Below are 57,671 nucleotides of genomic sequence, written 5' to 3' on the forward strand. Positions count from 1 at the left end.
GGGCTGTTTCCCGCCTAGAATTTCTTAGGTCCGCGGCCGCATTTTTGAAAGGACATGGATGTTCTCCGGGAGGTTTTCGGCTATCCCTTCATGGAGCGTCCCCATCCGTGCCGCGACTAAAGCGCGTCACTAACTCCCGATTTTCTTGTGATATATTTCATGCAGCTTTTCGTATAGCGGCACCAGCTTCCCGTATATATTTTGATACACATCATGATAAAGATCGTGATATATTTGGTGTTGATTCATATCCGGTTCAAATACATCTTTCAGGTGCACCATAGACTCCTGCGCTTCCTCGTAATTTATAAACTCTCCCATGCCTACGAATGCCGCCATAGCACTCCCTATTCCAGTGGCCTCATGGCTCTGCATTCGTTTGACCGGTATGCCGAACATGTCGGCCGTGATCTGGCATATTTCATCGCTTTGGGATCCTCCGCCTCCCAGCCTGATCTCTTTGAATGTGTGGCCGGAACGTTTTTCCAGTAAGCGCATGCCGTCCATCAGGGCGAAGTTGATGCCTTCTATGATTGCGCGGTACAGATGAATCCTTGTGTGCTGGTCGGAGAATCCTATGATGGCTCCTCTGGCTACCGGCATCGTCACGTTTGGTGTGAAGTAGGGCTGGAAGAGGAGGCCACCGCAGCCTGCCGGAACCTCTTTCAGACGCTTGTTCAGCAGCTGTTCTGCAGTTACGCCCAGCAGCTCCGCCTGTTTTACCTCTTTTTCGGCAAATTCTTTTTTGAACCAGGATATCAGCCAGTATCCCCTGTAAATCTCGATTTCCGGGTTGTACCAGCCAGGGATTACGGACGGATAAGGCGGAATAAAACGCTCCGGTTCGAGATAGCGGCTGATGTTGAATGTGATTGTGGCTGTGGTGCCGAACCCAATGGCGGCTTTCTCCTTGGAAATGCAGCCCAGGCCCAGTATTTCACAGGCTTTATCTGAGCCGGATGCCAGCACCGGAAGACCTTCCCTGAGGCCGGTATCCTCCGCCGCCTTCCTCGTGATATTCCCCAATAGCTCCCCGGATTCCCTGACCTCGCAAAGCTTATCCGGTTCCACATCGAATACCGGGCGGGTCAGAGCCCCTTTCCGCTGCCAGTTCCTGCACTGGCTGTCTATCGGTAGGCGCCCCACCAGGCAGGCTGCTGCATCCGTCATATTGCCCGTCAGGAGAAATGTCAGATAACCGCTGAGCAGAAGATATTTCTCTGTCCTGGCCCAGATATCCGCCTCTTTCTGCATGATCCAGTTGCAGTGTGCTTTCTGGTACTGGACTTTTGCAGTCTCTTCCATCCCTACGGCCTTAAGCATCATCCGTGTGACCTGTGAAAACTTGGGGCCGCCTTCCGCTTTTCTTTTGTCCAGCCAGACGATTGCAGGGCGCAGGGGCTTTCCCACTTTATCCACACAAATAACCGTGTCGCGGATCGTCGTCACAGAAACGGCTTCAATCCGATCCCACAGGCTGGTTTCAGCCTTTAATTTCTGCGCAGCTTCACAGATACTGCGGTAATAAAAGTCCGCATCCTGCTCGGCCCAGTCAGGTTCTCTGGAAATGTAGGGCGGATCATGCCTGATCTGTCCCTTTCCCAGTATCTCCCCCCGGTTGTTGATCAACAGAGCGCGGGAACTCTGGGTTCCCACATCAAAGGTCAGTACGATCCTTTCTTCTTTTACTCCCATGGTCTTCCCTCCATAAGGATACGCTTATTTCACCAGTCCCGGATGTCCTAATGAATATCCTCTCTCAAAAAGCGCTTTTCCTCTTCCGGCAGATCCAGCCCCAGCGTCCCGCCCGGATTCATGTTATATCCGGGGTCAAAATAATTCTTCAGGGCGCGGATGACGCCATACTCATTGCGTCCAATCTGGCCTTCCAGCCACGGTGCGAACATCTTTCCGATGCCATGATGATGGCTCATGGCTGCCCCGGACTTCTGAATTGCATCCAGAATAGTTGCATGATATGCCTTAAATGCCTCTGCATCGTCCATTCGTGTGATGAAAATAAAATACAGATTGGCCCCCTGCGGATAACAGTGGGACATATGCGTTGTTACAATCGTATTAGGCAGGGCATGGCAGACCTTGCGCACCTCTTCATGCACTCTGCCCATATTGGACCAGTTCACGGAGCACTCCAGCGTGTCTGTCATAATGCCAAAGTCCAGCAGCGTATCTCTGAGATACGGATCTGTAAACCTGCCCTTTTCCCAGCTCTTTGTCACGAAAGAAGTCAGGCTCATTCCGCCGTACTCCTTTGCGATTCTGCGGATATTTTTAGCCACATTTTCGGAAAATCCCTTCTCCCCATCCGTAAATCCCAGGAACAGGCAGCGCTCCATGTCCGCATATCCGCGGGTATCCAGCAGTTTCCACAGGGGCGTCTCGTCTACATTATAGAGCCGGAGCATCAGATTCGTTTCTTCCGGGTCAGACAGTCGGAATACAGAGGAGTATCCGGCCTCGCACTGCATCATTTCCCTTGCCGCCTCCTGGGCGGTCCTCCAGTCTTTGAATATATAAGAAAACCGTTTTCTGTTCTCTGGCATATACCGGAACACTTTCAGCGTCACCTCTGTCAGTACGCCGAAAGTCCCCTCGCTTCCCATCATAATCTCATTCAGGTTCGGGCCGGTTGCCTCCCGTGGATAATGACTGGTCTGCATATTTCCGATTGGCGTCGCATATTTCTGTGAAAGCACAATATCGGTAATACATCCATAATAGGTACTGTTCTGCCCTGCCCCCCTGGTAACGACCCAGCCGCCCACGCTGCTGTACTCAAAGGACTGCGGAAAATGGCCGCAAGTATAGGCGCGTTTTGCACCCATGAGTTTCTGGGCATGATTCAGCGCTCTTTCCAGTTTCGGTCCGGACATGCCGCTCTGCACGGTGATTGTCTGGTCCTTCTCATTGAAAGAGACGATCTTGTTATAGCGTTTTCGCATATCCAGGGAAACTCCGCCCTTTACCGGTTCCACGCCGCGGGTCACACTGCTTCCTCCTCCGTACACATAAAGAGGGATACTGTGTTTTGTGCAGTATGCTACGATCTCTTCGATCTGCTTCGTGGTGCCCGGATATACAACCACATCGGGCAGATTTTCAATCTTGCGCTGTCTCAGCCTGGCCGCATCATAACCGGTCTTCCCGTATGCCACTGCAAGCCTTGGGTAATCCTCCGCGGTAACGAATTCCTCTCCCACAATTTTCTTCAGCGCTTCCATATGCTCCTGCGCCAGATCACACGGAACGTCCAGCTTCACCGGATCCATCCCAATGTCTCCGTCATAAGAACTGAAATCCTCATCCGTCATATTAAATATCTGTTTCATCATTTTATAAAGGGATTCCTTCGGATACTTCACATATTCCGGATCCCCCCACCGGAAAATAGATCTGTAACTATCCTTTGGCGCAGGTGTTTTCACCCATTTTGGTTCAAAATCTTTGTACGGCTTGCTCATAGCTGCTCTTCTCCCTTCTGGCATATACTGTTCTCTTCTTTTAGAATACCGCTCGTCACGATCACGTCCACACCAAGTCCCAGCACATTTCTAATGACCGGAGTGCCCGCTGCAAATCTGTCCCGGACCGTCACTTTATTAATTTCCCTCATCACATCAAAAATCCGTTCTTTCGGAATCTCCGCCGAAACCCGCACGGAGATCACAGGCGCTTCCGGAAAAACCGTACTCACAGTGGTGCTGATTGTGCGCATGGGATGCGTCATTTCTTCTATGGCAAAGTGTTCTCCCCTTTTACACTGGTTGCCCCGGACAATCCATTTTCCGTCTTTCTCCTCTGCTTCAAGGCGGCATCCGTTCGGGCATACAATACAGGTTAACTCTTTCATGCTCCCGCCTCCTTTCGGACTGCAGCTTCAATCCTGCTGCCCGGCGCTGCCCCGAACAGGCTCAGCTCCAATTCCAGCCGTTCCATCTCCGGCGGCTTCAGATTCCGGTACTTTTTGATAAAAACCTCTTTTCCATTCACGGTGAACACAAAGTTTCCAACTGCAACACTCTCCCTGCTGCGGAAATAGAAAACCACCTTCTCACCGCCTGTACCTATGCGCAGCTTCTGTGGAACAATATACTGCAGGGAAGAATCCACGGACAGCTCCAGCTCCGCTGCCTTTTCGGCTGTACCGCTGCCGCCGCAGGATGCTTCAAATGCGTATTTTGCGGCGGCAGTTCCAGCCAGTTCGCCGCTCTCAGACACATAGTCCACCAGATCATTGACATGCAGTGCGTTCCCACAGGAGAAAGCGCCTGCAGTCTCCGTCATGAAATGATTATCGCAGAAAGGACCCTTTGTACGGCTGTCCAGCCTGATCCCCAGTTTTTCCGCCATTTCATTCTCTGGTATCAAACCCACAGACAAAATTAATGCATCGCATGCTATTCTTTTTTTGGTGGATTCTATTGGGTTCATATGCTCATCCACTTCCGCCACCTCTACTGCCGTCAGTCGTTCCTCCCCGAATACTCTTGTGACCGTATGGGACAAATGAAGAGGAATATCGTAATCCTCCAGGCATTGTATAATATTTCTCGTAAGTCCCGAGGGCTGCGGCTTCACCTCGTAGACTCCCAGCACCCGGGCGCCTTCCAGCGTCAGCCGCCTTGCCATGATCAGTCCGATATCACCGCTGCCCAGAATCACACAGCGCTCTGTCGGCATCTTCCCCTGCAGATTCACAAAGTGCTGGGCCGTTCCAGCCGTCATAATTCCAGCCGGGCGGGTACCGTGAATCTGCACCTGCTTTGCCGTTCTCTCCCTGCAGCCCGTGGCAAGTACCAGCGCTTTTGCCATGTACTGCTGCACACCCCGCCGGTTTACAGCTGTCAGCGCAAACACTCCGTCCTTCTTTTCCATCTTTGTTACAAAGGTCAGAAGCTCTGCTTCTATTTTCCTTTCCCGGAATTCGCCTAGAAAACGTTCCACATATTCCGGCCCGGAGAGCTTCTCTCCAAAGCGAACCAGCCCAAAGCCATCATGGATGCACTGCTTCAAAATACCGCCCAGCCTTGCCTCTCTCTCTAGCAGCAGAACTTTTGCCCCCTGCTTATCCGCCGATATGGCTGCCGCCAGACCTGCGGGGCCGCCGCCGATTATTATGACATCATACGCTTTCATATCTCTGCCGCCTCCCCCGACTTTTGTATTTTCTTCGTATCGCGCAGAAGGATTTCGGTTCCCTCCCCTGCTTTTCTCACCTGCTCTTCCGGAACCCGCAGATATTCACTGATGATCTTCGTCACAAGAGGCATGCAGAATCCTCCCTGGCATCTCCCCATCCCCGGTCGGACCCTTTTTTTAATCCCATCAACCGTAGGTACACATATCGGAGACTTCAGGGCATCCAGTATTTCCCCTTTACTGATTTCTTCACAACGGCAGACGATCTCTCCATAATCAGGATTTTCCCGAATTAGGTGGTTCCTTTCTTCATCAGAAAGCCTGCTCAGAACCGGAGGCGCCTTGCGCACGGGATCAAAATCCGGATTGGGCTCTACTTTCCTCTTCTTTTCCAGTGCTTCCACTACCATCTTTTCGACGTCCAGCGCCACTGCCGGCGCCGTCGTCAGCCCCGGTGACTGTATGCCGGCACAGTGGATCAGGTTCCGGGTTTTATGTCCCTTTTCAATAATAAAATCTTCCTCAAAGGTCGCGGCCCTGACGCCGGTAAAATAGGTAATAATATCCCGTTCACTCAGTGCTTTCGCAGTCATTTTCTGTTTTGCAAAAACGGCATCAATGCTGTTTTTGCTTGTGGCATAATTCTCTTTTTCCGGCGTCTCTACCGCATTGGGCCCGACCAGCAGATTATCATGTACTGTGTGGAGGATTCCGCCTCCCTTTGTGTGAGAGGCGTTCGTCTTCCATGTTTTTATGGATGAGATCCCCATCACAAGAGAGCCGGCCTTCTTATCCAGTATGGAGTTCGTTCCCCGCCTCGGGTGAATCGAATAAAACCTGTCGCCCGCCATTTCCGCAATGTCTTCGGCAAGCACTCCTGCCGCGTTGACCACGATTTCAGGATAAATCCTGCCTCTGTTTGTCTCCACGGAAACGATCTTTCCATCTGTCAGTTCCATTCCCAGCACCGCCGTGTTCAAAGATATCCTGGCTCCGTTCTCAACCGCATTTTCCCCATAGGCGATCGTGAGTCCGTACGGGCAGACACAGCCAGCCGAGGAATTGTACATGGCAAACTTAAATTCCGGATTCAGATTCGGCTCTCTGTCTGCCAGTTCTTTTCTGCTCATCATGCGGGTATCCGTCACTTTACATATGTGTTTTCTCTGCCAGGCATAGGCCCATACGGCAGGATACATCCACCAGTCTGTGAAACCGACATACTGCCCGCAGCGCTCGAAAGGAACACTTAAGTCTCTGCAGACCCTGTCATACATCTTATTGCCAAGCAGGACATAATGCTGCTTTAGGCTGCCCTTATTCAAATCCACTCCCGGGTGGACCTCCCCGTCATTCCTGCCGGACGCCTGCACAGCCAGATCCGCCTCTTTGTCTACAAGCAGAATGTCCAGTTTCCATTTAGACAGTTCTCTTGCAATACTCGTTCCCGAAATACCGCCCCCGATGATCAGGACATCCGGACGGCTCCCCTCCAGCGACTGGTCCCGAAACGACGGAAGCCGCACAGGAGGTCTTTCTGCTCCCTCCAGACAGATATCATTTACCACATGCATGCCGGACTTTTTGTCCACACACATACAGCATGCCGCCACGATATCATCCCAGCTCTTCAACTGCCCGGAGACGACGATACATCCATCCTCCACCCGAACCGTGACGGCGGAACCATAACGGCTGCCAAGCTTCTTTCGAAGCGATTTAACATTCATGAAATCCCTTCCTTCCCCTTTTATTCCGATATCTCCGGACGCCCACCCGAAGTCATGTTATTTTCTGTATGATAGCACTTCAATGTATGTATTTTCATACTATTTATACCATATTGACATTATACGTCAAATTATCAGACATTTCCACCCCCACTTTTGTTGGGGACGCCAGTGCAAAGAGGAAGTTCTGCCGCGGAGTGGGGAGGAAAGAAGGCCGGCTTACTGAAAGCTGATCATTTGCGGAGAACGGCTAAATAAAACGCGGATATTCTGCGTAATGTTGTTATCCCAATTATCGACTACTAAGCTCTCTATGGGTCGTGTATAGCAATGGCATCTAAGTCATTTAAAGTCGCCTATGGGGAGGAGACAAATGCCCGTCCATGTGTAATTCTACAGCATAACTCTGCAAATAAATCTTCACCTAACACGATAGTAGCACCTATCACACATACAACCTCATCCTTGCCGATTGTTATTCCAATTGTAGATAAATTGGACTCTAACGGTGATGTAGTATTAGACGGCAATGTACTCCTAGGTAATATTGTATGTATCAGCAAAGCACGGCTTGGTGATTATGTAGTAAATCTTACTCCTGATGAAATGAAAAAAATTGATTATGCAATTTCATTATCCCTCGACTTAAATCATTACTATCAAACCATGCAGAATACCTTTAACGATAAACTTCAATACATAGAAAAGTTGAAAAATATAAGAAACGATTTAAATAAAGAGATAGCCAGTTACCAACTAATTCTAGCTAACTATCAGGCTCTTTTAGATAAATTCGATTTTTCAGATATTAAGGCTCTGGAAAACTTTTTAGAAAAACATTCAAAAAATACGTAGACAAAACATCTAGTTCATGCTAATATAAGAATACAAGAAGATTACTCACGGGCGGGGTAATATTATTATTTTTCAAATAAGGTGACTACGAGTGAGTTCCCTTTATTATTATAATTTAAGTATATTTTTCATTAGTTATACATATGAATATTATTACAATAATCTTCGGACGGGTGCCGAAGATACTATTGTATCAAGTAAGGGAGTCACGGGCGGGCTCCCATTTTTTAATGGTACATTTAAATCAATATACTAATTGAACTATATCCCCTTACACTTACATAGGTTAAGTATTCGTTAACTTGTATTGAGTTTGGCCTCTTAGTATATCTTTTTCCAAATAATAAGGGTTTTGTTTGATTGCGTCTTTTATTCAACAAAGCCCTTATTTTTGAGCGATCTGGCATTACCTCATCCCACTAACTGCGGAAACTTATCCATCTCACCTTCCCCAAAACACAACATCATATCTCTCTAAAGATCCCGTAAACGCCCGTAATAACAAGGCTTCCACACAAGAAGCACGGCGGTTTCAACATAATCGCTCTGGGTAAATCTTTAGAAAGAACAGGCGGTCGAATGCGGCACCTTATAAAATACGCACATATTGCTATAAAACTTTTTCATTTTATATCCGTTATTTATGGAACAGTGACCAGTATCCTTGTACGAAAATGAACAGTACCACCAGGGGCAGGATATAGGAAACATAGATTCTGGCCCATTTTGGAAATTTAATTCCGGCGCCTGTGTTGGCTTCTTTACAGAAGTTTTTCCATCCCCATCCGATGCGGCTGGTGCAGAACAGGAGGTAGATCAGGCTGCCCAGAGGGAGGAGATTGTTGCTTACGAGGAAGTCTTCAAAGTCCAGTACGTTTGTGCCTGCACCCATGGGGGCGAAGCCGCTCCAGATGTTGAAGCCCAGTACACATGGTAGGGAGAGGACGATAATCGCTCCCAAGTTGGTGAGCACTGCTTTCCCACGGCTGCATCCCGTCAGATCCATGGCAAAGGATATGATATTTTCAAATACTGCAATGATTGTCGAGGCGGCTGCGAAAAACATGCAGAGGAAAAATAAAGTTCCCCAGATCCGCCCTCCGCTCATGGAATTGAAAATGTTGGGAAGGGTAATGAAGATCAGGCTTGGCCCGCTGTCCGGCTTTACCCCAAATGCAAAACACGCAGGGAAGATAATCAGGCCTGCAACCAGGGCCACACATGTATCCAGAACCGTAACGCAGACAGCCTCTCCTGTCAGGGTTCTCTTCTTATCTATATAACTTCCAAATATGGCGATCGCTCCAATACCAAGGCTCAGGGTAAAAAACGCCTGTCCCATGGCCGCGAATACCACATCCATAATCCCGGCTTCTTTTACCTTTGAAAAGTCAGGGGACAGATAGAAACGCAGACCCTCTCCTGCACCCTCAAGAGTTGCGGAACGTACTGCCAGTATAATCATCAGCGCCAGCAGAATCAGCATCATCACTTTCGTGATTTTTTCCACGCCTTTCTGCAGGCCCTTGCTGCAGATTCCAAAGCAAAGTGCTACTACAATGATCATGCAGACAGCCATAAGAACCGGACGGGCGGTCAGCGCGCCGAACTCACCGGCAATCTCTTCTGCGTTCAGACCCTCGAATCTGCCGCCTGCCATTTTAATAAAATACAGCAGCATCCAGCCTCCGATTGTCGTATAGAACATCATCAGAAGATAGTTGCCTGCCATTGCACCGTACTTATACCAGTGCCACTTTGTCCCTTCAGGCTCCAGCCTGTCAAAGGATAAGGCAGCGCTCACCTGGCTTGCTCTCCCTACGGCAAACTCCATTACCATAATCGGCAGCCCCAGAACCAATAGGAAAAACAGATAAATCAATACAAACGCAGCCCCTCCGTACTGCCCCGTAATGAAGGGGAACCGCCAGACATTACCCAGACCGATGGCGCATCCTGCTGATATCAGGATAAATCCCAGCCTGGAACCAAACTTTTCTCTTTTCATTTCACTCTCAAACCTCTCTTTAGTTTTGCTTGCCTCAAATCTGCTTTTTCTCTGCAATGCGCTGAAATGCAGACTTTTCAATACATCAAGAATAATCTTACGGCATTGGGTTTTGTATGTCAAGCGGGATGTTTTTAGGAAAAGGAGGCGAAATGAAAGGATAGACAGGAAAGACTGCCAAATGCTGAATCAGATCATCTTCTCTTTAAACCGGAATTGAAAGTGCTGTTAAATCAATTCTAAAGCTCTTTTATACATTGGGTCTAATTCGCAACCGCAGCTTCCATATTCTTCGTCTGCCTGTTTGATTGGCATTGACATTTGAGTGAGATACTCTGCTTCTGGCCGTTCAGTATCATTCAAATAATAATAGTAAATTGAGCCTTGCGGTTCATACCCATTTTCTTTTACCCATTCAAATATATCCATCAGCGTAGGGTCTTGCTTCTCATAAGGGCCTAAATCAATTGCCGATACGACCTTTCGGGTTGGTATCATATTGCATAGCATAATATCTCTATTCTCAATTTTTTGAGCAATTTGCCAACCCATTTCCACATCAAGGCTTTCCAGCTCTTGATTATGGAAGCAGACAACGGGGCCGCTTATGGGATATACATTCATTTCATTCAAGTAATCGCCAGTCAACGCAAACGCCTGCATTGCAAAATCTGAATAGTCTTTCATAAAATTAATCGTCTTACGAATTGTTAGCGTGTAATGCTCCGGCTCTTGTTTAATTTCAATGTTTGATATTCGTGACATATAATTATCCTCCTGCTTTTATCAACTATTTTCCGATCTAACCGGCGTTTCTCCATAAAATGCCGCAAAATATAATCGCCTGATTTACCCGTTACAGGTTATTCTCAATTCTGCATTGTTCATGCAAGGTATCGCCTAACAGCGTAATCGCCTGATGCTGACAATGACTGATGCAGCGATAACACATGGTGCATCGATTGTGATGTACCGCCATTTGATTTTCAACTGACAAATTGCCCATTGGACACAGCGTCGTGCATACACTGCAGCCCACGCATTTTATTTCTTTATACCAACAATTTTCAGTTTTTTTCCGCCAAACTGGAATTTGTTTACTCATGTTCCATAAATCCAATGAGTGAAAAAATCAATCCTACAATACCAATCCCCATAGTAAGCAATCCCATTCCTGATGAAGAAAGAGAGATTACGATAGCGAAGAGTAATATTGAAATCCCTAATCCGATTTTTTTCATTGTTAATTCTCCTTTGCAATTCTGATTTGTCAACTTCTCTATAATTCTCAGCTTCCTGTTATATTGAGAAGTTAACTGTTCAGCAGCGTTGTTAAATCCTCTATAGAAACGTCCATTTTTGCAGAAGTTTCTTTCATAGTCATACCAGAAGTAAGAAAGCAATTTACAACCATTTTCATAGCTTTGCCTAATTTAGATACCGCTGCATTGTTCAATGCGCTTATTATAGCACACCAAGCACGACATATAGGCGTCATGTTTGATGTGACTGTAAGTTCAACTAAACCCTTCTGGCCATTGTACTCCTTAATCAAAATTGTTCATATCCACCAATCGGGAGTAAGTTCCCCAAGTGTAACAACCTTTTCTGTTTCAAAGTCAAGGAAAATTTCAATCTCCCGATAGTTTTCAGGCATAAGCTGAACCATCAGTTCTCTACAAGCACCACATGATGGAACCGGATGGTGCCGTCAGGCCGTAGAGCGCACAACCCTCGTTTTTCAGCACCTCCCGTCTCACAATCTCCATGAAGCGCTCCGGCTCTTCCAGAAATGGGCTGTGGGCGGATTCTTCAAAACTATAAAACGCCTTATGCGGCGCTTGCAACTGTTCAAAATATGCCTTTGACAAGTCGAAGGATACCTGCCTGTCATAGGACCCGTGGAAGATATACACGGGAATCTCCAGGGCCGGAACTGTTTCGTTCAAATCAGTGGTATACTGCGCTTGATTCATTGGCTGTTCCAGACTGAGCAATGCCCCCATTGCATAGCCGTATTTATCCTTTATCGTATATTCCTTCGCGCTCATAACAGGCATCAGCAGTTCCATTTTGGATTTGGCAATGTGGTATACACCATATCCATATTTACTCAGCAAATCTGAGCGGAGCATAAGATACTCCGTCGTTACATCGGAGGGGACCGTCAATGTATACTTTTTCAGCTTGTCTATGGCCTGCTGGTCATTTTTTTCCTCTGCGGCTGCAAGCAGAACATCATAGCTCAATTTTTCAGATTCAAATTGATTGACGACCTGCCCGATTCCCAGGTAAGCCTTATATAGTTCAGGATGTTCATATGCAGCATGGATTCCCAGGAAGGACCCCCATGAGTGACCCATGATATATATTTTTTCTTTGCCAAACCGCTCCCGCAGGTAATTCGTAACCTCTATGGTGTCGGACACCATCTGCTCCAGCGTGATGCTGCCCTTGGGAATCGAGGAGGAGTATGACATGCCGCTTCCTCTCTGCTCCCAATAACAAACTGTGAACGCTTCCTCCAGCTTTACCCCCGCCTCTTTTGCCATGACATATTCGGGGTTTCCCGGCCCGCCGTGCAAAAACAGCAGTATGGGGTTATCTTGATTTATCCCCTGGATGATCATGCCCTGCTCCACGCCGCCAATAGGCATCCGCACGATCTCCGATATACTGCCTTCTATGGGCTTTCCGTTTGTATGAGCCTGCGGCTCGATCCTGCCCGGACTATTGAGCCACAACAATATGAACAACAGGACAATGAATGCGACAAGCGTGCCCAACAGAATCACTGTCACCCTTAAAACCTTCTTTCCTTTTAAATTCAATTCCGTTCACCTCTTCTTAGTCTCAGCGCTGTTTCCTCCTAATTTCTTGAGTACTTTTTTCGAATATATCGCAATCCCCATTGAAACCATTCCCGCGCCAATGACCGGGATGGGTTTCCCTCAGCAGATATAAAGGCAGGGAAAATCGCAGAATTGCATTGCCAAATAACGAGACGATTTGGCCCACAACTACAAGCGTATAATCCCTGCCATAGCTTCTGATCTTCACCGCACCACCACCTTTCATAAAATAGTATAAAGGTGGTGGAAGCCCCCAAGTCAATAGGCTTTTTATTTATTTCAGCGGAATCCAAACCTCGTAAAAATTGCGCTCCCCCAATTCAGCCATTTCCACAAATCGGACAAAAATATAGACAACGCCCCGGAAGCTCTCCTGATGATCAGCGGCCCATGTATGGCTTTCAAAAAACATTTTCTCCATCAGAGAATCGTCATGGCTGTCCGCGTCAAAAACCGTATGCAGACACCTGCCGTATTCCAAAGTCAATCTTCCCGCCGCTTTTCTTTCATTAGAAGCCTTACTTACCAGACACATCTTCGTGCCTTTATATCCGGCTGAATCAAAGGTAACGACACGCACCAGGTTCGATAAAATATCTTCTTCCTGTAAATCCAGCGATACTAGTACCCGCTCCTGATACTCTTTCAGAGAGGATACCGCGTCAAAGGTTTCCAAAACCCAATAGGGCGGAAGTTCCTTCACTGAGAATACTTTTTTAGACTGTGCGGCATATTCACAGAACGCTTTTGTCTCTGCCAGCCGCCCCAGAATCCGCTGTCCGGCTCGAATCGTTTCTTCTATATCGCTGATTTTTTTATCCAGCACGTCTAAATCGCTATGCTTCCCGGCTGCTGTCAACTCTCGGATTTCTAACGGCGAAAACCCACGTTTCTTATAAAAGTCAATGGACATCAGGCGGGAAACATCTTCAAAGGTAAATTCCCGGTATTGGCTGCTCTGATTCCGTTCCGGTGCAATCAATCCAATCTCTTCGTAGTAACGCAGGGTTTCCCTCGTAAGGCCAAGATTTTGATATAAATCCTTTGCTCTGTAAACAGTGCTGTTATCTGAATCCAGCTTGTTAATGCTCTGCAAGGCGCCTTGAAGTTCTGGATTGTCCTGAACCATCATCTTATTTTTTCGATAACGGTGGTCACTCGGCTTTTCTGCGTGAGCAGGAATCAGCCATGTTTTCCCCCTCATAATTGCGCCCACAATTTTTCCTGCTTTACAATAGTAAGCAACCATTCTGCTGCTGACATTCCATTTTTTTGCGATTTCATTTGATGTTAAATACTCCAATTCCATTCCCTCCTTCGTCAATTATACTTCGTATATCTGAAATATACAATCAAATCGTTTCCTTGTAGGTTATCCTTTGGGGTGATTTTATAGATATTTTATTTGTAACAGAAAAGAAAATAATGAAAAAGGATTTAAAAGAATCGGCTGAATTTCTTTCCGGGCTGAAAAAAATGGATTTATTATCGCCAGTCCTGAATATTGTTTTTTACTACGGCGAAGAGGACTGGGATGGCAGCCTGGATCTGCACGGACTCCTTGGGATAGACAGGAAAGACTGCCAAATGCTGAAGAAGTATGTCCCAAATTACAGAATCAACCTGATAGATCCGAAAAAATTAGAAAACCTGGAGTGTTTTCAAACTGATTTACAGATCATATTTGACATGTTAAAATATAGAAAACCAAAGAGGATATGAAAGATTATGTGCTGAATCATAACTCATATTTCGCACAAATCGATCAGGATTCCTATAATGCCGTTCGCACAATGCTGGGATCAGCGCAACATCTAAAAGCGTCAATTACGGAAAAAGGAGGAACCATAACTATATGTAAAGCATTGGATGACTTATATCAAGAAGGAATTGGGAAGGGGCTTGAGAAAGGAATCAAAGTACTAGTAAAAGATTATACAGAAGAAGGATACAGTAAGGAAACCATCTTGACCAAACTGTCAAAAGGCTTCTCCTTAACCCCTGAAGATTCCATGAGGTACTATAACAAGTTCGCTCCCTCAACAGATCCACACTCCCTCCAAGGAAATAATAAAAACTAACCAAAATACCACCTATTATAATCAAGACCCAACGTGCAGCCTTTCCATAGTCTGCCCCCGACAGAACTCTCTAAAAATGAAAGAACCATCCTCTCCTCCCGCCAGGATGCACCAGCTCTGCGCCAGGCTTGCCGGGAAGGTTGCGGGGCTGTGTATGTCCTTTCCGTATGCTAGAGTGCGCTTACTGATGCTTAGAGAAAATAATGCCGGGAATGTGGGAGGAAACATGATTCCGAATCATGTTTCCGGATGACCCAGTGAGAGAAATTATCAAATTTCTCTCGCTGTGTCATCCCGTGCCCACATTCCCGGCATTATTATCTCTTAGAATCAGTTGGCAGCACGGGTGCATACGGAAAGGACATACACAGCCCCGCAGCCTTCCCGGCAAGCCTGGCGCAGAGCGTCCCATCTCACTCCCGCCCCCGCTTTCTTCCCCCAATCTGCCCAATTACTATGACTACTATAAGTATCCCCCCCCAGACAAATGTTTTCAAAGAGGAATCGACACGCATGATATTGAACGCACTGGACACCAGCTGCAGCACGATTACAGACAGCAGCACCCCAACTGCGCTGCCCTTTCCCCCATCCGGGTTTGTTCCGCCCAGAACGACAATCAGCAGGGAAAGCAGTGTATAAGAACTGCCATAATCTGTTTTTGCAGAATTGTATCTGGACACCATGATCAATCCGGCCAGGCTTCCCAGCACACCGGATACGGCATACGTCTTGATCGTAACCGCCAGATTATTGATCCCGCTGTACCGTGACGCCATAGAGTTGGTTCCCATATACCGCACATGCTGTCCATATACGGTTGAACGGAGCAGGAAGGAAACAAGCAGGGCGCCCAGGATAAAAAGAATAAATGCAATCGGTACCCTAGCCAGTGTGCCGTTTCCCAGAATGCTGTAGCCTTCCGGAAGCCCAGTGATTGCGGGACCCTTTGTAATCATCAGCCCACAGCCCGTGTACAGCTGCAGTCCGCACAGAGTTACCAGCATGGCGGGGATCTGAAGGTATCCGATCATAAAGCCGTTAAAACAGCCGCAGAGCGCCCCCACTATAACAGCAGCAATGCACCCGAGGAGAATAGACACAGGGCCTCCGCCCATTTTCACCATGATATAGGCTGCAGTGATCCCGGAAAAATTCGCGATTCCAACCAGCGACAGGTCAATCCCGCCCGAGATCATGGCCAGCATCATGCCAAATGAAATCAGGCCGAATTCCGGAAACTGTGTGCACATTCCCTGGATATTTTTTATGCCAAGAAAGGAAGAAGGCGCCAGGACTGCCATGACTCCAAAAATAAGGACGGCAATCAGCAATAGCATCATGCTGTTTTTATCTGAATTTTTCAGTCTGCTTTTTATATTTTCCATCGTGCCACCTTCCTATATTTTCACACTATTTTGTATTTTCTTAGTTCTCAGTGAGGTGATGGATGTACCGGCTACGATCAAAAGCCCTACCACAAATGTCTGTGCATAGGTCGGAACCCCCAGCATGATCAGGTTGTTCTGAATCAGGGCTATCAGCGTGACGCCCAGTATCGTCCCAGATATGGAACCGTGCCCGCCTGTGATTCTCGTGCCGCCCATGACAACCGCCGCAATCACCATCATCTCTGTTCCCATCAAAACCTGTGGATGCGCCTGCCGCATCAGGATCATATAAGTCACGCCGCCGACTCCGGCCAGCGCCCCCGCCAGTATGTACACAAAGGACTGGATAAATACAACCCCAAAGCCTGCAATTCTGGCTGCATTCTTGTCTCCGCCCACCGCATAGATGCCACGGCCCAGCATGGTATATTTCAGGAGAATCCACAGGCCGATATAGATCACAACCGGTATCAGGATCAGTGCCGTCAACTGATATGTAATTCCGCTGTCTCCCACATATTCATAAATGAATACTTTAGACAATCTTCCAAAGCTCTCCGGAAGACGGTTGATTTCCCTGGAGCCAAGGAATGCCAGCGTGGCCCCGTTTGCCACACTGCTCACCCCGAGCGTCGCAATCAGCGGCGGAACTCCGAGTCGTGCAACCAGAACGGAATTGAGAAAACCAAACAGCATACCGATCACGATTGCTATCATAAAAGCCAGCACCACACTGTTAAGCCCTGCTGCATTCATGATCATTGCCGTTGCATACATTGCAAAGCTGGCTACAGCCGGGAAGGAAACATCGATTCCGCCGGAAATGATAACCATCATTTCAAACGCTGCGAATATCAGGGTTACCAGCATGGAACGCAGCAGTGAAACCACCGTGGATGCACTTGCAAATGCCGGATTGACAGCCCCAATAAGAATACACAGGGCGGCAATAATGTATACGACAATCATTTCGTTTGCAGTCAGCCCTCTTTTTATTCTGTCTTTCATACTGTCTCCTCCTCACCTGTAAGCAGCCGGGAAAGCCTTGTCTCATCCAATTCCTTTGAATTGATGCTGCCGGCGGTCTTGCCGTTCTTCATAATCAAAATCTTGCTGCAGTTCTGTATCAACTCGCTGACATCATCCGATATCACAATAATTCCAACGCCCTGCTCCGCCAGTTCCCTCAGTATCTTATGGATGTCTGCCTTAGAACCGATATCCACACCCACGGTGGGGCCGTTGAGCACAAGCAGCGCCGGATTGGTATTCAGCCACTTGGCAATGACCATTTTCTGCGCATTTCCTCCGGAAAGAGTCCGGATCAGCGGTTTCGGCGACTTCGCATTACAGCCGATTTTCCGGATCCATGCCTGCGTCGCGTCATACATCTCCCGGTAGTTCAGCCTGCCCTTTTTCAGATATTTCCGAATGGATGCGGCCACGGTATTCTCCTGGATTGTACAGTCCAGGAAAAGTCCCTGGGTAAGCCGGTCCTCCGGTACATATCCAATTCTCGCTTTCATGGCATCCCCTATGGACTTAATGGATACGGGCTTTCCATTCAGCGTAATCTTTCCCCCGCTGGCCGGAGCAATGCCGAACAGCGCGTCTCCCAGTTCCCCGCGGCCGGAACCCAGAAGCCCTGTGATGCCAAGAACCTCGCCCTTTTTCAGATCAAAGCTGACATCCTTAAATGCACCCTTTCTCGTAAGATTCTCCACTTTCAGAATGACTTCTCTGCTGCCCTCGGGGCGGTAATACACCTCATCCACATCGCGCCCGGTCATGCACTTGATGAACCGTTTTCTGTCAAACTCCTCAATCGGCCCGGTCGCCACGTTCTCACCGTTTCTTAAGATGGTCAGCCTGTCCGCGATCTCATAGATTTCATCCAGTTTGTGATTGACAATCACGATTGCCATGCCCTTTTCCTTCAGATTCCTTATTATGGTGTTGAGCATGCCGACCTCCTTCTGGGTAAGCGCCGTTGTCGGCTCGTCCAGAATCAGCAGTTTGGCATCATTTATAATCGCACGGCAGATCGCCACCATCTGTTTATTGGCTATGGAAAGCCTTTCCACCAGGACATCCGGATCCATATGGGCGCCGATCTGTTCCATTGCACGGATGGCAAGCTCCCTGGACCTTTTCCAGTTCATAGTCTTCGCACCAGTCAGAAGAGCATGATTCATGGCAATGTTCTCGGCTGCCGTCAGGTTGGGAAAGACCGCAAAATCCTGGTAAATCACCTGGATGCCCTTTCGGATCGAATCAATGGGTGTCAGTTTCTCTATCTTTTCCCCTTCAATATAAATGGATCCTGCTGTCGAGTCATGGGCGCCGGAAATCACCTTGATCAGCGTTGATTTTCCGCATCCGTTTTCTCCTGCAAGGCAGTGGATCTCACCGGCCCGGATTTCCAATTCCACGTTTTTAAGCGCCTGGACGCCGCCGAATGTTTTCTTAATGTTTTCTAATCTCAGAAATATTTTATCCATAGTTCTCTTCCACTTCTTTTGAGTACTCCGTGTCTAAGCTGTTAAGTAATGCAGCCTGCTGATAAATATGAAAATAGGTGGGATGCCGCTCCATTGAGAACCTCCCACCCCTGTTTTTTTAACCGTGAATCAGAAATCATATGCTGGATCGTCTACATTGTCTTTCGTCACATCAATCCATGCATTTCCAATCAAAATATTTCCATCCAGCTTCATCTCGTTGTAACCTTCCACACCAAGATCAACACCGTCTTCGATTGTTTCGCCATTGAGGAGCTTTACGGCCGTCTCTACCATGGCTTTTCCTGCAAGGGCCGGGTCCCAGAAGCTGATCATATCAATGGTGCCGTTCTTTACATACTCACCCGCATTGGAAACAAGAGCCGTTCCCACGATCTTAATCTTTCCTGACATTCCCATTTCTTCAACAGCCAGTGCGGCGCCTGCAACGTCCGGCATTGCGGAGCCCTGGATTCCCACGATTCCCGGATTCGCCGTCAGTGCTTCTTTCACTTTATTGTATGCGGTATCCTGGTCGTCGGATGTCTCGATAAGGTCTCCGTATTTTTTCATATCCGGATATTTTTCCTTTTGCACTGCCTCCGCTGCCGCCACCCATTCCATATGAGACGCGCTTGTCAGTGCTCCTACCGTCTGCACATACTCGCCTTTCCCTTGGCAGGAATCGCCAAGCGCTTCCATCAGGTGATTGCCGTACTCGTCGTTATTGAAGGCCTCAATGTCATAATCTGCATTGGTCATACCCGGAGCCTCATGTGTGATCACTACGATGCCCTGATCCCTGGCTTTCTTTAATACCGGCTCCAGTGACTCCGTGGAAAATGGTACTACACAGATGGCATCCACGCCCTGTGAGATTAAATCCTCAATGCACTGTGCCTGCAGCGCGCCGTCTGCCTCGGACGGCCCTGTGAAGAATGCATCCACACCGTTATCTTTTGCGTACTCATCAACGCCCTCTTCCATTCTCTCATACCAGGCCAGCGCCGTCAGCTTTGGTACTACTGCAATCGTGTAATTTCCATCCTCTTTTATATCTGCTTTATCCTCTGTCTGCCCGCTCTCTGCCTTACTGCCGGAATCCTTACCGGAATCCTCGACACTGCCGCATCCTGCCAAAAGTGCTGACGCCATTGCCATACTTAATACCAGACTTACGATTTTCTTTTTCATATTTTATCGCTCCTGTTCTTTTACTTTTCTCCTGAAGATGCGGTCCGCGGGAAACCCTTCCCAGCCCGCTTCTCTGAATCCTCTGCTTAAAACCAGAGATGACTCTCTCATTTCCCGTTCTTTGCGCAGTATACGTAATCCGGCGCTTCAATCCTGCCGCCATTGCCGAATTCCACGATCATGTGGAGGAGATTCTCTGTGCTCATGTAATAATGGCTGTCTCCATCGATCCATCCCGTCTGCATGATCCGGACTTCGTATCCGCTCAGTCTCCTGCATTCCTCTTTGATCTCCTCATCCGGGTATACATCTTTGATATGATGGAACCCGGGGCCATGCTTTTCAAGGAAATCCCAGTAAATGTTATCTCCTTTTATGGGCTGTATGATCTCGATCTCCATGCCGCCAACCCATTTCACTGCACAGATAAAATCAAATCCCTCTGTAATGTGCGCGCCGTTCACCTTAAAGTCTCTTAACTTCTCCGGTGTGAAATGCCTCACATCCCATCCGTCAATTCCAAGATAATAAGCGTAATTCTCCATGTATTTTTCTGCATCGTCCACGACAATTGCAATTTGCTTGATATTCTGCCTGTGGGACACTGGTCTCTTTGCATCCTTTGCCGGATATACTTCCGGGGCCTCGCCGATTCTGCCTCCGTTTCCAAGCTCGAGTGTCAGGCCCAGCTGCTCGTGAGAATCCACATAATAGTGTACATCGTTGTCGATCCACCCCGTCTGCATCACCTTGAGCCCTTTCTCCTCCAGTTCTTTTACATATGCTTTCAGTTCTTCATCATCCGGAATCACAATTTTAAAATGGTGAAGGCCGCTTCCGTATTTTTTCAGATACTCCCAGTAGATATTCGGTCCTTCGACCGGCTGGATCAGTTCATACTCTACATCTCCCTCCCAGGTTACCGCACAGATGAAATCAAATCCCGTTTCAATGTGTTTGTTATGTACATAAAAATCTCTGACGGTATCCGGCGTGAAATGTCGGATATCCCATGGCCCTATTCCAAATTTCTCCCAGTAGTTTTTCATTGCTGCATCCAGATCATCTACCAGAACACAGATTTGTTTGATTGCGCCCTTCATGTCCTAAACTTCTCCTTCCGTGTCTGCCTTGTAATAAATGCCCCAGTCTTTTCTTGTATTTTCTATTAAGGCTGCTATCTTCCTGCTTTCTTCCCAGGTAAAATGCGGGCATTCCAACTCACCGTTTCTAAGGCACTTTTGTACTTCCCTGATCTCAAACTGGAAGCCGGAGGCGGGATATGTCTCCATATACTTTTCCTTAGTACCATCATTCATGACCAGTGTAGCCGTAGTCGGATGCCAGAACTCTGAACCGATTATGATTCTGCCCTCTTCCCCGACAATTTCCGTCTCAGGTGTACTTACCTGATTAAATGCACCTCCAACAAATGCGGCCCCGCCATCTTCGTACTCCAGCAGCATATGGAAACTCTCATCCACTTCCCCGTTAGACTTCATTGTGGAATAAGCCTGAACAGGCCCCTCCGGGAATGCAAGATAAGCCATCGCCAGCGAGTAGATCCCCACATCTCTGAGTGCTCCCGCAGCATGCTGCACACCGCCTTTCCACGGCTGCCAGTCGTCAATGTCCGGTTTGATATCAAAAGACGCGTGTACGGCCAGAGGTTTTCCGATCCTGCCTTTTTCTATCCAATTCCTGGCTTCTATTACCGCCGGGAAGCATCTTGTCCACATTCCCTCCATCACAAAGACCTGTTTCTCCTCTGCTTTTCTGAACACATCATCCAGCTGCCGCAGATTATCTACCATCGGCTTCTCACTCAAAACAGGGATTCCTCTGTCGAGCGCCGCCATGATATATGCATAATGGCAGTCATTCGGAATTGCTATGTACACAACATCGATCTCTTCCTGTTCGAGCATACCCTCAAAGTCTGTATACACCTGAACGCAGCCATATTTCTGGGCAAATGCCCTTCCGCTTACGATACTTCTTGAAACGACTGCCGCAAGCACGGCATCCTCTACTTCCTGCATCCCTTTTGCAAATTCATTGGCGATATAGCCTGTGCCAACGACCGCCCATTTTACCTGTTTCATATTTTGTACCAAGACTTTCAAGCACAAGCCTGCTTGTAGTTGAAAGATGCATACACACAGGGTGATCGGTGTGCCTGCATTTTTTCCTTTCTTCTAAAATTATTTCACCCTTGATTCCTATCCGGATATTTTTACTTTCGCATGCGTTGATTATCTTTTGTTCTGCACCTTTGCTGCAGACCCGCCCGCCAGGGCATGCGTTACGGAGCATTCTCAGTAACAAGTTCGTAATGTTATGTCCTGTCGGCCATATATTAATTATGTGCACTTTTACCATTATTGTCAATGCGTTTTTATCATTTTTTATTTATTTGTTACTAATAAACATTATAAAAACGTTTCCATATAAGCACAATGCATAAAGGAAACGTTTCCATAAAATAGTAATCATTCTTGTTTTGGTCGTTTTTAACAATTCTATCTTTAAGCAGTACCACCCTTCTGAAGATACACATCCGTAATCTGGTGGTACTCAATATCCTGATCTCCCTGTATCAGTTTCATAATTGTATCCACACATTTCTTAGCCAGGAGCGGAATATCCTGACAGACAGCTGTCACAACCGGTGTCACCATGCGGGTAAAATCCGTGCCGTCATATCCCACTATTTTCAAATCCCGGGGTACCTTTATCCCCATGTCGGTCACAAAATGATACAGCGCTATGGCCCCCATATCAGAAGCAAATATCCCATCTGCCTGCCGCACTTCATCTTCATAATTTTTCAGCAGATTTACATAATAGGAATAGTCCATCCGATTCCACTCCATTTCCAGCGTGCGGACTGAGATATGGTATTTATTCATCACATTTTCAAATTCCAGATACCGGTCGTTGGACGGCGTATTTACCCTGAAAAATCCGCCGATCTGGATCACTCTCCTGCACCCCTGTTCCACCAGATATTCCGCCAGAATCCTTCCGCCTTTGCGGTGGTCAGAATGGATCAGCGGTATCTTAGGTCCCAGATCATGGTCCATACTGACAATCGGCTTGTCGATCTGCTGGTACACCGTATCCTCCACAGACAGGGCGCAGGTAATAATCCCATCCACCATATTCCGGTCCAGCATATCAATATATTCCTGCTCCCGGTCGCTCGTCTTAACCGTATTGCAGACCATCGTCTTATACCCATATCTGTACAGCTCTATCTCTGCCTGGCGGATAAAAGAAGCATAGAACGGCGTCTGGAAATCTGGAATAATTACCCCGATGATTCCCGACTTTTTCCTCGATAAATTCCGCGCGCGTTCGTTCGGAATAAAATTGAGTTCACGGATCGCTTCCTCAATCCTTTTTCTGGAACTTTCCGAAACATAACCGGTTCCGTTAATCATGCGTGACACCGTAGCAATTCCCACATCCGCACGCTTTGCTACATCTTTAATGGTAGCCATACTGAAAGACCTCCTTGTATTTACTGCTTTCACTTTTTGCTGTTTTCTTTCGTGACTTTATGATTCAAGACTAACACAATACACAGCGATACACAAGATGAGATATTTGGGGATGAGTAAATTTGGCTGTAGGGGCGCCTGATGAAAGGGGGATGCGGTGATCCGGCGGGGACAGCCAGCAAAATCCCCGGAGCTGTCCCCGCCGGATTACCGCATCCCCCTTCCATCAGGCTGGGCTTCATCAAGACGGAAGATTTGCTCATTTTGGGGGAAATCGCGGGGAGCGGCGGATTGGGTTGGGCGGGCGGTTGGTATTTGGTTTATTTTATTTCTTTGGCAGGTATGGGGATGGGGAGCCGGTATATAGTATTGTGAGCTGGTGCATGGCTCTGGTGGCGGCTATGTAGAGGAGGCCTTTGTCGTATTGGGTTTTGTAGGTTTCAGAATCTACATCCAGGATTATGACTTCGTCGAATTCTAAGCCTTTTGACATTTGGATGGAGGTGATGGATATTCCGTTGGTGAAACTGGTGCTTTCGGGGGAGATCAGGTGGATCTTGTGATCCCGGGAGAGCTGTTTATGTACTGCGGCGGCTTTTTTGTTTGTTTTCAGGATGATTCCCATTGACGCGTATCCGCTTTCCTGAAAGGTTTTTATTGCTTTTTTGATTTTTCGGATTTCGTCCCGGGTGTCTTCGCATGGGATCATCTGGGGGGCAGGGCCGTGGCGTTCTATGGGCTCTAAGCGGGCCGTCTGCTGAATTTGCTTTGCAAATGTGATGATTTCGTATGTTGAACGGTAGCTTTTGGTTAATTCCACCAGGCTTGCTTCGCTGTACTGACGGCGCAGGTCTTCGATGGTGTTGAGATGATTGGGATTGATAAACTGCCCGAAATCTCCCAGGATGGTTTTGGGACAGGGAAACAGTCGGTTGATGACGGCATATTGGATGGGGGTGTAGTCCTGCATTTCATCGATTACCAGATGCTTGATCCGCTTGCTTTCCTGCAGGCCCTCAAAGGACGCGTGCAGATAGAGAAACGGGTATACATCCGCCCATTCCAGGGTCTGCTTTGCAGGGAATACAAGCATGCCAGGCTGTCCAATCCATTGATAGAACGCTTTGTACAGGGCCAGGCTGCTTTTTATCTTCAGCATTTTGTTCAGGCTCTTTAATATGCTTCCCGGACGTGGAATATCGTCGCCCATGAAGTTATCTGTATCAAAATGGTCATGGATATCTTCCGCGGTCTGCTGCAGCCTTTTTTTGATTGGATATGAAGGGTAAGCAAGGAAACGGCTTTGTATAAAGTCTGCCTCTGCAGTAAAGCGACCGAAAGTATAGGCTTGGGGTTCAAAGATAAAGTGGGGCAGTTCCTCTAAAAAGGCTTCCATCTTTTCCACAAAGTCTAAAGTGGATTTGAAGCGCGCCCGCTCCGACCATTTTGCGTCGTTGGTTTCCAGAGGGTCTTTATCCGGCTCATAGGCAATGACTCCCTCCAGCTGTACGGCGGCTATATCGGTAAAGCTCACACCGTAAATGGGTTCTTCTCCCAGTTCCGGAAGAACGGTAGATATGTAATCTCCGAAGACTTTATTAGGCGAAATGATTGTGATATTTCCCGCCTTCAGCCTGTCCTTGAACCGGTACAGTAAAAATGCAATCCGGTGCAGCGCTATGGACGTTTTCCCGGAGCCTGCCACGCCCTGAATGAGAATGGTTCCGGTATTTTCGTTTCTGATGATTTGGTTCTGTTCCTTTTGGATAGTGGAAATGATCGATTTCATCTTTTCATCCGAGGTGTGGGACAACTCACGCTGTAAAACATCATCCTGAATATTTACCGCGCTTTCCAGCGTATATTCCAATTCACCGTCTTTTATCTTAAACTGGCGTTTGCGTGTCAGGTTACCCTCAATTCTGCCTATAGGGGCGTCATATCCAGCCGGTCCGGACTCACAGTCATAAAACATCCCGGCAACCGGAGAGCGCCAGTCATAGATCAGAAGTTCATTTTCATAATTGAAAGTAAAACGCCCAATATAGTACTTTTCGGCCATTTTCCTGCCCTCTTCCTGAAAATCTATCCGGGCGAAATAGGGGGACCCTTTCAGCTTTGAAAGTTTTTCCCATACCCCTGAGGCGAAAGCTCCCGTGTGGTCGATCTGCCTGAGCGCCAGCTCGTTCTGAAACATTTCATGGGGATCCAGTTCTCCGCGGTAATCTGCCATGTACCTTTTCGCATCCATATACTCCTGATCCATCCGTTCCAGATCGGAACGGGCCTCCTGCAGAGCGGCATCCAATTTGCCATTGATCATATCCAGGTGGGCGGCCTCATCCGGAAACTGCACGGATTCAACACATTCGATTTCCGTTTTCTTATCACTTCTGCTAAGCTCACTCATTATTTACAGCCTCCTCAGACAGGACAAAGCGCTGTGTGGGATAGCCAAACTCAATCAGAAGCTCCGCCTCCGAAAAGCCCAGTCTCTGAATCTCCCGACGCTGCCCTGTGTCCGCTTTATCACCCTCCCTGAAAGTGGTAACGCTGATCTCCTTCCCCTTTACCAGTTCGCTCGAAACCTTCTCCAAAAAAGCCTTCGGAATCCCTTTGTCCCTGTAAAGAGGGTGGGTTCCCATAAAATCAATACAACCGTTCTCATATGAAAAAAGCATAATCCCCACCGCAATCGGCCCGTCCTTTAAAATCAGAGCCTGCCTGCATCTAATCCGCCGTTTCAGTTCCGCCTCATATTCATCTTCATACAAATGCGGAAACCCATCAATAACAAGACGCACCAGATCCATCCAGCAGGGAATATCATCTTCTGCCGCAAAATCAATACTCCATTCCATAAAATCTTTACTTTGAAGCATTTCATATTCCCCCTCAAACTGAAATCTCAACTGCAAAGGATAAAACTTTTCATTCCTGCGATATTGATTCGGCGGCAACTTATACATCTCCCTAAAAATATTTGTAAATGCCTGCTGGCTTTCATACCCCGCTGCCGCCGCAATCTCAACAATCGGTTTCTCAGAAAAAACCAAAAGCTTAGCCGCTTCCGTCAGCTGCCGGCGCTGCACATAATCATGAATTGTCAGCCCAACCGTACGCATAAAGACTCTGTGAAGATAATACTTCGAATAATGAACAGCAGTCGAGATCCGATCCAAATCCAGCTTTTCCATCAAATGCTCCTCAATAAACTCGATTGCCGCCGAAACTTTCTCAACAACATTCTTATCCATAAAAATCTCCTCCTTTCACAATTCCTAATATTATCAAACTCCACAAGATTTGTTTTGCGCATTCTTGCTATCTTATATTTCACTCCGCCCAGTCTTAACTCCTCATCCCCCATCCCTTCCGTTTCTCCCATCGTCTCAAATCCCGCCCAAATTCCTCCCCCAAACAACAAACAAAAAAAGATTCCATCTGATCCCTCATTTATATTTTATCTCCGCATCCTCCGAGCCGCCTCCCGTCCGGATGCACCCAGCTGAGAAAACGGTGGGTATGGCTTCCGGCAGAGACGTGTATACCCAAAGGGCGTCCCGCAGCTCATACCCTGTGGGCGGAGCCGAAGCTGAACTGCGGAATCATGTATGCCGTTTCAGAACCCTCAGAACGCGCTTAGAAACAGTTGCAGAGAAAATGTGGGGAATAGAGGGCAGGATTTGATTCACAAAATCAAATCCTGTTGCCGCCGGCGGCCTGAATGCATCGGCATTCAGGCCAACTGCGGCAAGTACCTCTATTCCCCACATTTTCTCTGTTACTGTTTCTTAGCAAGTGGCGCGGATTCTGAAACGGCATACATGATTCCGCAGTTCAGCTTCGGCTCCCCCCACAGGGTATGAGCTGCGGGACGCCCTTTAGTATACACGTCTCTGCCGGAAGCCATACCCGCCGTTTTCTCAGCGCCCCAGCGCCCCTACTTCATTCTCTCAACCCGTTCCTGAATAGTCTTATTAAAATTCTCCACCTGTCTGCAGTAAGTCTCATTCATAAACTTAGAATTCAGCATAAAATCCGCCGTTGCCAGGTTATTCGCAATCGGAATATCATAAACCACTGCGATTCGAAGCAGAGCCTTTACATCCGGGTCATGCGGCTGCGCCTCCAGCGGATCCCAGAGAAAGATCATAAAATCAATCTGGCCCTCCACGATCTTAGCGCCAATCTGCTGGTCACCGCCCAGGGGACCGCTGCAGTAGCCTTTCACCGGAAGCCCGGTTCTTTCCGAAATCAACTTCGCCGTTGTACCTGTTCCGCATAAGAAATGACTCTTTAAGATGTCTTTATTTCTGTCACACCAGTCCACCAGTTCTTTTTTCTTGCCGTCATGGGCTACCAGTGCTATGTGCTTTGCTTTTCCGATTTCTAAAGTTACGTAACTGTCTTCCAGCATAAATAATACCTCCCAATTATTGCAGGACCACTTTCGTGAACTCTCCTGCAACTCATCTTTTTCAAAGTATTTGTAATCGTCTGTGCTATGCCAGCTGCTCCATAGAATAAAAACGGATAGAGGCCAGTAAACCGATGACTACTGTCATTATCATACTATAAATGAAAATAATTGGAAAGACCAAATCAACATTAACCATAAATCCTGCTGCCAGCGCAATTGCAAGCCCGATTCCAAGGATCGTCATCTGGAAAATCGCACGCACAAAATCCTGCCCGGTTTTACCCAGTGTATCGCCCAGAAGGCACTGTGCAATGACTTTGGTATACAGCCGGTTAGCCTGCAGTACCGCGTATGTCAGAATTGCCAGGATGCTCTGAACAGGCCCGATTCCCCACGCTATACTCAACGGGATGCAGAAAATACAGCCATCCACAAGAGCCTTGATATGCTCCATCAAAGTCGCGTACCACAATTTTCTGACCGGGCTGTCCGGGATCAGAAACAGATAGGGCGTCTTCAGTTCATTTTCCCATTTTCCAAGGTATCCGGTCAGGATCAGTGTCATGTACATGATAATGCCCAGCATATACATCTGAGGCACCCCGGATTTTAAAGCGTTGTCTCTCATAACGCGGGAAAGCAGGATCGCGATGGCCAGGCATAGCAGAGTCATTTTGGAAAATATAAAATACTTTTCCTTTTTGTATTCCAGCAGCTGTCTGTAGAAAATGGCCTTTGCACCGGTTCCTTTGTATGTGTCCTTTACCCGGCGGAAGCGTTTTTTCTTCTCTCCTATCGACATGACCATCTCGCCGTTTACTTTCCGCCTTCTCATTTCCGCATAGTCATCGGCAAATTTGGCGGCGTCCTCGTAATAGTCGCCATCGCATTTCATACGGACGGCTGCCGTGATCATCACCGCCACTGTCAGCAGATACAGCACGGTGCAGATTACATTCAGTACATCCGGGCCCAGAAGAATCAGGCGGTAGACGGAGATATTCCACCCCACAACCGGTATCATCTGCAGCCCCGGCCAGTCGAAAAATGCAGCCGCAGTTTCGAGTGTAACTCCCTGCTTCTTAAAATAAATAACGATCAGAACCGCAACTCCCACGAGAAAGATCTTGATCCCTGTGCTAAGCGCCTTCATTACTTTTTGAGGTATTTTATCATTCGTGTACAAAAAGATCATCACACTGACCTCAAAAACCGTTTCCACGACACACTCCACCAGGAAAAACAGGATCATCTTCCACGGCGTAATGCCAAATACCGTGAGTCCCGCAATCAGGAATAAAACGCTCACCGCAATAGTAAGAAGATAGTTCATCCAGGCACTGTGCAGCAGGACCTTTTTCGGACTGATCGGGGCGGTAAATACAAAGTGTGCATGGGATGGCTTGAAAATAACGCCTTTTTTAGAGGCGTAGCCTGCAAAATTACTAAGGAAAATGTATAAGGTCCAAAGTGTAATTATGACAGTCAATCCCTTTGCCGAGCTGAAATGTATCTTTGTTACGAGCTGACCCAGCATAACCGCTAAAAAGATGGCATAAACAATACAGATAATCATGACCAGCAGAGATGCCGGTTTTTTCACCGCTTTTTTCAGGTTGTTTATAAAACTCCGTTTTGTAAGATATAATAATGCCTTCATCTATGCTTCACCACCTGACTCCCAACTACTGGTCATTTCAAAAAACAGGGCATCCAGGTCCTTTTCCCCGACCTCTGATTTTTGATAAGAACCTATGATGTGGCTCTTCTCCATCACAAACATCACATCCCACAGTTCCTCAACCATCTCAAGCATGTGTGTACTGATCAGAACGGTAGCACCCTGGTCACGCAGCTCAAGGATCACCTCTTTCAGTTCTTTAATCGCTCTGGGATCCAGTCCGACCATGGGCTCATCCAGAAGAATCACTTTGGGTTTAATGACAAGAGCGCAGCAGATACTGACCTTCTGCATCATCCCTTTTGACAGCTCATTGCCTAGCTTATCCTGCTTGTCGTCCAGCTCAAACCGCTCCAGCAGCGCCGTAACCTCTTCCTCTGTAGTACTGCTGCCATATGCCATCCTCACATATTCTATATGCTCCCTCACGGTCAGCGCCTCAAACATAGAAGGAATCTCCGGTACATAGGCAAACAGCTTCTTGGCCTCCAGCTGCTTGGCCGGGATCCCCTGTATACCGATCCTTCCCTTGTACCTCAAAAGCCCGGCGATGCTCTTAATAATCGTAGACTTTCCTGCGCCGTTCGGCCCCAGAAGAATCCCCACCTGCCCGTCCGGGATAAAAAAACTCACCTGATCCACGGCAAGGTGCTTCCCATATGATTTACTCAACTCCTGTATCTCCAGCATAACTTCTCCTCCTCATGTTTTAAATTTATTCCAGTCAAAACTCTCTTTGTTTGAGAAACTTAACAGAAAGTCCCGCAGACACTATCATAACAGCTAATCCCAATACTATCAACAATACGGATATGCCCGTATCCATTACGATTGCTTCCGCAATCAAATTTTTCCCAATTATTGAAAACAAAGCCACCAGCCCCCATGTGGGCAGCATAATCATTACAACAAGCAACGCAGCTTTTATTTTCGTATAGGAAAATCGAAAATACAGCAGGAAGAAAATACTTAAAACAACCGACATCGCCAAAAATGTAATAGAAAGGGAGGATAAGGTTAAGTCTTCCCTTACTAAAACTATATTTTGAAGCGTAATTTTGGAAAGCAAAAAGTATATAAGCATTTCCAGTATAGTTATCAGCAGACCCAGGATATATTTTACGGCCACAATCATGCTTTTCTTATATGGAACCGCCAGCAGATATAGGTTGCCCTTATACTTATCCTCCATTAAAAAAATGTTATTAAAGAGGAAATAGCAGGCAAAGCTGACCGATATGAACAGAATATACACGCTGCTCATATGAACAGTCTGATTGCTTAAAAATATCGGGACTGCAAGCAGTATCATGATGGCAAAAACGAAATACATCCCTGCCAGTAAAAGATCTTTTTTTATGAGATGAATAATCTTCATGATGCACCTCCTCACCCAATTATTTTCAGCATTGCCTCTTCGATTGTAGGATCCGGAAGCTTTGATTGTCTCAGGAACTCCTCTTTCGATGCCGCGGCTAATATCTGCCCTTCATCAATCAGGATGATGTCATCCCCGATTTTATCCAGGTCAGAAGTAATATGCGTAGAAAAAAAGATCGTCTTCCCTTTCTCTTTCTGTTCTGACAACTCCGTACAGAATAGCTGACGCGTTTTCGGGTCCAAACCGCCGGACGGCTCATCCAGAATCAGGATCTCCGCATGATGGGATAACGCCAGGGCAAGCGCAAATTTCATCTTCATGCCCTTTGAAAGTGTATCGATCCTCTGCGACTCCTTTAGTCCAAACTTCTCCATATACCTGTGATATTCCGAATCATCCCAGCCGTCATAAGCCCCGGCCACAATGTTTTTCATAGCAGACATAGTAAACTTATCATAAAAATATCCGTCATCAAAGACCACGCCGATCCGCTCTTTATACGCCAGCTCATTATGATACATCGTTCTTCCCTCAAGAAGTATATGGCCGGAATCGTATGGGACCAGGCCTAAGATGCATTTCAGCGTTGTTGTTTTACCGGCGCCGTTATTGCCGATAAAACCGGTGATCCGGCCCTCTCTGACAGTAAAAGAAACATGATCCAGAGAAAAGGATTTGTAGTTCTTACTCAGGTTTGATACTACCAGCATTCGTCATCCCTCCTCATCTATAAAACGGATTGTGTATAAAACTATACAGCGGTAATTTGACTTCATTAATATGCGATATTTGTATTACTCCTTTAGTACAATGATACAAGGAATCCTTCCTCTTGTCAAGTAAGTTTTGTCGATGGATGGGGCCGCAAAATGAAGGTCGCAAAATGAAAGCCGCAAAATAAAGGGATAGCCGCAAACCTGCCAAATGCATATATGCCGCTGCGAAGTGCGGACACGAACCTAAGAAATTCTAGAAAGCCGACAGCCGAAAAAGCAGGGCACAGGGCGACACATCACGAGAAATCCGATGATTTCTCGCGCTGGGTCGCCTGATTTTGTGATTTGGTGATCACAAAATCTCCCTGCTTTTTCGGCTGTCGGCTTCCAAGAATTTCTAAGGTCCGCTTTAGCACTTCGCAGCGGCATATATGCATTTGGCAGGTGGCTATCCCTTCATATTGCTGGGCTCATCCAATCGGCAGTTAAGCTTGCTTACTGAGGAAGGCTCCGTAACCGGGGCAGCGTATTAATTCGTTTGGTTCTTACTGAATCAGCCCAAGACATTGAAGAAAAGGGTAAGTAATGCTGATATGTTTCACCATACGAATTTATACGCCGCCCCCGCTTCCGAGCCCCTCCCAGTGGGCAAGCTTTTCCTACCGGTCGGATGCGCCAGCCGAAAAACCGGGAAGTCGGCCCCATACCGTGAGTATATATGCTATTTTAAAAGTCCTAGAGTGTACGTTAGAGTCCCTTAAGGAAAAAACATAAAAAATGGCGGGCAGAATTTGACGTCTCACGTCAAATTCTGAAGCGGCCTAAGACCCCAAATTATCAAATTTGGGGTTGCATGCCGCTGGACCGCGATTTTTTATGTTTTTTCCTTTAGGGACTCTTACGTAAACGGAGCGGATTTTTAAAATGGCATATATACTCACGGCATGGGGCCGGCTTCCCGGTTTTTCGGCGTCCCCAAAGCGAGTTTACTAACTGCCCCCTGTTCTGAAGTAGGAATTATCGATCTGTTTCCAGTTATTATTATTTTCAGGATTGACGCCCGGCCACCCGCCGCTGGGGCTGACGCATATGTAATATTTACCGCCAAAACTATAGATACTGCCCTCCTGCAGCTTACTGCCGAAATGGTCTCCGCCTATAATATCATCCTCTGTGATCAACTGATCATTTAAAGCCAGGACTTTCGTCCAATTGTTCGTGTAATTTTTAATCTGTGCCATGCTGCTGCAATTGTATTTCTGGGTAATCGTATCCTCGGTTACATAATAATATCTTTGAACACTCTCGTCATAATAAATACCTTGCGGTACTTTTATGATTTCTGTATCATTCGGCGGTTTCATCGCATCTGCCTGATCTTTTAAATCCTGAAAGGTTGGCACTCCGGCATGGTAACTCAACGTACCGCCGTTTACCTCTATATATCCGCCGCTGTTATTTTCTTCTTGATTCGGAGGGGACGGGGGGACTTCGGGATCTACCGGAGGAGGCTCCGGCTCTGTCGCGCCTCCGGTAACAGGACCCGTGATCTCCGGTGAATTATAGCACTCCACCGTTTTCGACACCGTACAGGCATTCCCGTATTTACCGCTTTTAATCTTTAGTGTTACATCTACAAGAGGGAGAATCTCGTCCGCTGCGTTTTGCACGGTTTCAAATTTTAGAGATTCTATGCTGTATTTCATGTACATCTTGGTGGAATATTTCCAGTCAATCTCGTCGTATATGTTTTCTGATATTTTTGGATCCGGATTCTTTACCGCTTCATAATGGATGTTAAGCTCGCGCCCTCCGCCGTCTTCCGGGCTACGCTCTGTCGTGCTGATCGTGATGTGGCTTCCTGTTCTGTCATATAACTCGATCGACTGATTATCTGTACTTATGCGTATGGCTTTCCTGGTGCTTTCCCCGGCCCCTGCGCTTCCGGCATCCACAAGGTTTCCGGTCTGCGCGCCTGCGATTTCACCTGAAATTTTATTCATCAGGGTATCTGCCAGCTGTTCAGCCTGTTCTGTCGTTTTCAGCTCGTCATATACCTTCACCCAGGAGATCAGCATGCTGCAGGCCATGGTGAAAAGAATACCCGTTAAGACGATTGTTACTACCATCTCAACCATGGTAACCCCTTTTTTGGATTTGAAGTTTTTACGAATTCCGGCAATCCATTTTTCCATCTGTTTCCCCACCATTATCACGGTTTATTAAGCGTATCGTAACAGTTCAGGCTGACCTGAACTGTTACGGAGTATCCTCTATTGTAAAATCATAAATTGTTATGTTGTTTCCCTTGGTAATTCCTATTTTCTGGCTTTTCAAAGGCAGGTTTTCTCCCTCGTATACCAGCTGCAGGGTCATTTTCTCTTCTGTTTTGTTTAACACTGCCTCTCCGCTGTCTTTTGCTCCGTGATTCTGCTTGTAATAGGATGAATAAACAGCCTCTGTATTTCGCCTCATATTCTGGGAACGTGTGAGCAGCTTGTAGGACTGTGAGATTACTTTTGTGAAGGTACCGACAAGCAGCACCAGGATTACAAATCCCACAACCAATTCTACCATGGTAGACCCTTTCCGTTTATTGTCTGAATCAAAGGGATGACACGTTTTTCTGTTTTTCGCTTCATTCTGCATCTTACTCTTCCCCCACTTCGTCGCCAGTATCTGTCAAAGACCAATTCCAGATTTCATACTTTCCGTCTGGTACGCTCTTGTCTTCGGAGCAGCTCAGTTGGTATGCGCGGGTAATTGTACTGTAGTTTTTCCCGCTCTCACAGTTTACGGTGATTACCAGCGTCGTGTCGTCCTTCTTAGAGGCTTCCTCACTGTCGTAATCTGCCATTACATTATACCAGTACATTTCAACCGTAAGACCGGCTGCCAGTTTCTGAAACTTTTCATTTTCTATTTTCTCGCTGTCAAACTGTAGTTTTCGCGCAGCATTCTTTTTATTATGTTTTTTATCGTCTTCATCCTCACTGTAATACGGCCAGTTTTCGGTCCATATATTCTGCGTGATAAACGTCACCAGGCCGGAGGCTTCTGTATTTTCTATTTTGCTGCCATCTTCATTTTTTACATTATAGGAGTATACTTTCTGCCCCTTGTCTACCCATTCCCCATTGTAGGGAATGTACCAGGACTTGCCGTCATTCTCCAGCTCGTCCTGCAGTTCATTGCTCAGTGAAGCCGCCAGAATCTGGCACTGCTCCTGATCCCCATAATTCAGAGATGTTGCAAACAGGGAATAGGATAACAGCAGAAGGGAGAGGCACAAAACGACGATAACTGCCATAACCGCCAGCACATATACCATTGCGGAACCCTGATTGTATTTCTTCCTTTTCATCTTTTGCGCCTCCTTTCCTCAAAGGGGTCTGACCCCTTTTGCTAATTATTGCCTGCTGTCTTCAGTGCCTCCGGAACCTCCGGACTTCCCTGTAATTCCTGTACTTTCTGCATTTTCTGCAGTTTCTGCATTATCATTGTTTTCTGCACCCGTGCCGCTGTCCTGCTGCCCGGATTTTTCATTTTCCTTCTCATTGACATCCGGGATCTCCTGCGCCTTATAGCCTTTTGCATTCGCATCTCCTGCAGGCACGGCAGCATGATCCGGCTCATCCGCAACATACTGATCTGCTTCTGATGTCAGAATAAGATCTTCCAGACTGGTCCAGTCTGTCCATCCATATCCGGACCAGTCCGTTACTTTAATCTTAACTGCTTTTATGCTTTCAGGATCTGTCAGAGTAAAGCTCTTGGCCTGATCTGAAGCATATTTCAGGCTTACGTTTCCGTCCTCATATTCAAACCGGAATAGAATTCCATAGTTTCCGATGGCACCCGCCTCATTTACCGTGTACCTTTTTTCACCGGCGTCCCATACCGCAGCGAATTCCTCGGTATGCTCATACCCATTATCTGTATTTGAATACCGGATGCTGATGCCGGAATCCTCTTCCTGCCATGCAGCACTGCATGAAGTTTGATTCCTGTAGCTTTGCTTCACCATGTTCCCGGAATCACTGCGGTACCAGCTGGACATGCTTGCCCCGCCTTCTCCGGTATCCGCATCGCAGGACAGGAATGTGACCTGCCTGGTGTCCTGGTTCCCTGCAAAATTCTCAGATACGATTCGATCCATATCCGGCAGAGTGAGTAGAAATACCGCGCCATCCTGTGACAGCTGCCCGTAGGTAACCAGCGTACTGCCTTGATCCTCCGTCTCCAGTTTCCAAGGCAGTCCAATGGTTCTGCCTGCGCCGATGTCTCCTAAATAATAAACATTTTCATCATAAGCACTGCATGACGGGTAATACTCTCCCGGGGCTGGTGCAGTAATCATGGCATGGTCCACATCCGCATAACGATTGTCTGACTTTTGTGAACCTGCAAGCGGATATCCGGCTGCCAGATCTGCGTCCGACGTATCCTTATAAAATACATGATAATAAGTTCCATTCCCCTTTGTAAACTGCAGCATATAAATCTGCGCCGCCTGGGATGCTCCCGATATCTCCGCGGTGTAATCTGCTGCATCCGGCCGTATATTCATACGGATCTGCGGATGTTCCGCTTCCACTTTGACCGGATAGCCCTCCTGTGCTGCCGCATTATGCTCCAGTTTTGATACTGCATTTACAGAAATGTCAACCGCTGTCCAGTCGCTGATTCCCTTTCCATCCGGCTCAATTGCCATGATTTCTGTATCCGCCAGCTTTCCGTCTGCAATCTGATACTGCCCGTTTTCAAGCAGCAGCAGGGAACTCATCGAATTTTCCTCCGCTCTGGCATATGCACTTCTGTACTGTACCCCGCCCGCCTCATCTGGCAGCTTGTAAATAAAGTGTCTCATCCGGGCGTTACTGCCGTCCACTTCCAAGGCAGCCCCATCTCTTGCAGATAGAGCGGCCGGAGCATCCTGGCCTTCGACCGGTCCTGTCGTACCTGCAATCTCAGTTACTTCGTCCGACTTCTGGTACCAGCTTCCGAAGGCGGAGTCTTCATACCGTTCTATATTTTCTGAAATGCCTTTTGCCATTACCTGCGAAGTCCTGATTTTCTCTGAAGCTCCTGCGCCATTCACCGTTTCCGGGTCCGCCAGTACAAGAACAAATTCCTGTTTTCCTTCTTCAGATGTTTGGCATTTCAGATAAGATACTGCCGTAAATACAGTACCATCCTCTGCTGTGATCTGCAGCTCATATGGCAGATCCAGGCTGCCGCCGTCGGCCGGCAGACTGCCTGCATATCCCGCATTGGCCAGATTTGCATCCGGAAGATACGTATCCTCCAGTTTTTCGCCCAGGCCTTCCATCTCTTTTGCATCTGATGACAGCACATAAATGTGGTACTTGTCTCCGTCCCGTTTTGCATAGATCCAGTCCATCTCCAGCAGCGTATCATAACCTGCCTCCTGTCTGCTGTTCTGGGAGTTGTGGATGATCTGCAGCAAATAGTGTTCTGCATACGCTTCCACTGTACAAATCAGCGTAGTCTGTTCCGTCTTGTTGTCATCCTGCCCCGCCGTATCTCCTTCGTAATGACCTGATTCCGTGTATACCACACCGGTTCTGGACTTTGTCATTTCCGGAACCGCATTTTGTACACGGGGTATCCGGAATTCGGCGTAACTCCTGTTATACTTGTATTCATGAGACCAGTAGGAACTGATCTGGCTGTCAGATACCGCACGGACAGCCGCTGCCATATACATCCCAGCACAATCGGAAAGACTGATTGAGGACGTCTTTCCGGTATGGTCCGTAACTTCTATCTCTGTTCCATGCAGGTTATATGTTCCGCCTGCGAGATTGCCGCCCATGGATATGGTATCCTTCATGACATATTTGGGCTGTGCACCCTGAATCAATTCCCCGTCCGCACCTACTGCACTTGCCTCAAAGAATAACAGATGAAGTTCATACCTGCCGTTTGCCGTGCCATAGCCGCTGCCATCCATTGTGAGATGCAGTCCGTCATCGTTCATCGCATCTATGGTCATATATTCTTCGGTGCTGTATTTTTCTGCCATGGCCAGGTCTGCCACATCCGGCACAGGAAGCCTTGACGGCAGTTCCATCTCGCGGATGACACCTGCGGGACCGTCCTTGTACATCACGGAATCTTTCTCTGCTAATGCTTTGACCGATACATGGATTGTCATTCCGCCGGTAAATTCACTCAGGTCAACACTTCGCTCTAAAGCGGCGGAAGAAACTCTTTCCGCTCCGCTCAGAGATAAAAATGTCCAGATCTCTCTGCGAGTTACCGCATAGGAACCGTCTGCGTTCTCTGTAATAACTACGGTCTTATCCACCTGTGTTGCATCGCGGTAGATATCCTCGTCTGAATTTTCTATTATTTTGCTGTATGTAACCGTCCCCGCTGCCTCATCCACAGATTCCTCATAGCCATTTTCCCTTAAATCTTTCTTTAATACTTCCGTTTCCTCTGCGCTGTACTGACTGCAGACCTTATCATCCGCGCTGCGCTCTATGGTAACGGTGTATCCGGCCAGATGATCCATGATGCCTTCTGAATTCTCATCCGCAATTCCTGTCCATTTAACGTCGTAATACATGTGATCCTTATCCGTCACCCCGGCCGCATCCTTGTGCAGCTGTACGGCAGGCATGGCAATCTGTTCCAGTGCCAGCTTCACTTCAAAAGTATGCTCCGTGTAGAACGGAAGTTTTTTCGACTGTACAGCCGTCTCCCCGGCCGGTATGCCCTTGCGGGTCACCCGCAGCGTCATTTTTGAATAATTCCAGCTTCCGCCGCTGTCTTTAAAGGTGTACTCATTTGCATTCACAACGGTCTGCGATTCCAGCAGCGTCCGTTCTCCCGAAGAAGTATGCCCGTATAGCTGCAGGATATACTCTGCACCCGATTCCAACAGGCCCTGATCCCATTTAAACGTGTAAGCGGCTCCATTTTCAAGCGGCTGTACCTCGTAATCATCCTTTGAAATAACCGGGTTTGGCTGAATCGGAATCTGATTCGCCGATGTTGACTGGCTGATATAATCCCTCTGCCCATTTGCAGGATTATCATGGACATTCAGCACATTTTGTTTCACCTGATTTTTGAAGGTATCGCTATGCGCAAGCAGTGCTCTGTATATGATCGTATAAGTGCCGTCTTTCTCCAGGCGCACCACATACCCCGGATTCAGCCTCTTTGTACCGCTGTTTACAATTGACTCATTGTCACGGTCCGCATCTTTCAGCGTATACAGCTCTTCTTTTGTGGCATTCTGCTTCACAATATGCCCATACTGGCAGATATACCATTGATTCTGCCATGGATAACTTTGTATACTATATTGATCGTATTCCTCCAGAAGGTCTGATGGCAGGTTCGCCAGCGTGCTGATCTTGGCGGCGCCTCCTGTGCTTGTGATATGGGACTGGCCGTTGGAAACAGAAATATCAATTTTAGTGCCATCCTCATATTTCAAATAATTCTGCACGATCAGCTCCGCCTCGATATACAGATCTACGTTTGATCCGCTTGGAGTCTTTCCAAGCTGATAACTCAGGCCGTCCGGTGTATTTCCATAAAAGCCGTTCCATTTTGCGGTATACAGATCCTCATTCTTTAAAGTGTCTATCCCATAATATGCTGACTGGTACATGATAAGAGGGGATTCCGATGCCCTGCCTTCTATGGCAAGCGCCTTCACAGCAAAATTAATGTTGTCCCTCCGGTCATTTGCAAATTTGGTAATGACCTTATCCGTTGTGTATGTATGGCCGGCCTGAACCGTGATCACTGCCTGCTTATTGCCCTCTGTTGCCACAGTGCCTGCCGGTGACACCGACATGTAGACCGGAATCACTGTTCCCTCTTCAAAATCTTCCGGATTTTCCAGTACTGGTTTCCACCCAAATGACTTGGTGTTGTCCAGATACACCAGTTCCAGATGTACCTTCGGTGCGGTCTGAGGTTTTGTCAGCAGCATCTTGATACTGCCCCATTTAGAAACATTGGCGGCTATAAACTGTCCGTCATTTTCCGGCATCGGATCGGTGGGCGCCCTGTACTGCCCATCCTTATCCTGAAATGTTCCGTCTGCGTCATAATAGGTCATGTAGGCAGTCCCATTTACAGCCCTGACATAAAATGTGTACTCCCGGCCGAACCACTCGGCATCCTGCGGGATGTCATATTCTGCATACCCCTGCCCGTTCTCCAGTGAAGTTACTGTATTCGGCACAAAATACGGGGTGTCCGGATTGCCTTTTTCTTTTGCCTGCCAGCAGACCTGATATCCATATGCCCCCGGCACTTCCTTTATCTTCAGCGTTGTCTTACCGCCGGCATTTATCACGGAAAACTCCGGAGCCTCTGCCTTCATCTTTAAGTCATACGCATCCAGATAATACTGCTCTACCAGCGTCAGCGGGTTTCCATTCTTCTGATCTAATTTAGAATAGCTGACAGCTTCCAGCCTTCTTTTTGCCTCTCTTGCGGTGATCGAAGGAATCTTTGCAGCCTCCAGGAAATTGGGAACCGCTTTGCTTGCGGATCTCAGGTTATAGCTTGGATACTCTGTTTGTGCCGTTTTTGAGGCATACATGGAGGATCCTGATTTGTTCGGGTCATCCAGCGGTGCCTGCCCGTCAACACCAACGCTCCCGCCGTTCCTTATCGTTTCCAGATCTTCTTCCGCCTGTTCCAGGGCGGCAGCCGCTGTTTCCAGGTTCTGCTTTGCAGTTTCATAAGCGGCAGATGCACTGTCCCATGCTTCTTTATCCAGCGGGTTTTCCGGTTCGGAGACATTGCGCACAATACCATCGGTTACGTTCAGTTCTTCGCCCGGCAGAACAGCATTTGCAACAAATTCACAGACCGTTCCTGCCGTACTGTATCCCGTTCCGCTTATGCTGTCTCCCTTCAATAAACCATAGATATTCCCCTTATATGTGGCAACATAATCTGCCTGAAAGGTAATATCACTGATCTGGCTGCTGTTATCCAGCTCAAATCTTCCAAATGAGTTATGTGTTCCGCCAGATACATAGCTTAACCCAAATGTAAAAAATCTGGTAGCCTCATCCGGATGATCCGTTGTCACTGCCTGGCACAGGCTGTCTCCAAAGTTTTTGTAAGCTTTGACTGTTTTGCCGTCTGTGAATTTTGCAGTTATAAAGTTTTCCGGGCTTTCATCTTTTGCCTTCAGATATTTGACCGATCCGTCTGCCGCTGTATAGGACACTGTATAGATATAGTACCTGGTCCATGATCCGGTGGAATTTGCTCCCCAGTAGACGCCAAAGGACTTCACGGAAGGATATGAGAGTTCCTGGACCCCTTCACTTTCATCATATCCAAGAGCAGTCTCAGCCAGGGTATATTTCACAGTCAGGGGATTGCTCTGTTTAATTTCCCCGCCATCGGCAGGCCGTACCTGGCATCCGTTCCCGTTTTCGGTCTTTCCGTCAAACATATCTTTAAATGCGCCGCCGTCATTTTTTACAGAACTATAAAAGCTCTCTTCCGCATCTAAAGAATAATAAATCCCATCCCCATACCCGGGGTTCTTGATTTGATTTACTTTTGTTTTTGCAGACTGCAATGCAGCCTCCGATTCTTCCTTCCTCTCTTTCGCCGTCTCAACTGCCAACTGGGCTTCTTCCTCCGTCATCCCTGCCTCTATTTCCTTTGTATAGTAGTAGGAATTCACAATCTTGGCCTTATCGGAATCCGATACTTTACGAGTCAGACCTGCCCCGGAAAAGTCAAAGCAATCCTGCATTCTCACCAAACCATTGTTATAGTTGGCTATCCCGTAAAAATTCGTACCTGTCCCATAATTTCTGCACCGGCTGAATGAAACGCTCATAAATTCATTGTTAAAGTTGGCCATTATTCCCGCGCCGGCCGTAGTTCCGGTTACCTTGCCCGTATTGATACAGTCACTGAAGATGGCCTGGTTTGACGTATTGCATACTGCGGGCCTGCCTGCAAGACCGCCTGCATACCCCCCTTTTACCTCTCCCTGATTGCTGCATCCTGTAAATAAAATTCTGGCGTGATCCGTCAGGTCATACAACGATCCGATCATCCCTCCGCTAACAAGGGAGGTCACTTCTGTAGCGATTTTTCCAGTATTGGAAGAGTTTTGGATGGATCCGCCATTATACTTCCATCTCCCCACAAATCCGCCTGTATTAGATGGCCCATCCACCTTTCCTGTATTTAAGCAGTGGTCCATCGAGAATGTATTGCTTTCCTGATTTTCTAAACGGCCGATCAGTCCTCCAACTGCAGTACTGTCCTTAATGCCGCTCTTGTTCGCTACACTGGCATGATTCTCCACAAAGCTCATGCTGCTTCCTGAACCGGACCAGCCGCAGATTCCGCCGGTACCGGAATCGTTGATGTAATAATAGTGCTGTACAGACCAGCCCTTTCCAGTGGACAGCTTCTCTGCATCGGTACCTGTAACTACAGCTCCTGCCTCATTTCTGCCCACAATACCGCCAACGATACCGCCGTTTCCGCTGATAACTACCGTGTCTGTAGACTTCTGGCGATCCGCTTCACCAAAGTTATCACATTCTCGTACCGTACCAAAATTCCAGCCTGCTATCCCGCCAAGGTATGCCGTATACGTCTGGTTATCCTTATTGCTTACTCCGGAACGGATTACCGTGCTCTCATTGTTTTTATCCACACCAATGTAGCAGTGCTCGATCAGACCGCCGGCCGTATTCTTTCCGGTGATCCCGCCCGCATTGACGATATTGCTTCCATTTCCGCCGACCTGGAGGGTTCCGTCAAAGGAACAGTCTGAGAGGTTCCCTTCGTTGATTCCCGCGATTCCTCCATAGCCCATATCCGTATTGCCAAGCAATGCTATGGTGCCAATGGCGGTATCCACAACTTCACAGTGTTCGATCGCACTGGATGCTCCCAGCTGCCTTCCCGCTACGCCGCCTAGATTACAGTAGGATACGGTAGGTGCTGTTTGAAGATCCACATTCTTTATCAGTACGGAAGTCCCGTTCCCTGTCTTGCCTGAAATCTTTCCGCCCCCTGAGTTTTCCCCTGCGACTCCTCCTGCGCTGCTGCCATTCGCATAGGTGATCACTTCAGAATCCAGGATTTCTCCCCCTGCAAGCCGGATCATGCCGCTGTTCAGGCCCGCAATCCCCCCTGCAAGGCTTTCGTTTGTGCTCTTGGAAGTATTCCTGACGGAGATCTTGTCTATCGTGCACTGCTGAATCATACCGCTGTTTGAGCCGCTGATTCCCCCGACACGATTCAGAGCCGTAAGAGTAATCCGCAGATTGCCTTTCACTTCACACAGTTCTATATTACCTGTGTTATTTCCACTGATACCGCCGGCATTTCCTGCCGAAGCTAAAATATTGCCGCCATTTTTGCAGTTTTTAACCGTTCCGCTGTTCTCTGCCACAATGCCGCCGGCATATCCGGATACTGACGTGACCGTCCCATAGTTATCACATTCTGTTATGGAATAGTTGCCCGTATTTCTTCCAATGATGCCGCCAGCATTTCCTTCACTCGCGGTAATAACAGAGCGGCTGATAAATGACGATATGCTTTGACTGTTCTCTCCTATGATACCGCCTACATTTTGTGTACCGCTTACAAAACCACTGATCGTAACCTTGGCATATCCGGATGCAGTTAATCTGCCCTCATTTTTTCCGATCAGGCCACCTGCATTTATATTTCCGGTCACATAAACCACATTGCTGTCCAGCGTTTCCGCATCCGTTAATGCAACTCTTCCCTCATGTCCTCCGAACTTCCCGTTAAATCCTGTTACAGCTCCGGCATTCTTGCCGGAAGATAATATTCTGGCCGTTCTCAGTTTCGAGTTGTGGATAAGGCCGAAATTCTCGGCTGCTATTCCGCCTACATTATCTCTTCCGGTGATTGTACTGCTGTTAATCTCACAATCCATTATGATTCCCAGATTGATACCGCAGACCCCGCCTACCTGATCCTTGCTGCTGTCGCCGATGCTGGAAGCCTTACATTTCTCAATAATTCCTCTGTTAATCTCACAGAGCGCCCCCGTATAGGTTGCTCCTCCTGTCGTAGTAACATCACCCACGTCTCTGTTGCTGCAGCTTTCCAATGTGGTATTGTTACCTACTATACCGATAATACCTCCCGCATACGCATATGCAAATTCAGCAGCTTCATCCCGGCCAGTCTGCTCCCCTGCCACACTTTCCCTGATGACGCCGCTTGCAGTCACGGGTGTCAGGTTCTCTACGTTCTGTATGGTCAGATTATTCAAATCTTTGCTGTAGCCAAGTACGCCGCCGGCAAAGACTTCAGCGCGCACCCCGCCAAATTTGCTGCTGGTTACGCCCTCTTCATAGCCTGAGATTTTAAGCCCTGTATTCGTATAGAATGCAAAATCACCGGGTACTTCCTCCGCAAAATTGTATGTTATTTCAGCATTTTCGTCTGCTTTGATATTCAGGCCTTCCTGATATGCCGCCACCTTCGCCTTCTGGTTCCCTTCAGCAGTAAGAAGTGCATTATATCCGATAAATCCTCCCGCATATGCCTTGGCTTCTATATTTCCCAGAAAGTTATCGGTCTGGAATACTGTTTGAATAATGGAGTCTGTACATACCAGATTGCCCCCGATGATGCCTCCCACGAAATAGGCGCCTTCTACTGCATTTGGTTTGGATACCAGCTTTCTGGCGCTGCCCGCCCCATAGGTATCCGTAGCCGTATCATACGTATACTGCAGCAGGCAGACCGACGCATTTAAGCCTGCATAACCACCGGCAAAGTTTCCGGATGCATTTACATATCCGCCGGCCAGCTCGTAGTCCTCCACCAGCGCATCCACATCATTATAACCGACGATTCCGCCCACGTAATTGCGCCCTGCTATATAACAGATCGCAGATAATGCATCTCCGCTTGCCCCCGTCGCTTTCCCGTCCGCACCTCTTTTTGTATTTCCGATAATCCCGTTGTTATATCCGGCAATTCCGCCGGCATAATCCCCGCCAAGATTCGTGACCTCGCTGAGGGAATCGTCCTCTGCGCTGTTTGCCACATCACTGTTGCATCCAAAGATCCAGCCGGCATTAAATCCGGTAATTCCCCCGGCATAATTGCCTGCCGCCACTATGATGCCTTTATTGATCCATCCGCTGATCTTCACCTCCAGGGAAGGTTCTTTCTCCGGCTCCACCACGTGGACTCCATCGGCGACATCCTGAAAGACATTTCCTTCGGCATCCACATAATTTCCGCCCCTGTTTCTCTGCGCGCCTGCATTGCAGCCTACAATTCCGCCTACGTATGTATCACCGATCACATGTGCTTCATTGACACGGTTGTTGCCCTCAATCCCGCTGGCAGGGCCGGAATTAAATCCCACAATCCCGCCTACATACTGATTGCCGAAAATATATCCCTGGCGGCGGCTGTTCTCGTTTTCTGTGGAACAGTTTTTGATCTCACACCACTGGTTATAACCTGCGATCCCGCCTACATAGGTTCCCTTTAATTCGCTGCCGCCGTTTTGGATCCCCTCTATGATTTCCTCAACCGCTTTCGCTTCATACTGCGGAGAGCTGGTACAGTCCTCAATCACAAAATGATCCGTAGATTGGGTCTTATTCTCCGCATATCCGATGATTCCGCCTATAAACATCGGCTCTATCCCTGCGCTCTCACTTATTCCGGATACGGCGCCATAATTCCCACATTCACTCATTTTTATTTCGGATTGCTTATCCCCTGTCAGTCTTCCCGCAATTCCGCCGACAAACCGGGTACCTTTCACCGAGGCACGGTTCAAAAGCTTCTGAAAAGTCTGCTTGTCCGCCGAAGCCTTCCCATCCTGTGCGCCAAAAATGCCGCCTACATTTTCCCCTCCTGTATAAGAACCGTTGTCTTCCAGCCTTTGTTTTCCGGATATACTGCTGGCATTTGACGTGCTCTTCACTGCCAGATTCTCCAGGCTGCCGCTGTTAATGCCGCAGAATGCCCCCACGTTGCTGATCCCCGACACAACAATGGAATCCAGGCTGATTCCCCGGATATTTCCTTTGTTCTCAAGGAACAAGCCTGTGGAATTGATTTCTTTTCCCGTACCTTTTAATTCCAAAGAATCATTTGTCCGTGCTGTGACCGTCAGCCCCTTTATCGTATGATTCTCCTTTTCCGCCTTCCAGTTTTTGGCAGAGTATCCTTTGGTCTCGAAAATGGACTTCTGCCGCAGATAGCAGATGGAGGGAAAATCTGTGTTTGTTTCCTGTACGATGCCGCCATGGAACAGGTACTTATTCTTTACAAGTGCTTTCCAGTCAATATCCTTTGTCAAAAGCCACGTGATGTTCTCCGGCAGCTGATACGCATACTCCTCCAGTTCCTGCTCATTACCTGCAAACAGCTTTGTATAATTTCCGCCTGTTTCCTCAATATCCTCTATGTAACGCATATTAAAGAGATGGCGCGGATTGGCTATCTCATAGCGGTAAGTTGTCACGCCGTCTTTCTCTGAGGATGTGCTCTCATCGCCGTAGTAGATATCCGCCAGATTACTTTTCTTTAATGCAGTGGGCTTATATCCCGTACCGCTCCCTTTTATCTTGCAGTAGATCTTTTCTGCGCTCAGTCCGAATCTGTGGAAACTATAACTGTCGCTCAATTCTTCCGCTGCACCGCCCATACCGGAATAGGACGGCCTGCTGTAATTCTTATTGCCTATTCCGTTCCCCTGGTATCCCTCAATATAGGTCTGTGATGTAGCGTTCAGATCGGCTGCATCCAGTACAAGATGCACCGTCCCATTTGTCTCCACATATAGGTAAAATTTATAGTTACCAAGCGTCTTTGCTGTCTGCTTTCCCTTTTTATCATACCAGTAGCGTGTAACGGTACCCAGTACCTGTTTTTTCTCATTATAAGCGGACGGCCAGTGGTATTTTCCACTGTCTGCCTCCTCCTGTGCATTCAGCAGAATCGTCAGCCCGATTTTATTCGATGTTGCATTATAGACATCCAGCTGATACGTCAGCTGGTTCCATGCTTCCTCTGCCTTGCTCAGCCGGAAAGACAGGTTCAGCGTATCTTCGTTGTTCAGCCGCACTTCGCTTATCACCGGCTTTTCTGCATTCGGACTGGTCGCTTTTGCCATCGTATCAACACCATAATAGCCCAGCATGACGCTCTTGCGCCTGGAATAAGTACGGTCTCTTATGTCAATTGTTTTCTCTGCCTCCGCATCCGGGGTTCCGTATACGAAGTTCTCCTGCTTGTCGCTGTACATTGCTGCAAACACCTGTCCGTCCGACGCAGAAAATTCCACGCAGACCGTGCCGCCGCTGAATATGGATGTATCATATATGTAAGTTTCCAGCATCCTGTACAATGCCTGTACTAATCTTTGTTTTTCCGGTGAAACGCCGTTCCAGCTGCTGTTTTTATACGCTTTATAATCGGCAGGCGTACCGGTCAGAGAATAGATGGTGCCCTGATACTTTTTGGCTTTTGTGCCCTTTCCCTCAGACTCGTACCATACTTTCTCCAGATCGTAAGGATCCCCGCTGCTTCCGATCAGTTCTTTGTTTTTCAGCTCTTCATCTATGCTCTTCGCTCCGTTATCTTCCAGCAGGCTCTCCAGTTTTCCCAGATAGCCGGAATAGCTGTACTCGGAAAGCCGGTTCTGGGCAGCAGAAAAAATCGTCTGCGCATATTCGTTCTGTTTTCGAAACTGCGCATTACGATACCATGTGACCAGGCTCACAACAAGGGTACCGGCAAGTATCAGCATAATCACTGTTACGACAACCAGTTCCACTGTCGTATATCCCTTTTTAAAGTTTTCTGCCTTTCTTCTTTCCCGCATAGGCCCACTTCCCGTTGATATTAATTATTCCACCGCTCCCAAACAGTTTAGCTTACCAATACTGCTCCAGATCCCTTTTGTCATTGGTATACTGTGACGCCGTTTCCCTGGTAATCCTCCCCTGTGATACCAGACGGACAAGATCCATGTTCAGCGTATGCATGCCGCTCGCATTCCCTGCCTGCATAACACTGCCCATTTGATGTGTTTTATTTTCACGAATCAGATTACAAACCGCATCCGTTCCCAGCAGCATCTCTGTAGCCGCAATCCGCCCCCGGCCATCCGCCGTGGGCATCAGGCACTGGGTCACGACACTTTTCAGAACACCTGCAAGCTGTGTCCGAATCTGATTCTGGCTGCCGCTAGGGCAGGCGTCGATCACACGGTCGATGGTCTGTGCCGCTCCGGTCGTATGCAGCGTTGACAGAACCAGATGCCCTGTCTCAGCCGCTGTCATTGCCGCAGATATGGTCTCATAATCACGCATCTCTCCCACCAGAATGATATCCGGATCCTCACGCAATGCACTTCTGAGAGCCGATGCGAAGCTGATGACATCCTTCCCGGTCTCCCGCTGGTGGATCAGGGCCTGCTTGCTTTCATACTTATATTCCACCGGATCCTCGATTGTAATAATGTGAACCGGTTTCAGCTGGTTGATGTGTTCAATCATTGCCGCAAGCGTTGTAGATTTCCCGCTCCCGGTAGGCCCCGTTACCAGAATCAGCCCTCTCGGTTCCTCTGCCAGTTCATACAGCTTCTTCGGCATATGAAGTTCCTCCAGCGTGGGGATATGGCTGTTCAGCAGCCGTATTGTGGCGGCCGCCTCCCCCTGCTGCCGGAATACATTGACCCTCTGCCTGTTTCCATCGGAGGTCTGCAGCGCAAAGTCAATATCATAGCCTTCACTCAGCGCTTCCTTCTGTTTCCCGCTCAGCAACCCATACAGCATCGCATCCGTCTCTTCCTTTGTCGGCTGCACCGGCGCCTGTGTCAGACGGCCGTGAATCCGAAACAACAGAGGCATACCGGATGACATATGTACATCCGACACCTCCAGCTCTCTTGCCATTAATATAATACTGTTTATATCCTGCATAACTGCTGCCTCCTGTCAATTGCCGCGCACGGTCCCGCCTGCGGACTATTTGATTTAATGTAACAGTTCAGGCTGCCTGAACTGTTACGATACTATGAATAATAGGCTACCTTTCGGAGCTCCTCTATAGTAGTGACTCCTTCCAGCACTAATTGTGTGCCGCATAACTTCAGTGTTCTCATATCCTGATTCTCCGCTGCATACTCTTCGATCTCTTCCGATGTTGCTCCCATCGTGATCAGCTTCCGGATATTCTTATCGATCATCAGGATCTCATGGATGGCAGTCCGCCCCCGGTATCCTGTATAGTTACAGAGGGGACAGCCTTTGGCGCGTTTCATACGCACGGGGCCGCTGACACCAAGCATATCCTGCTCTTCTTCTGAGGCCTCGTATTCTTCCGCACAGTCAGGGCATACCTTTCTCATCAGACGCTGGGCGATAATCCCCACCAGAGAGTTTGCGATCATATAGGGCTGCAGCCCCATATCCTCAAGACGGATGATCGAGGAGGACGCATCATTGGTATGCAGCGTGGAAAATACCAGATGCCCGGTGATCGCCGCACGCACCGAAATCGTTGCTGTCTCCACATCACGTGTCTCCCCGACCATGATGACATCCGGGTCCTGACGGAGCAGTGCCCGCAGTCCGGACTCGAACGTAAGCCCTGCCTGGTTATTCACCTGGGTTTGTGTCACCTTCGGAAGATTCTTTTCTACCGGATCCTCAATCGTTGAGATATTTACCGCCTTTTTGGCGATGTCCTGCAGGATCATGTACAGCGTGGTTGTCTTCCCCGAACCGGTGGGGCCTGTAAAATAAATAATACCATTTGGTGAGCAGAGCATCCTCTGAATCTTCTGATAATCGCTCTCCTCCATGCCGAACGTATCCGGATAATCGATCGGGGAATTACTTGCCAGCAGGCGCAGTACGGCCTTTTCCCCGAATACCGTGGGCAGCACGGATACACGGATATTGATGTAGAGTCCCTCCACCTTGATCCGAAAATGTCCGTCCTGGGGGATTCTCCGCTCCGCAATGTCCATCCCGCCGAGAATCTTAATACGTGCGACCAAAGAAGCATGCAGGCTTTTCTGCAGAGAAACGTATTCCACGATAGCGCCGTCGATCCTCATGCGAACCAAAGTTTTATCCTCAAAAGGTTCAATATGGATATCAGAAGCATTGGTGCTGTACGCCCGGTTAATCAAACGGTTCAGCAGATTGATGACCGGCGTATCATCGTCATCATCTTCGCTGATCTCCAGCTCCTCCAGCCGCTCCTCTTCCCGGATGCTTTCGTTTGCGACCCGGGCCGCCTTCTTGGCCCCGACTTCCGAGTAGTAGTAATGGATTGCCCGAAGTAACTCCGCACGCGGACTCAGGCTGATATTCAGCTGCATACCCGTGATCTGGCGGATATCTTCGATTCCATAGAAATTCATGGGATCATTGAGGACAAGGTTCAGCAGCCCGTCCTTTTCGTTTACCGCAAGCATCTCATACTTTTCCGCCAGCTGCCTGGGAATCTTCTCCACCACTTCGGGATCCACATCCAGATTGGCAATCTCCACAACCTGCATCTCCAGGCGCTGTCCCAGCGCCTGGAGCATCTGTGCTTCCGTAATGCAGCCAAGCTCTATGAGAGCGCCGCCGATACGCACTCCTTTGTGCTCCTTCTGGTAGTTTATGGCCATCTGGATCTGTTCATCCGTCACATACTTGTATTCTTTTAATATATCCCCGATTCTGAGGTTCTTAATACTTGCTGTCTCCATAAAACCGCCTCTATTCTCCCTCTGTCTCATCCGCGGCGTCTGTCTGTGCCGCCTGATCCGCCGCATTGGCAGCAGCCTGCGCCGCCTGTTGTTCCATAATGTACTGTTCGGTATCCCTGCACATATATATTTCTAGAGTCATGCCAAGGGTTCTGGTCTCGGACTCTTTTAATGTCTGCCACATAAAATCGGTAATTCTCATTCCCGGCTCATTTGCCGCGCAGTCATCCATCATCGACTGGATCTCCCCCCTGCTTCCCTGCAGTGTCATAGATACCACGGCTGTATAGATTCCATTGTATGTAACCCCGGCATCAGCTGTTTCCGGCTCACCTGCATCGGTAAATGCCGAATAATCCTTCATCGTACTGAATTCGCCCGACGCAGGCATTTTAATGTCCAGATCTTTCACGATCAGCCCCTTCGACAGGGCCAGTTCTGTGAGCATCTTATCAATCTCCATGCTTTTCATGACAGGATAAAAGTCTTTCCTCATCTCTTCGATATTACTCAGCACCGTTGATTCCCTGTCTCTGAGAACCGGAAGGGAAACGACCTTCTGTTCCCGTTCCTGCTGTTCGATTCTGGCATCTGCTGCTTTTTCCTGAAGCTCCTGCCCCTTATCCAGCAGCGGCATCAGCACACCGGCCCCAACGCCGACGATCAGGACGAACACTGCCAGTATCACCAATAACTTTTTATCCCTCTCTGTCAGCTTCAGTGTCATCACTTTCCTCCTGTCTTGCCGCCATAATACAGTTCACCTTTACACTCCACTGGTCATCTGTTCCCTGGGAATATCCTGTGTAATCTACCGCGGCAAATATCTCCTGTTTGTTTAACAGACCGATAAAGCGGTTGATCTGATCTACATTCCCCGCCTTTGCGTCAAAGCTCAGCAGGCCGTTCTCCGCATCATAACTGCTGATCTCCGCCGTAACCAGCCCTGATGCACAGGAGGCTACAACCTCTTCGGTTGCGCTGTCCACTCTCGGATAGGCCAGCACGCTGCTCTTAAGGCTCACCATGCTGTTTCCCAGCGAGGAAGCCGCCTGCAGTTCTTCATTCAGCCTGTCATACTCCTCACATGCCGCCACAACATCCGTTCTCTGGTTGTACGCTTCCAATTCTTTCAGCTGCACATTATAATACATGGCCCGGCCGCCCAGAATCCCGGCAAGCAGGAACATGACCGCAGCCAGAACAAACACCGGAACCAGCATCTTTCTGCGCTTTCTCTTCCCGGCTTCTTTCTCCGGATCCTTCACAACCCGGGACATAATGGAGGTCCTGGGATCTGTCTTCAACAGCCCTCCCACAGTCAGAGCAAAATGTGTCAGTTCCTGACTGCCTCCGGCAGCTTTTCCAAGCTTCACCACCGGCTCCAGCTGTAATGCATCCGCTTCCATCTCCGCATCAATCTGATAGATACTGTCCTGATAAATCTGCAGTTCGTCTTCCGACAATCCGGCTATGTACACCTGCGGAATCTTCTGTGCCAGATCCTGTGCCTTGGCAAACTGTAGAAGCGTGCTGACCGTACGCGCCGTCTCCGCAGCAAACTCCGGGGTTCCGGACTCGGAAAACATCCTGTTTCTGCTGGAATATTTATATTCACCGTTCACCAGAAGAAGATTGATCAGCGACATGTCGTCCGCAAACTGTACGATGCAGGTTGCGTCACTTAGCTGCGAAAGCTTTTCAGCCAGCCTCATGGTCACGCCCACTGCGCTCTCCACACCGCTGATTGCAATATCCAGGCCGGCAAAGCATTCCACATATCCGCGTACAAGTTCTCTAGGCGCTACGGATGCAAAGACCCGTTTAAGCTTTTCCTTCTTCCTCTCCCCCCTGGATAACGGGAAATAGCCGTAAACCGGATTGGAGATTCGCTCCACATCCGTGAATTCACGGCTGATATATTCCATCATCTGTTTTGGCTTGAGAGCCGGCACGTCCACCACTTTCGTAGTAAACTGGCTGCTGTCGATCACCAGATATACATTTTTTCTGGGTATATGATTGGTCTCCCAAAGATTACGGATCATTTCACGGAACCCGTCCTCATCCGTAATAGTTCCGTTCAGGATACATCCTCTGGTATCCACTGTATAATAAAGAGATTTTGCGTGTATGCTTCCCCCGGATACCTCCCCGTCCACAACGCGGATATACCGGTTTGACAAATATACAACTACCATATCCTTCTGCCTCCTATTCCATGCCTGCTATGCTGTCGTAAGAACCGTACAGTGCGCTGAACACAGCCACCATAACAAATGCCACCACAATCCCCATGATGATCAGCATGATTGGCTCAACATACGACACCATCTTATTGATCGCAATGTCCGCGTCAAATTCCATGGCATCCGCCGTTGCCAGCAGCATGGAGTCAAGACTTCCGGTTTCTTCCCCTACCCGGATTGTATCAGACAGCTTCTTTACAAACCCGTCCACCATATCCAGGCCATCGCTCAGGTTGTTGCCGGCCCGGACATAGGGAATCACTTCGTCAAACTGTAAATCTATGTAATCGTTGCCCACCGTATTTCTTGCAATCTGCAGTGCGGGTACGATCGGAATTCCCGCCGAATAAAGGGAGCTTAATGTCCTTGCAAAACGCGCGGTACAGATCACCTTCTGCAGCTTGCCGAATACCGGCATATGCAGACGCACCCTGTGCCATCTCCTTCGGAAACCGGGAATCCTCAGCAGCGCCTTCCATCCGACCCACAGCCCCAACAGCGCCGCTATGGCAAGATACCAGTAGCTCTGCATGAAATCGCTGATCCCATTTAGAATACGTGTCGGCAGCGGCAGAGTATCCATGGTGTCAAACAGCTCCTGAAGCTGCGGCATAACAAACTTTGTGAGCACCATGATAACCGCGATGATCATAACACCCAGTATCTTAGGATACACAAGGGAGCTGGATATCTTTCCGTTCAGACGATGCTCTTTCTCGAACATCAGAGCCATCTGCATGGAAACCAGTTCCAGATTGCCGCTGCTCTCCGCAGAGCGGTACATATAAATCATAAGGGGAGGAAATGCCCCGTTCTGTGACTCCATCGCCTCCGAAAGGGATATTCCCTGCCGGATCTGGCGAATCATGTCTTCATACACCTGCCGTTCATTTGGCTTAATGGACTCCCCGTTTGCAATGATATTGAGCGCCCGCACCAAAGTAACGCCCGCACCGACCAGCGTGGACAGCTGCCTGGAAAAATCCGCCAGCACCTTTGCCTTAAACTGCTTCCGGTTCTTTCCGGACCGCACTTCCTTTGCTGAAAGCAGAAAAGCGTCCTGCTCGTGCAGCCTGAGCTGCAGCTCCGCCTCGCTTCCCGCATTCATGGCGCCCGATATCTTTTTTCCGTCTATCGTCTGAGCCTTATACTTGTATTGTGCCATCAGACGTCCCTCCCTGATCCCCTAATTTTAGGTAATACTTTATTATATCAGAATCCCCAGATACCAGTCAATCATCTGGTTCCCGAAGAGCAGGCCCAGTATCATGCCCGCACACAGAAACGGCCCGAATGCAAACTGTTCCTTGCGCCCCTTCTTTCCCGACGCCAGCAGATAGATTCCATATCCGCCTCCCAAAAGGATACCGATAATCGCGGACGCCAGAACCGTCCGCCATCCAAGGAACAGCCCGCCTGCTGCCATCAGCTTGATATCGCCGCCTCCAAATGCTCCAGGGACTGCGATCGCAAGAAGCAGCATAGGCACGCTGATGCAAACCATTCCGATCAGCCTCTGCCCGATCGTAACCTCTTTCATAAAAAACAGCCCCGCTGCAGCCAGAACCACAATGGCTATGGAGCAGCCGTCCGCAATCTCCATGGTGTCTATATCCATCAGTGCCACAACGGTCAGAACCCCTGCGAATGCGAAGACCAGCACAGCTTTCGCATAATCCCCGCCGTCATATCCATAGTATATGGCGCAAAACAGTGCAGCCGCACCGCCTGCTGCCTCGGCAAGCGTATCCCTGGCTCCAATTTTCCCGCCGCAGTAACGGCACTTCCCCCGCAGGAATAGATAGCTGAAAATGGGGATTAAATCCGCCGCCCCCAGTTCATGGTGGCAGGCCGGACAGACGGAACGCCCCCGGATAAAAGACATTTTCTTGGGTACACGATAGACAATCACGTTTAAAAAAGAAAACACACAGGCGCCGGCAAAAAACAAAAGGATACACAACAGCGCTTCACATAAAATTAAACCCATACTTATTCTCCGAATTTTGTTTCAAACCACGCTCGGTGATTGCACATTGAATTGCTTAAATCAATTACTTCTTATGAAAAGAAAACAGTGTTTTTTCGTAACAGTTCAGGCCTGCCTGAATTGCTACTTCGTTTCCACTTTTTCCCTTTCATAAAAAGGGGAATTCACCCGGTTTCAACCGAATAAATTCCCACTCCTCATCTAATCAGCATATTGATGAATCTTCCAGTAGACTTCCCATGTATCAGTATCATCAGTTGACTCATACTGATACTGCACCAAAAATCTTCCCTTCCGATAACTCATGGTATCTACGCAGTTCTTTCTGGTATTCCATGAAACTAAATGGATCTCTCCCTCCGCTCCTGAATAACTGACGATCTCCTCCTCCGCAGACTTCACCATCCCGCTTGAACGGGTTCTGTCCATTATGGAGGTGGGGGAGCCATAATACTCCAGGCTTAGGAGATTCATGTTCAGAACAACATTCTTCGCTTCACGCAGAGCCTGCCGTTCCTGAACTGACTGGTCCCATATCCACAGGGTCGGTGCAAGAACCACTGCGGAGATCAGCAGGACTATGAGAGCCGTTTTACATGCTCTTAGGAACTTGTTTTTGTAGATGAGGGATTCATAATTTTGCTTGGGCATATGTAATTATGAACCTCCTCTCTGGAACTAAATTCAAGAATTAGTTCTTTGTTACTGTCCAGCCTGCAGTAACTCCAGTTCCACCATTCATATTCCAAGTTGCAGTATACTTACCGTTGTTATATGCAAACCGAGTAATTTCGTTATAAGTCTGGGCACCAGCGCTTGAATCAGCAACTGCCGTCACAGTATATACAGCTTTGTTAGCAGGTGCTGCAACAGTTGCCGCTCTGTTCAAAACTTCAACACCATTTACTTTATAATCATCACCTAATGCAGACACACCTGTCTGCTCATTCGCCTGGCTGGCTGCATAGTCTGCCTGCAACTGAGATAAGATAGTTGCTGCATCAGCTTTACAATTAGCTTTATTGGCTTTATCTACATATCTCAATAAACTTGGGACCAATACCGCCGCAAGAACCAGAATAATTACAATTACAACAATCAGTTCAACCAGCGTAAACCCTTTCTTATTTTTAGCCTTCTGTCTTAATTTTTTAAACATAAATTTTTCCTCCTGGATAATGTTAGTCGTCCTCCCTTTGCACCGAATAGAATCAATAATATGACTCCCGGAAAGACCGCATGTCATGCATCATGACATGCGTATCTGATACTGGTTTGATTTTACCTCTGTTTGTCAGTTTTTGTCAATAAGCTGTGGCTCATTTGCCTAATTACTTTTTAATTTTCATGAGATTTGAAGCTATTATTGTGCTTTCTTTGTTCTTTTCATCTCAAAATATATATTCTGAGCAAGTACGCCCGTTTATTTCACTTTTACAGCACAAAATCTGCTAGATCCGGAAGACTTCCTGGTCATCCGGTACATACAGATTTCCGCTGTAATATTTTCTTCCTTCTTCGGTATATAGTTCTTTCCGTTCCTCCAAATGCGTTTCTTCTGTATGATAAAGTATCAGATTTGGGACTCTCAGCTGCTCTGCCAGCTGACATGCCTCTTTTACCGTACTATGATGTTTTTCGTATGGCTTAAATTTATCTGCTTCCCGGTATAGGCAGAATGCTTCATGCATCAGCCAGTCGCTGTCTCTGACATACTCCTCTTCACACGGATTATACGGTTCATCCCCGCAGCAGGACAGCTTTTTCCCGTCCGCGGTTTTCAAAGTAAATCCAAACTGCCGGGCCTTTGTTGATCCTATATCAAAAAAGGTAACTTCGCAGCCCAGTATCTGTTTCGTATCCCCGCTTTCAAGCGGAATCAGCTGAATACGTTCTCCAAGGTGTTTCGTCACCTTTTTCATGATCGTCAGTTCCGCTATCGTTGTGATCGTCGGGATCAGACCGCTGTGGCAGTAAATCCTGACCTTTCCCTCATATTTTCCCTGATTCATGTTCTGCCCGATCATTCTTATCAGCCAGAACAACCCCAGCAGATGATCTATGTGCTCATGTGTAATAAATATATCGTGGATCTCTTCCAACGGTATATTCGTCTTCTTCAGAATCCGGAGGATCTGATTGCCGCCCCCTGCATCTACCAGAAAATGCCGATGTTCCTCCGACAAAGCAAAGCACGTATTATAGCAGTCTGTCACCGTTGCATTTCCTGTACCTAATATCGTCAATTTCATAGCCTGCACCCTTTTCTACTGTACGTTTTCCGCCGCCCGGATTAAGCGGCCTGCCGCCTATTCATAGTACTTTATCAGCGCCTGTGTTCCCAGCTCTCCATATCCTTCTGCTTCCAGTTCTTCACAGTTAGCAAGCACCTGGCTGAGCATCCCCAGATCCAGCTCACTCATATTTGCCTCAATTAAAGCCAGTTTCATGTCCTTTATAAAATGCTTCATAAAAAATCCGGGCGCATAATCGTCAGCCAGAATCTTCGGCCCGAATGTATCCAGCTGTCTGCTGCCTGCCGCACCAGTGGATACTGATTTTAAAACAATTTCCAGGTTCAGCCCTTTTGCCCTGGCGTAGGCAAGCGCCTCACAGACTCCCGACAGCGCCCCGGCAATCATAATCTGATTTGCAAGCTTGCAGTGCTGTCCGCAACCGGCCTTCCCCTGATAATTGATATTTGTCCCCATAGCTTCAAACAGCGGAAGACACGCTTCGTAGTCCGCCCGGTCCCCGCCGGCAAGGATAGAGAGGGTTCCCTCTTTTGCTCCGGTATCACCGCCGGTTACAGGGGCATCCATTACATGGAAGCCTTTCTTTGTACCTTCTGTATATATTTTCTCCGCGATCTGCGGGCTGGTCGTTGTCATATCGATCAAATATGCTCCTGCTTCTGCACTGTCCAAAATATTGCCTGCGTCAAAATATACCTCTTCCACATCCTTTGGGAATCCCACAATTGTAATAACGGCCTCACATCCCGCCACACAGCTCTTGATCGTGTCATGGAAAAGCGCCCCCTCTGCAATTAAATCTTCTGCCTTCGCTTTGTCCCGTGCAAAGACATGCAGTTCATAGCCCGCTTTCATCAGATTTCGCGCCATAGATTTCCCCATGATTCCTATTCCAATAAACCCTATCTTCTTCATTCCATCACCCT

Annotated in this window: 42 protein-coding genes; 3 read left to right on the forward strand and 39 right to left on the reverse strand. The window is 48.0% G+C overall.

The features are described 5' to 3' along the window. Nucleotides 1-129 precede the first annotated feature (129 nt). From GKG43_RS06770 to GKG43_RS06790, 5 genes are read right to left on the reverse strand one after another with little or no spacing between them, the layout of a single operon-like run. The gene (locus tag GKG43_RS06770; protein ID WP_055153938.1) at nt 130-1,695 is read right to left on the reverse strand and encodes an FGGY-family carbohydrate kinase; all 1,566 of its coding nucleotides are present in this window, start codon (nt 1,693-1,695) and stop codon (nt 130-132) included. A gap of 47 nt (nt 1,696-1,742) precedes the next feature. Then, a complete protein-coding gene (locus tag GKG43_RS06775; protein WP_243125827.1) occupies nt 1,743-3,506 on the reverse strand; it encodes an FAD-binding oxidoreductase in 1,764 nt (587 codons plus the stop codon). Further along, nucleotides 3,479-3,871 (reverse strand): DUF1667 domain-containing protein, encoded by a 393-nt coding sequence (locus GKG43_RS06780; protein WP_050639664.1) that lies wholly within the window; start codon nt 3,869-3,871, stop codon nt 3,479-3,481. Before GKG43_RS06780 ends, GKG43_RS06775 begins: the two co-directional genes overlap by 28 nt. Continuing rightward, a complete protein-coding gene (locus tag GKG43_RS06785) occupies nt 3,868-5,157 on the reverse strand; it encodes an FAD-dependent oxidoreductase (RefSeq protein ID WP_055153942.1) in 1,290 nt (429 codons plus the stop codon). The genes GKG43_RS06780 and GKG43_RS06785 overlap by 4 nt, the downstream gene beginning before the upstream one ends. After that, the gene (locus GKG43_RS06790) at nt 5,154-6,890 is read right to left on the reverse strand and encodes an NAD(P)/FAD-dependent oxidoreductase (RefSeq protein WP_055153944.1); all 1,737 of its coding nucleotides are present in this window, start codon (nt 6,888-6,890) and stop codon (nt 5,154-5,156) included. Before GKG43_RS06790 ends, GKG43_RS06785 begins: the two co-directional genes overlap by 4 nt. A 330-nt stretch (nt 6,891-7,220) precedes the next feature. Between GKG43_RS06790 and GKG43_RS06795 the strand changes: the two genes are divergently transcribed. After that, nucleotides 7,221-7,745: a type II toxin-antitoxin system PemK/MazF family toxin gene (locus GKG43_RS06795; RefSeq protein ID WP_055153946.1), complete on the forward strand. Its 525-nt coding sequence runs from the start codon at nt 7,221-7,223 to the stop codon at nt 7,743-7,745. A gap of 637 nt (nt 7,746-8,382) precedes the next feature. Here GKG43_RS06795 and GKG43_RS06800 read toward each other — a convergent pair. From GKG43_RS06800 to GKG43_RS06820, 6 genes are all read right to left on the reverse strand, one after another. Further along, entirely contained in the window at nt 8,383-9,753 is a 1,371-nt protein-coding gene (locus GKG43_RS06800; RefSeq protein WP_055153948.1) for a sodium-dependent transporter, read from the reverse strand. A 228-nt stretch (nt 9,754-9,981) separates the two neighbouring features. Then, entirely contained in the window at nt 9,982-10,518 is a 537-nt protein-coding gene (locus GKG43_RS06805; protein ID WP_070102452.1) for a GyrI-like domain-containing protein, read from the reverse strand. A 91-nt stretch (nt 10,519-10,609) separates the two neighbouring features. Continuing rightward, the gene (locus GKG43_RS23675) at nt 10,610-10,858 is read right to left on the reverse strand and encodes a 4Fe-4S binding protein (protein WP_334291946.1); all 249 of its coding nucleotides are present in this window, start codon (nt 10,856-10,858) and stop codon (nt 10,610-10,612) included. Further along, a complete protein-coding gene (locus GKG43_RS22885; RefSeq protein ID WP_167702502.1) occupies nt 10,851-10,994 on the reverse strand; it encodes a DUF4337 domain-containing protein in 144 nt (47 codons plus the stop codon). The genes GKG43_RS23675 and GKG43_RS22885 overlap by 8 nt, the downstream gene beginning before the upstream one ends. A 435-nt stretch (nt 10,995-11,429) precedes the next feature. Then, a complete protein-coding gene (locus tag GKG43_RS06815) occupies nt 11,430-12,584 on the reverse strand; it encodes an alpha/beta hydrolase (protein ID WP_055153949.1) in 1,155 nt (384 codons plus the stop codon). Nucleotides 12,585-12,879: 295 nt separating this feature from the next. Further along, nucleotides 12,880-13,914, reverse strand: coding sequence for a MerR family transcriptional regulator (locus tag GKG43_RS06820; RefSeq protein ID WP_242857609.1), 1,035 nt, complete (start codon nt 13,912-13,914; stop codon nt 12,880-12,882). A gap of 116 nt (nt 13,915-14,030) precedes the next feature. On the opposite strand from GKG43_RS06820, the gene GKG43_RS23290 reads away from it, so the two are divergent. Together GKG43_RS23290 and GKG43_RS23295 are read left to right on the forward strand one after the other, a co-directional pair. Then, nucleotides 14,031-14,327, forward strand: a complete 297-nt coding sequence (locus tag GKG43_RS23290; RefSeq protein ID WP_243125828.1) for an Rpn family recombination-promoting nuclease/putative transposase — start codon at nt 14,031-14,033, stop codon at nt 14,325-14,327. After that, nucleotides 14,324-14,686: a hypothetical protein gene (locus tag GKG43_RS23295; RefSeq protein ID WP_243125829.1), complete on the forward strand. Its 363-nt coding sequence runs from the start codon at nt 14,324-14,326 to the stop codon at nt 14,684-14,686. The genes GKG43_RS23290 and GKG43_RS23295 overlap by 4 nt, the downstream gene beginning before the upstream one ends. Before the next feature lie 413 nt (nt 14,687-15,099). Here GKG43_RS23295 and GKG43_RS06830 read toward each other — a convergent pair whose 3' ends face one another. The 28 genes from GKG43_RS06830 to GKG43_RS06965 form a co-directional block, all read right to left on the reverse strand. Continuing rightward, entirely contained in the window at nt 15,100-16,074 is a 975-nt protein-coding gene (locus GKG43_RS06830; RefSeq protein WP_129878886.1) for an ABC transporter permease, read from the reverse strand. 12 nt (nt 16,075-16,086) lie between these two features. Beyond that, complete coding sequence (locus GKG43_RS06835) at nt 16,087-17,085, reverse strand: ABC transporter permease (RefSeq protein ID WP_050639655.1); 999 nt, start codon at nt 17,083-17,085, stop codon at nt 16,087-16,089. Then, nucleotides 17,082-18,578 (reverse strand): sugar ABC transporter ATP-binding protein, encoded by a 1,497-nt coding sequence (locus tag GKG43_RS06840; protein WP_129878887.1) that lies wholly within the window; start codon nt 18,576-18,578, stop codon nt 17,082-17,084. The genes GKG43_RS06835 and GKG43_RS06840 overlap by 4 nt, the downstream gene beginning before the upstream one ends. Before the next feature lie 129 nt (nt 18,579-18,707). Continuing rightward, on the reverse strand, nt 18,708-19,772 hold the full coding sequence (locus tag GKG43_RS06845; protein WP_243125830.1) for an autoinducer 2 ABC transporter substrate-binding protein: 1,065 nt from the start codon (nt 19,770-19,772) through the stop codon (nt 18,708-18,710). A gap of 107 nt (nt 19,773-19,879) precedes the next feature. Beyond that, nucleotides 19,880-20,875, reverse strand: coding sequence for a VOC family protein (locus GKG43_RS06850; protein ID WP_129878888.1), 996 nt, complete (start codon nt 20,873-20,875; stop codon nt 19,880-19,882). Nucleotides 20,876-20,878: 3 nt separating this feature from the next. Continuing rightward, nucleotides 20,879-21,898 carry a Gfo/Idh/MocA family oxidoreductase gene (locus tag GKG43_RS06855; protein WP_129878889.1) on the reverse strand — a complete coding sequence of 340 codons (1,020 nt, stop codon included), beginning with the start codon at nt 21,896-21,898 and terminating at the stop codon, nt 20,879-20,881. Between the two features lie 402 nt (nt 21,899-22,300). Continuing rightward, entirely contained in the window at nt 22,301-23,278 is a 978-nt protein-coding gene (locus tag GKG43_RS06860; protein ID WP_050639651.1) for a LacI family DNA-binding transcriptional regulator, read from the reverse strand. Nucleotides 23,279-23,603: 325 nt separating this feature from the next. Continuing rightward, nucleotides 23,604-25,688 (reverse strand): 3'-5' exonuclease, encoded by a 2,085-nt coding sequence (locus GKG43_RS06865; protein WP_129878890.1) that lies wholly within the window; start codon nt 25,686-25,688, stop codon nt 23,604-23,606. Next, complete coding sequence (locus tag GKG43_RS06870; protein WP_129878891.1) at nt 25,681-26,535, reverse strand: AraC family transcriptional regulator; 855 nt, start codon at nt 26,533-26,535, stop codon at nt 25,681-25,683. Before GKG43_RS06870 ends, GKG43_RS06865 begins: the two co-directional genes overlap by 8 nt. Before the next feature lie 686 nt (nt 26,536-27,221). Further along, a complete protein-coding gene (locus tag GKG43_RS06875; RefSeq protein WP_050639647.1) occupies nt 27,222-27,698 on the reverse strand; it encodes a methylglyoxal synthase in 477 nt (158 codons plus the stop codon). Between the two features lie 85 nt (nt 27,699-27,783). Beyond that, entirely contained in the window at nt 27,784-29,361 is a 1,578-nt protein-coding gene (locus GKG43_RS06880; protein WP_050639646.1) for a putative ABC exporter domain-containing protein, read from the reverse strand. Then, the gene (locus GKG43_RS06885; RefSeq protein ID WP_050639645.1) at nt 29,362-30,072 is read right to left on the reverse strand and encodes an ABC transporter ATP-binding protein; all 711 of its coding nucleotides are present in this window, start codon (nt 30,070-30,072) and stop codon (nt 29,362-29,364) included. A 34-nt stretch (nt 30,073-30,106) separates the two neighbouring features. After that, nucleotides 30,107-30,760, reverse strand: coding sequence for an ABC-2 transporter permease (locus tag GKG43_RS06890; protein WP_050639644.1), 654 nt, complete (start codon nt 30,758-30,760; stop codon nt 30,107-30,109). 11 nt (nt 30,761-30,771) lie between these two features. Further along, nucleotides 30,772-31,473: an ABC transporter ATP-binding protein gene (locus GKG43_RS06895; protein ID WP_050639643.1), complete on the reverse strand. Its 702-nt coding sequence runs from the start codon at nt 31,471-31,473 to the stop codon at nt 30,772-30,774. 995 nt (nt 31,474-32,468) lie between these two features. After that, on the reverse strand, nt 32,469-33,674 hold the full coding sequence (locus tag GKG43_RS06900; RefSeq protein WP_173020084.1) for a type II secretion system protein: 1,206 nt from the start codon (nt 33,672-33,674) through the stop codon (nt 32,469-32,471). 64 nt (nt 33,675-33,738) lie between these two features. Beyond that, nucleotides 33,739-34,128: a hypothetical protein gene (locus GKG43_RS06905; protein ID WP_129878893.1), complete on the reverse strand. Its 390-nt coding sequence runs from the start codon at nt 34,126-34,128 to the stop codon at nt 33,739-33,741. Nucleotide 34,129: 1 nt separating this feature from the next. Further along, nucleotides 34,130-34,843 (reverse strand): hypothetical protein, encoded by a 714-nt coding sequence (locus GKG43_RS06910; RefSeq protein ID WP_129878894.1) that lies wholly within the window; start codon nt 34,841-34,843, stop codon nt 34,130-34,132. A 45-nt stretch (nt 34,844-34,888) separates the two neighbouring features. Beyond that, nucleotides 34,889-47,365: a GLUG motif-containing protein gene (locus GKG43_RS06915; protein ID WP_129878895.1), complete on the reverse strand. Its 12,477-nt coding sequence runs from the start codon at nt 47,363-47,365 to the stop codon at nt 34,889-34,891. Between the two features lie 52 nt (nt 47,366-47,417). Next, nucleotides 47,418-48,467 carry a type IV pilus twitching motility protein PilT gene (locus GKG43_RS06920; RefSeq protein WP_050639638.1) on the reverse strand — a complete coding sequence of 350 codons (1,050 nt, stop codon included), beginning with the start codon at nt 48,465-48,467 and terminating at the stop codon, nt 47,418-47,420. A 92-nt stretch (nt 48,468-48,559) separates the two neighbouring features. After that, complete coding sequence (locus tag GKG43_RS06925; RefSeq protein WP_154253307.1) at nt 48,560-50,251, reverse strand: GspE/PulE family protein; 1,692 nt, start codon at nt 50,249-50,251, stop codon at nt 48,560-48,562. Between the two features lie 10 nt (nt 50,252-50,261). After that, complete coding sequence (locus GKG43_RS06930; RefSeq protein ID WP_129878896.1) at nt 50,262-50,978, reverse strand: hypothetical protein; 717 nt, start codon at nt 50,976-50,978, stop codon at nt 50,262-50,264. Continuing rightward, a complete protein-coding gene (locus GKG43_RS06935) occupies nt 50,950-52,452 on the reverse strand; it encodes a hypothetical protein (RefSeq protein ID WP_055153967.1) in 1,503 nt (500 codons plus the stop codon). The genes GKG43_RS06930 and GKG43_RS06935 overlap by 29 nt, the downstream gene beginning before the upstream one ends. Before the next feature lie 13 nt (nt 52,453-52,465). Continuing rightward, nucleotides 52,466-53,665 carry a type II secretion system F family protein gene (locus tag GKG43_RS06940; protein ID WP_050639635.1) on the reverse strand — a complete coding sequence of 400 codons (1,200 nt, stop codon included), beginning with the start codon at nt 53,663-53,665 and terminating at the stop codon, nt 52,466-52,468. A gap of 42 nt (nt 53,666-53,707) precedes the next feature. After that, nucleotides 53,708-54,490: an A24 family peptidase gene (locus GKG43_RS06945; protein WP_129878897.1), complete on the reverse strand. Its 783-nt coding sequence runs from the start codon at nt 54,488-54,490 to the stop codon at nt 53,708-53,710. Nucleotides 54,491-54,691: 201 nt separating this feature from the next. Next, on the reverse strand, nt 54,692-55,141 hold the full coding sequence (locus GKG43_RS06950; RefSeq protein WP_129878898.1) for a hypothetical protein: 450 nt from the start codon (nt 55,139-55,141) through the stop codon (nt 54,692-54,694). 40 nt (nt 55,142-55,181) lie between these two features. Further along, nucleotides 55,182-55,649, reverse strand: coding sequence for a prepilin-type N-terminal cleavage/methylation domain-containing protein (locus GKG43_RS06955; protein WP_055153971.1), 468 nt, complete (start codon nt 55,647-55,649; stop codon nt 55,182-55,184). A 292-nt stretch (nt 55,650-55,941) separates the two neighbouring features. Beyond that, nucleotides 55,942-56,742, reverse strand: coding sequence for an MBL fold metallo-hydrolase (locus GKG43_RS06960; RefSeq protein WP_129878899.1), 801 nt, complete (start codon nt 56,740-56,742; stop codon nt 55,942-55,944). A gap of 57 nt (nt 56,743-56,799) precedes the next feature. Continuing rightward, nucleotides 56,800-57,660 carry an NAD(P)-dependent oxidoreductase gene (locus GKG43_RS06965; RefSeq protein ID WP_129878900.1) on the reverse strand — a complete coding sequence of 287 codons (861 nt, stop codon included), beginning with the start codon at nt 57,658-57,660 and terminating at the stop codon, nt 56,800-56,802. Between the last annotated feature and the right edge of the window lie 11 nt (nt 57,661-57,671).

Origin of the sequence: Eubacterium sp. BIOML-A2 (genome assembly GCF_009680135.1) — a bacterium.
GTDB lineage: Bacteria > Bacillota > Clostridia > Lachnospirales > Lachnospiraceae > Faecalicatena > Faecalicatena contortus_B.

Excerpts from the sequence above, each read along its gene's own strand:
- GKG43_RS06800 (WP_055153948.1), bottom strand. The coding sequence starts at position 9,753 with ATGAAAAGAGAAAAGTTTGGTTCCAGGCTGGGATTTATCCTGATATCA.
- GKG43_RS06955 (WP_055153971.1), bottom strand. The coding sequence starts at position 55,649 with ATGTTTAAAAAATTAAGACAGAAGGCTAAAAATAAGAAAGGGTTTACG.
- GKG43_RS06960 (WP_129878899.1), bottom strand. The coding sequence starts at position 56,742 with ATGAAATTGACGATATTAGGTACAGGAAATGCAACGGTGACAGACTGC.
- GKG43_RS06930 (WP_129878896.1), bottom strand. The coding sequence starts at position 50,978 with ATGACACTGAAGCTGACAGAGAGGGATAAAAAGTTATTGGTGATACTG.
- GKG43_RS06780 (WP_050639664.1), bottom strand. The coding sequence starts at position 3,871 with ATGAAAGAGTTAACCTGTATTGTATGCCCGAACGGATGCCGCCTTGAA.
- GKG43_RS06805 (WP_070102452.1), bottom strand. The coding sequence starts at position 10,518 with ATGTCACGAATATCAAACATTGAAATTAAACAAGAGCCGGAGCATTAC.
- GKG43_RS06890 (WP_050639644.1), bottom strand. The coding sequence starts at position 30,760 with ATGAAGATTATTCATCTCATAAAAAAAGATCTTTTACTGGCAGGGATG.
- GKG43_RS06835 (WP_050639655.1), bottom strand. The coding sequence starts at position 17,085 with ATGAAAGACAGAATAAAAAGAGGGCTGACTGCAAACGAAATGATTGTC.
- GKG43_RS06935 (WP_055153967.1), bottom strand. The coding sequence starts at position 52,452 with ATGGTAGTTGTATATTTGTCAAACCGGTATATCCGCGTTGTGGACGGG.
- GKG43_RS06945 (WP_129878897.1), bottom strand. The coding sequence starts at position 54,490 with ATGGGTTTAATTTTATGTGAAGCGCTGTTGTGTATCCTTTTGTTTTTT.
- GKG43_RS06830 (WP_129878886.1), bottom strand. The coding sequence starts at position 16,074 with ATGGAAAATATAAAAAGCAGACTGAAAAATTCAGATAAAAACAGCATG.
- GKG43_RS06920 (WP_050639638.1), bottom strand. The coding sequence starts at position 48,467 with ATGCAGGATATAAACAGTATTATATTAATGGCAAGAGAGCTGGAGGTG.
- GKG43_RS06820 (WP_242857609.1), bottom strand. The coding sequence starts at position 13,914 with ATGGAATTGGAGTATTTAACATCAAATGAAATCGCAAAAAAATGGAAT.
- GKG43_RS06790 (WP_055153944.1), bottom strand. The coding sequence starts at position 6,890 with ATGAATGTTAAATCGCTTCGAAAGAAGCTTGGCAGCCGTTATGGTTCC.
- GKG43_RS06875 (WP_050639647.1), bottom strand. The coding sequence starts at position 27,698 with ATGCTGGAAGACAGTTACGTAACTTTAGAAATCGGAAAAGCAAAGCAC.
- GKG43_RS06845 (WP_243125830.1), bottom strand. The coding sequence starts at position 19,772 with ATGAAAAAGAAAATCGTAAGTCTGGTATTAAGTATGGCAATGGCGTCA.
- GKG43_RS06910 (WP_129878894.1), bottom strand. The coding sequence starts at position 34,843 with ATGAAAAGGAAGAAATACAATCAGGGTTCCGCAATGGTATATGTGCTG.
- GKG43_RS06950 (WP_129878898.1), bottom strand. The coding sequence starts at position 55,141 with ATGCCCAAGCAAAATTATGAATCCCTCATCTACAAAAACAAGTTCCTA.
- GKG43_RS06880 (WP_050639646.1), bottom strand. The coding sequence starts at position 29,361 with ATGAAGGCATTATTATATCTTACAAAACGGAGTTTTATAAACAACCTG.
- GKG43_RS06925 (WP_154253307.1), bottom strand. The coding sequence starts at position 50,251 with ATGGAGACAGCAAGTATTAAGAACCTCAGAATCGGGGATATATTAAAA.
- GKG43_RS06905 (WP_129878893.1), bottom strand. The coding sequence starts at position 34,128 with ATGCAGAATGAAGCGAAAAACAGAAAAACGTGTCATCCCTTTGATTCA.
- GKG43_RS06795 (WP_055153946.1), top strand. The coding sequence starts at position 7,221 with ATGGCATCTAAGTCATTTAAAGTCGCCTATGGGGAGGAGACAAATGCC.
- GKG43_RS06885 (WP_050639645.1), bottom strand. The coding sequence starts at position 30,072 with ATGCTGGAGATACAGGAGTTGAGTAAATCATATGGGAAGCACCTTGCC.
- GKG43_RS06785 (WP_055153942.1), bottom strand. The coding sequence starts at position 5,157 with ATGAAAGCGTATGATGTCATAATAATCGGCGGCGGCCCCGCAGGTCTG.
- GKG43_RS06940 (WP_050639635.1), bottom strand. The coding sequence starts at position 53,665 with ATGGCACAATACAAGTATAAGGCTCAGACGATAGACGGAAAAAAGATA.
- GKG43_RS23295 (WP_243125829.1), top strand. The coding sequence starts at position 14,324 with ATGAAAGATTATGTGCTGAATCATAACTCATATTTCGCACAAATCGAT.
- GKG43_RS06895 (WP_050639643.1), bottom strand. The coding sequence starts at position 31,473 with ATGCTGGTAGTATCAAACCTGAGTAAGAACTACAAATCCTTTTCTCTG.
- GKG43_RS22885 (WP_167702502.1), bottom strand. The coding sequence starts at position 10,994 with ATGAAAAAAATCGGATTAGGGATTTCAATATTACTCTTCGCTATCGTA.
- GKG43_RS06865 (WP_129878890.1), bottom strand. The coding sequence starts at position 25,688 with ATGAGTGAGCTTAGCAGAAGTGATAAGAAAACGGAAATCGAATGTGTT.
- GKG43_RS06770 (WP_055153938.1), bottom strand. The coding sequence starts at position 1,695 with ATGGGAGTAAAAGAAGAAAGGATCGTACTGACCTTTGATGTGGGAACC.
- GKG43_RS06900 (WP_173020084.1), bottom strand. The coding sequence starts at position 33,674 with ATGGAAAAATGGATTGCCGGAATTCGTAAAAACTTCAAATCCAAAAAA.
- GKG43_RS06870 (WP_129878891.1), bottom strand. The coding sequence starts at position 26,535 with ATGGATAAGAATGTTGTTGAGAAAGTTTCGGCGGCAATCGAGTTTATT.
- GKG43_RS23675 (WP_334291946.1), bottom strand. The coding sequence starts at position 10,858 with ATGAGTAAACAAATTCCAGTTTGGCGGAAAAAAACTGAAAATTGTTGG.
- GKG43_RS06840 (WP_129878887.1), bottom strand. The coding sequence starts at position 18,578 with ATGGATAAAATATTTCTGAGATTAGAAAACATTAAGAAAACATTCGGC.
- GKG43_RS23290 (WP_243125828.1), top strand. The coding sequence starts at position 14,031 with ATGAAAAAGGATTTAAAAGAATCGGCTGAATTTCTTTCCGGGCTGAAA.
- GKG43_RS06850 (WP_129878888.1), bottom strand. The coding sequence starts at position 20,875 with ATGAAGGGCGCAATCAAACAAATCTGTGTTCTGGTAGATGATCTGGAT.
- GKG43_RS06915 (WP_129878895.1), bottom strand. The coding sequence starts at position 47,365 with ATGCGGGAAAGAAGAAAGGCAGAAAACTTTAAAAAGGGATATACGACA.
- GKG43_RS06965 (WP_129878900.1), bottom strand. The coding sequence starts at position 57,660 with ATGAAGAAGATAGGGTTTATTGGAATAGGAATCATGGGGAAATCTATG.
- GKG43_RS06775 (WP_243125827.1), bottom strand. The coding sequence starts at position 3,506 with ATGCCAGAAGGGAGAAGAGCAGCTATGAGCAAGCCGTACAAAGATTTT.
- GKG43_RS06860 (WP_050639651.1), bottom strand. The coding sequence starts at position 23,278 with ATGGCTACCATTAAAGATGTAGCAAAGCGTGCGGATGTGGGAATTGCT.